Below are 55,398 nucleotides of genomic sequence, written 5' to 3' on the forward strand. Positions count from 1 at the left end.
GAAGTTTAATACAAAATGCGTTCATGGCAGTGGTAAACCGGATGATACCGGTGCGATTTCCCCTGCAATTTATATGTCTAGTACGTTCTCTCATCCAAAGTTGGGTGATACAACAGGTTACCAATATTCACGTGAGTCTAATCCAACACGTGACCGCTTAGAACAATTGATGGCAGGCCTTGAAGAAGGTACAGATGCATTGGCATTTTCCTCCGGTATGGCAGCTGTGGACGCAGTATTCCACCTATTCTCTCCTGGAGATCACATCATCTTAGGTGATGATTTATATGGTGGTTCTATCCGTATGTTCACAAATATTTACGAACAGAACGGCATTGAGTTTACTTATGTAGGCACCTCTGATCTTGATGCGGTGAAAGCAGCTTTTAAACCGAATACAAAGGCTGTATATATTGAAACTCCTACAAATCCTATGATGGAGATAACCGATATTCGTGCACTCTGTGCGTTGGCGCATGCACGTAATGCACTAGTAATCATCGACAATACTTTCCTAAGTCCATATTTCCAAAAGCCATTGACTTTGGGTGCCGATATTGTCGTTCATAGTGGTACCAAATTCATTGGTGGTCATCACGATGTAATTTCTGGCTTTACTATTGTAAAAGATGAAGAAATCGCGGCAAAATTGCGTTTAACATACAAAACAGTTGGTGCATGCCTATCCGCTATGGATAGCTGGCTCGTTATTCGCGGCGTAAAAACATTGGCACTTCGTATGGAGCAACACCAAAAGAATGCGATTGCTCTTGCGGAATGGCTAAAGACACAACCTAAGGTAACAAAAGTATTGTTCCCAGGACTTCCTGAACATCCAGGTTATGAAATCAATAGAGCCCAAACAACAGGCTTTGGCGGCATGTTATCCTTCGAAGTAGATAGTGAAGAAACGGCTAAACAAGTATTAGAAGGTATTGAGCTTATTCAATTCGCTGAAAGTCTTGGTGGTACAGAATCCTTGTTGACGTATCCTGTGACGCAAACACATCCAGATTTAAAACCTGAAGATGCGGAACGCAAAGGTATTACACGTCGTTTGTTGCGTTTATCTGTAGGCATTGAAGATACAGAAGACTTGATTGCGGACTTGGAACAGGCTTTTAACAAATAAAGGAGTTCCTATGGGACAATATAATTTTGATCAAATATTAGATAGAACTCATACAAAATCATTGAAATACGACTTTGCTGTAAAGCGCGGTAAACCTGCGGATGTGTTGCCATTCTGGGTAGCGGATATGGATTTTGAAATTCCCCCTGAGTTAAAACAAATCTTATTGAATCGTGTTAAGCATGGTGTTTTCGGCTATACAGAGTCTGACGATGAATACTTTGAAGTGTTGAAGAATTGGTTTGCTACGCGTTTTAACTGGACGCCAGAACAAAAATGGCTTGTTAAAACGCCTGGTATCGTATTTGCCTTAGCGATGGCGGTTCGTGCTTTTACCGAGGTTGGCGAAGGGGTGCTCATTAATCAACCTGTGTACTACCCCTTTAGTATGGTTATTGACGATAACGATCGTCGTCTTATCAATGTGCCGCTCATCAAAGGCGACGAAAAATACACTATCGACTTTGAAGGCATCGAGCGTGCAATTATTGAGGAGAATGTAACATTATTTCTCTTGTGTAATCCGCACAATCCAGTAGGACGCGTGTGGATTGAGGACGAGTTGAAACGCCTCGGCGACATTTGTATTAAACACAATGTGCTCATCGTGAGCGACGAAATCCATGCTGACTTTGTTTGGGAAGGGCATACGCACAAGGTCTTTGCCGACCTTGGTGAAAGCTATGCAGAACATTGTGTTGTATGTACAGCGCCTAGCAAGACTTTTAACATTGCAGGCTTACAAGTGAGTAATATCTTCATTCCAAATGATTCCTTACGCCGTCGTTTTATAAAAGAAATTGACCGTGCTGGCTATAGCCAGTTAAATACGATGGGAATTGTGGGCTGTGAAGGAGCCTACAAAGTCGGGGCTCCTTGGCTTGATGATTTAAAAGAATATATTCAAGACAATATTCAATTCACCATTGACTATGTAGCAAAATATATGCCAAAGATTCGTGTATATCGTCCTGAAGGGACATATCTTATGTGGCTGGATTGCTCTCAATTGCCGCTGAGCCCTAAAGAGCGAGATGAATGGATCATCAATGATGCCAAGCTATGGCTCGATACAGGTTCTATGTTTGGCGTCGATGGGGAGGATTTTGAACGCATTAATGTAGCTTGTCCTCGTAAAATCTTGGAAGAAGGGCTTGAAGCTTGGCGTCGTGCCTATGAGGCTAAAGACTTTTAATTAGATTAGGTTATCAAATTGTAGAATATGTAGAGGTGACACTATGCCTATTAAAGTAATAAAAAATTTACCGGCCATAACGAAATTAGCTCAAGAGAATATTTTCGTCATGGATACTGAACGGGCGGAGAATCAACAAATCCGACCTTTGCAAATTTTGCTTGTCAATTTGATGCCTACTAAAGAAGTGACGGAAACTCAGATTTTACGTGCTCTTAGTAATAGCCCATTGCAAGTTAATTTGACTCTTTTGCATACCGCATCTCGTAAGGCTAAAAATACAGATGAACAATATTTAGAAACCTTCTACCGCACCTTTGATGAAGTAAAAGACCAGTTCTTTGACGGCATGATTATTACCGGTGCTCCTGTAGAGTTAATGCCTTTTGAAGAGGTAGACTATTGGTCTGAACTCGTAGAAATCATGAACTGGGGCGAAGAGCATGTTTACTCTACGTTTTATATCTGTTGGGGTGCTCAAGCTGGCTTATATCATCACTTTGGCATTAATAAATCCATTATGGATGAGAAATTATTTGGTGTTTACGAACACGATATTTATAATGATCGACCAGTGCTCATGCGTGGATTTGATGAAAAGTTTTGGATGCCACACTCACGGCACACCACAGTTTCGTTGCAACAAATTAAGGAAAATCGTGACTTGGAACTCTTGGCTGGGTCTGAACCAACAGGAGCTGCTATCGTTCGTAGTTTAGACAATAAACATATCTTTGTATTTGGTCATGCCGAATACGATTGGGATACACTTAATCGTGAGTACGTGCGGGATATCAAAAAAGGTATGGATATTGCGGTTCCTGAAAACTACTTTCCGGATAATGATCCGAAACAACGTCCCATCGTGCGCTGGCGCTCTGTAAGTACACTATTATTTACAAACTGGTTAAACTACTATGTATACCAAGAAACGCCATATATCATTGAACAAATACAAAAAATGAAATTTGAACGGGATAAAAATTTAGGCGCTTACATCTAAATTTAGGTACTTATTTCTAATTTATTGTTAGTACTATGTACCCCTAATTACTTCTAACATCTCTCAAGGGAGCTGGTTCTTTGGAAGTAATTAGGGGATTTTATTTCTCATAAAATGATTGTGCTTGCTTTAAAGTCTTTGGTAAAAGTTTTCGTCATCCTTTGTTCACTATAGTTTAAAGTTATGGAGAAGACCATATAAAAAATAGTAGACATATTTTTTAAAACATAGTACTATACTAGGCATAAAGAATGAACTCAATTCATAGTTAATATAAAGGAGTTGTTATAATGAGCAAACAATACAGATTTGAAACATTACAATTACATGCTGGTCATACCGTGGATCCAACAGGTTCTCGTGCAGTACCTATTTACCAAACTACATCTTTCGTATTTAAAGATGCAGAAGAAGCGGCAGGCCGTTTTGCATTGACTAATCCTGGTGGTATTTACTCTCGCCTTGGCAATCCTACTACAGATGTATTGGATGCTCGAGTGGCAGAACTTGAAGGCGGTGCAGCTGGTATCGCAGTAGCATCTGGCTCTGCAGCGATTACATATTCTATCTTGAACGTAGCAAATGCTGGTGATAATATTGTTGCTGCATCCACATTGTACGGTGGTACTTATAACTTGTTCACTGCTACGTTGCCACGTTTGGGTATTCACACTAAATTCGTAAATCCTGACAATTTGGAAGAATTCGAAGCAGCTATTGATGAAAATACTAAAGCCGTTTATATTGAATCCATTGGTAACCCTGGTATTAACCTTATCGACGTACAAGCGGTAGCTGATATTGCACATAAACACAATATCATCTTGATCGTAGATAACACATTTGCATCTCCATACTTATTCCGTCCATTAGAACATGGTGCTGACGTAGTTGTACACTCTGCTACTAAATACCTTGGTGGTCACGGTACAACATTGGCTGGCGTAGTAGTAGAATCTGGTAAATTCGACTATAAAGCTTCTGGTAAATACCCTGGCTTCTCCGAAGGTGACGAACACTACAATGGTTTAGTATTTGGTGATTTGCCAATCCCATTCACTGTAAAAATTCGTGCTCAATTACTTCGCGATACTGGTGCATGCATTACTCCACTTGCAGCATGGCAAATCTTGCAAGGTATTGAAACATTGTCCTTGCGCGTAGAACGTCACGTAGAAAATGCTCGTAAAGTAGTAGATTTCTTGAGCAAACATCCTAAAGTAGCATGGGTAAGCTATCCAGAATTAGAAGACAGCAAATACAAAGCATTAGCTGATAAATACTTCCCTAAAGGTGTTGGTGCAGTATTCACATTCGGTGTAAAAGGTGGTAAAGAAGCCGGTATTAAGCTAGTTGATTCTTTGGAAATCTTCTCCAATCTTGCCAATGTAGCAGATGCTAAATCTCTTGTTATTCATCCTGCATCCACAACACATGCACAACTTAACGAAGAACAACAAAAATCTGCTGGCGTAACACCAGATATGATCCGTGTATCCATCGGCCTTGAAAATATCGATGACATCATCGAAGACTTAGCACAAGCTTTAGATAAAGCTTAATCTTTCGTACCTTCAGTTTGGAAACTATAGATCAAACTTTTAGAACTTACAAATGACATCCTTAAGCTGAATTTTGCTTAAGAAATAGAACACATAACTATCAAACCTATAAAACTTATACAAAAGGCCTCCCAATGGGAGGTCTTTTTGTTAGTATGTGATAGCTTTATAAGATTGAAAAGTTATATAGGGATGAATACAGATTCGATAGAATTGAACTCATCATATTGTCGATGGAGGGATATGTGTAGTTTCATAATGAGGATAGAGGATAGAGGATAGAGGATAGAGGATAAAAATTTATATATAAAAAGACCTTGGATTCAATGATCCAAGGTCTTTAAGGGAGTATAGTGTGTGTAACGTTTGGTCTGTGGTGTGTGCACAGACCGTTTTCCTATTGTGTGAGATAGGATTTAGGGAGTCCGTGGTTAGTGTTACGGGCTCTCTGAGAGTGTGTTAGAGAGTGTATCCAAAGGATACAGTGTGTATAGTATGTGTGTTATATGTGTAGTGTGTCATCTAAGTGGGTTAGGATAGGGTTTCACTTGATGAAATAGAAATCTTAGTATTTTGTGTTTTTAACTTTAGCGCTAATAACTTTGCCAGATGTAGCGTCTACTTTTACTTCAGCATTTTTACCGCCGCCAGTTGTCATATCGAATTCATATACAACTCTGCCGTTTTCACGTTCAACGGTCCAATCCATAGTTTGGAAATCAGAACCAACTTTTTCCATAGCTTTTGTTTCAGCTACTTCAGGAATGATGATGTTTTGAACGTTAATTGTTTTAGAAGCTTTGGAGTAACCTTTTACTTCTTTACCAACGATTTGACCAGATGCTTCGTCTACTTTAATTTCTACTTCACGATTGCCATAATAACCTTCTACTTCATAGTAAGGATTGTGTTTTGCGTCATAGGAAATAGATTTTACAGTAGCGCCAGGGAATTGTTGTTGGAATACTGTAATAGCGCCCATATAATCAACAGAATAGTTAGCTTGTGCGGATGGAACAACGCTACCAACACCATTCCAGTTGCTATGGTTGTTGTAACCATGGTTGCTAGCTGCACCAACTACACCTGCTAATAATACTGTACTAACGCCAAATGCACATAGTACTTTGGATACTTTCTTAACATTTTTCATAAGCAATGCCTCCTGATACCAAATTATAATTTTCGTTTAGTTACGATTTTGTGAAAGTAGATTTTACTCAATCTACTTACGTATAATTTAATCTTGTTATATGAAGGTAAGATGAAATTAAATGATTTTTGTATGAAGATGAGTATATCTTTTAGTTATTATGAACTATTGATAATAACTATTAGCTATAGTCAAAATCAAAAAGTACTAAAAACATAGTATATATAGTATTAGACTATATAGTAAACTAAAAGTCAACATTATAGTTGACAATTAAAAATACAAGTGCTTTAATTTAGATAGTTAGTAGTTTGTTTCCGTGTTATCTTGGACTTTTATTCTCCATTGATAGCACAAATTCCTGCTTAGGTTTGTTATGAATGGAGGTATACCATGAGCTCTACTGTATCAAAACAAACTCGCATTACCACCCGTCAGTTAACGATGACAGCACTCTTTGTGGCGCTAATCGCGGTTGGTGCTTTCATACGAGTCCCATTACCGAATTGTCCGTTTACATTGCAAATCTTATTTACTACATTAGCGGGCATTGTTTTAGGTAGTCGTTTAGGTGCCGCTAGTGTTGGCATTTATATTGTACTAGGCCTTGTTGGGGTTCCTATTTTTACATCTGGTGGTGGTCCTAGTTATATTTTGCAACCTACCTTTGGTTATTTAATTGGCTTTATGGTTGGTGCGTATGCCGTAGGACGCATTGCAGAGACAATGGATACACTATCGTTTAAACGTTTGCTATCCGGATCCATATTAAATCTATTTATTGTATATGGTCTTGGCATGGTGTACCTATACTTTATTATGAATCTGTATTTAGGTAAGCCGATCGGTGTGGAAGCTGTCATTATTACATGCTTCCTAATCCCAGTTGGCCCAGATATTTTCTTGTGTGCTGTAGCAGCATCTCTTGGTAAGAGAATTATTAAAGAATTACAGCACTAATAGGACGTTTTAATAACTATTATAATTATAATAACTAGAATAACTATAATAATTAGAATAACCATAATAAATATAATAACTATATATAAGGCATCAATCTATTGTAGATTCACATAGATATTGAATTATGAAATATAGGTTATTTTATTCAACAGAATCATTCCTATTAAAAACGAGGCGTTAAGCCTCGTTTTTTATGTAATTCTTAAGGGTATACATAGCCTAATATAGGTTCTGCAGATTTGATTTTTGTAATCTCTACATATGGTTGTTTACGACCGTGGAAGTCTCGCGTAGAAACCTTACCTTCAATCGATACCCATTGTTCATTTTGTAAGCTATCACCATCTGTTTTATATGCTGTCATGCCAATAGGGGCAACGTCAGCAATACAACAAGCCATAGCCATACGAGAAATAGTAAATTCGTTAGATTTTAATGTATTATCATCGCGGTTTACATAGCCTGTCATATAAACTGTGTAGTCTTTATATTGATCAACATTAGATCCAACCTTTACAATGGTTTGATAGAAATTATCTGAGTTCAAAACGATTTCTTTTTTGTCCTTGGAAATCCCTGGCTCTTTACTTTCACTGTTAACGGTGACAACCTCTCCAATAGCATCGTTTGTAAAGTCGAAATTGTTAGTATCATCGTTTACGCGAGCGGCACCATGAACGCCTGTTGATGGTACAAGAACGGGAGGAATGATGAGAAACATAATGGGAATAATAATTGGAACGATAGACTTCCAGTTATGCTTGTAGTATTTTGAAGGCGCCCAAATGATCGTCGCTAGACCTCCTAAAATAAGGGCAACGCCACTAATACCTAGTAAAAGTTCATAACGTGGTGCAATATAGTTCAAATAACGACCTGTCACAATGAGGTAAATACAGCAGATACCTAAGGTGAGATACAATAGACCTTTCACGATAGAAAAGCGATCTTTAAGTCCTAATGTCATGAAACCATCTCCTTTTAATTAATTAAGAACTGAGATAATGATTATAAAAGTTTGTAAACTAGCTAAGAAAAAATTTGAATACTAATGCTGCTATGTAGGACATAACGGCAATTGTTATACTTAATCGTACGATAAATGAGGGAGGCATATATTGTTTTAATATATATACATTTTTGATATCTAGCATCGGACCCAAGATGAGGAAGCCCATTACGGAGCTAATAGGAAATAAAGTGCTCAAGGATTTACCGATGATAGCATCTGATGTAGAGCAGACTGAGAAGAAGAATGCTAACATCAGCAAAATTGGAATGGCTGTAAATTCTGGCAAGGTTAATCCTGCATTGAGAAGCCAAGGTTTGCCATACACTTGAACTATAGATAGTACAGTTGCCGCCATGGAGAAATAGAATAAGAGTTGAGAAAACTCTTGTTCCATATGGATTAACAATCTTTTTTTATCAATATATTGAGTTTTAGTTGTTTCTAAAACGATTTCTTCGTAGCTAAGACTCTGTGGTGCTCTTGCTTTGAATATAGATGTGGCTGGAGGCCAGAATCGGAATGATAGGGCTACTAACAAGGCCACAACTAGTCCTAAAACGATACGCCATACGGAGAGCATAGGATTGTCTGGAAATGCATACCAAGTAGAAAGAATGGTGATAGGGTTTATAATCGGACTAGCGAGCATAAATAAAAGGGCTACCGATAAAGGGATACCTCTGTCTATTAGTGCTTTGAATAAGGGGATGATAGCACAGTCACAAATTGGCAAGGCAAAGCCACTGACCATAGCAGCCCCATAACTTTTCCAAGAATGGTCGCCTAACAGTTTTAGTAGCACTCGTTGTGGTACGAAATAGCGAATAATCGTTGAGCCTACCGTGCCTAGCAATAGGAATGGGATGGCTTCGATGATGAGACCCGTGATTATAGCAAAGCATTGGTGGATGGAATAGGGGATGTCATGGCGAAAAGCTGTGACCAACAGTATATAAGTTGTAACACCAATAACTAATAGATTGGGAATGAGTCCCCATGTAGAATTTCGGCACAGCTGCTCCACTTTTTCAGGGGTGGGAGTGGTTACAATTTTAGCCTCTCCGTTGTAGGTGCGCAATAAAGCGTGATGTGTATCGGATTCTGTGATGATACAATCTGCGCTGTATAATTGACTCATTACGTCATTACCTAAGCCAGGGAGTATGGTTGAAACAAATTGATCGGTACAAATATATAACACCTTTTCTATTTGTACCAGGTGGCTTAATATATCGCTATATAGTAAGGCTTCTAGTTGATGAAAGCTTACCATGCCATTCCACTCAATCCATAGCTCTTTTGGCTGTAGTCGTTTTAAATAATCTGCAATTTTACAGGCTATCAACTCGTAAGACTTGATATCGCTAGGAACGATGGCACTGAGTTCATCCGCATTGAGTTGTAAGGGCTCTTTGATAAGAGGCTCACTGCCTTCTTCGGCGCTGATTATTGCGGTACCGCCTAGCTTTTTTCGGTATTGTAATTGTTTGTTTATGAACGTGCTTTTACCGGATCCAATAAATCCTGTAACGATATAAACAGGAATCATGATTGACACACTTCGTTATGTACCAATGGTACATTAAAATCTGTTCCGATAACGACTAAACTATAGTCATTAGTTTCACTAGGTGAAAGCGAACAATAATGTGTGCCGTACTGGAGTTCGTGTGGGCCTTCTGTAGTAGGTACAATCCCTTTGGCACGAAGCACTGTATCAGGCATGCCTTCTAAAATGGTTTTCCACTGTGTGAGACTAAGAGTACGTAAATCCTTAAAGGTATGACTCATAAATAAATGTTCATCGTGCAAACAGTGATTATCATGACAATGATACAGGCGCTTGATATAATCACGTAAACTGATGGTATCCCATGCTTCTTCATGGATTGGTGTATGTGGCGCGAGGTCGCGAATCATACGTTTCGTAATGCTTGTTTGTTGAATATCTTCTGTATGGCTCAAAAAAATCGCATCACTATGAGTGATTTGATCCTTGAAGAAAAGACCAAAATTTTTGATAAACATTGGTGCTTGCATAGCATCGACAGTCGTTATCGATGCGTGAACGTAAGCAGATTTTGCAATGTCCTCGTCGTTACAAGTATGGATGATTTCACTAAGCTTGCTAACACCTGATGGCTCGATGTAGATCATATCGATTTTGTGATTTTGGAGAATATCAAGTAGTGCCTGTTGGAAATTTCCTTGTAAGCTACAGCAAATACAGCCAGATGTTACTTCACGGACTGAGGCCCCTGTTTTTGCAAGATTAGCAGCATCGAGGCTAGTTTCACCAAAATCGTTTTCTATAATAAGAATTTTATCTTTCGATGTATGTTCTTTTAGTATATGTTGTAAGAATGTTGTTTTTCCAGAACCTAGAAATCCGGATATGATAACTATTGGAATCATATATACCTCCTGCATAATGTAAACACAGTATACACCTATAAGATAACACAGAAAATACTCTATGGGGTATATGGAGACTAGTGAATGAGTCAGAGTTTAACAGCCTTTTTTGAAATTTATAGATTATATACTATATATGAGTATACTGGCACATGTAGTTGATATTCATAATTGTTTATAAATAAAACGATGCATTCCATGTTGTTCATATATGAAAGGATACTCCTGTATGAATAAATATTTATTTATATAGTTGAGGAATTTTTATGAAAAAAATCCCTCCTACAAGATAATTCAGTTGGAGAGATGGCTGAATTACTTGTAGGAGGGTTGGAGAGTCACTATTACATGGGTCTCGTAACTTGATGTGTTATTTGCTTATAGTATAGCAAATTATACATCAAAAATATAGTAATTATTTATTTTATTGTAATTTTGCTAATAATGCTTTGAGGTACACATATACATTTTCAACAGAAGGTAAATGAACGCGTTCTGATGGTGTATGAGGACTTACGATAGTAGGCCCAAAGCTAATCATCTGTGTATTTGGCAATACGCCTTTTAATAAACCACATTCGAGGCCTGCGTGAATGGCATTTACATTAGCTGGTGTATCGAACATTTCGTTATGCAGCGAAATCGCTTGTTCTTCCAATTTTGAGCCTTTGTCGTATTCCCATGCTGGATATCCACCTGTACGCTCTGCAGCTACGCCGAGTGCTTTTGCAAGAAGCATCATTTTTTTCGTTAAGAATTCAAGACTATTGCTATTGGAACTACGAATAGAAATGAGTATTTCAATGGTATGTTGATTTTCACGTACGATAGCAATATTATTAGATGTTTCTACAAGGTTTGGAATAGACTTACTTACAGAATGAACCCCATCTTGTGCAAGATAGATATATGTAATAAGTGCTTCTGTTGTGTCTTCTGCATATACTATTTCAGGAGTAGGAACATCTTCAACTACAAATGTAAGGCCTGGATCCTGTACACTATATTCGTGTTGATATTGTTTTTCTTGGTATGCGAGCAATGTTTTAATGGCTGCCACATCTTCAGAGCGTACGGATAGTACAGCTACTGCTTTAGACGGGATTGCATTATGTTTTACGCCACCTTCAAAAGACGCTAAGCTAATAGGATATTGTTGTTGAATATCATAGAGTACACGGGTTAGCACTTGGTTTGCATTGGCTCGTTGCTCGTTGATTTCGATGCCGGAGTGTCCCCCTTTGAGGCCGGTTACTGTAATGGATAAGCCCGCATCATAGCCTGGTTGATTGTTATCGCGTAACAATGGAATTTTTACATGTACGTGGCAACCGCCAGCACAACTAACGGTGAAGTCATGTTCTACCTCTGTATCCAGGTTGAGTAAGTAGTCACCAGTTACTTGACCTTCTTTAATGGCAAAGGCACCATCCATACCAGTTTCTTCGTTGGTAGTGAATAATAATTGCATAGGTCCATGTTGTTGGCTTTCATCTTCAAGGAGAGCAAGCATCATAGCAGCACCCATGCCATTATCGGCACCTAATGTTGTATGGTCTGCGTGCATCCATTCGCCTTCGATGATATTGGCGATTGGATCTTTAGAGAAGTCGTGGTTAGAGTCATGGTCTTTAACACAAACCATATCAATATGGCCTTGTAAAATGATGGATGGACGGTTTTCATAACCTGGAGATGCAGCTTTTTTGATAACTACATTAAAGATTTCATCTTGATGAACTTCAAGCCCTAAATGTTTGGCAAAGTTCACGATGTAATCGCTGATGCCTTTTTCATTGCCGGACTCACGAGGGATTCGGCTCATTTCTTTAAAAATTTCTAATACGCGTTTTGCTTGAACGATTGTTTCCATAATGGTACCTTTCATTCTCATGTAAAATAGAGATGTATGTATTATTGAAAGCTTTTAAAACAATATAAAATAAAATATTGTAGCGTAATGGTCGCTTGTTTTACAGTCTAGACTAGGTCCTTTCATACATACGAACTATATAAATTATTATTGTATATATACAGTTATATCACAATAAAGATTATTAGGATAGCTTATGCTAGGTGCTAGCTATATAGGAATAATATTGTATAATGAGGGTATACGAATAACGAATAACAATTAACTAAATTTCTATAGATCTTAGAAGGTTGGTGAACTAATGCAACATGAAAGCCGCAATATTAGCATGCTTATGGATTTTTATGAGATGACTATGGCACATGGCTACTTTACAAAATTAAAAAATGTGGATCGCGTCGCATTTGATGTTTTCTTTAGACGTAATCCAGACAAGGGCGGTTTTGCTATTTTTGGTGGTCTCGAACAAATCGTTGAGTACATTTTAAATTTACACTTTGATGAAAGTGATATCTCTTATTTACGGAGTCAGGGTATTTTTAGTGAAGAATTTTTAGAATATCTAGAAGATTTCTCTTTCACCGGTGATGTATATGCCTTCCCAGAAGGTTCTATCATCTATCCTAATGAACCTGTAATTACAATTGTGGCGCCTCTTATAGATGCACAAATCATAGAAACTGCAGTACTTACTATGATGAACCATCAATCTCTTATCGCTACAAAAGCTAATCGCATTGTTCGCGCTACGGATGGGCGTATTGTGGCTGACTTTGGTGCTCGTCGTGCACATAATGTAGACGCTGCTGTATATGGTGCAAGAGCTGCTTATATTGGTGGTGTTCAGTCCACTGCAACTGTTTTAGCAGGGCAACAATTTGGTATTCCTGTCAGCGGGACCATGGCACATAGTTGGGTCATGTACTATGGCTCTGAATACGATGCTTTCAAAGCCTATGCCGAAGTGTATCCAGATAATCCAGTATTCCTCGTTGATACCTATGATGTGTTAAATTCTGGCGTACCCAATGCTATTAAGGTAGCAAAGGATGTATTGGAGCCAATGGGGAAACGCTTAAAAGGAATTCGCCTAGATTCTGGTGACCTTGCGTATTTGGCTAAAAAAGCGCGACGCATGCTAGATGATGCAGGCTTAGAAGATTGTAAAATCATGGCATCTAATAGTCTAGATGAGTATACAATCACATCTTTGCTAATACAAGGTGGGCCTATTGATATTTTTGGTGTAGGGGAACGCCTCATTACCTCTAAGAGTGACCCCGTATTTGGTGCGGTATATAAGATTGCTAGCATCGAGAAAGATGGTATGTGGGAACCGCGTATCAAGATTTCTGAAAGTGTTGAAAAAATTACTAATCCAGGTTTAAAAAAGGTATATCGTGTTTATAATGATAAAGGTCGTGCGATTGCAGATCTATTAACATTGTTGCGAGAGGTACCCGATACAGAGGAACCATATCGTTATATCGATCCTGAGCAACCTTGGCGTGAATTATATTTTGAAAACTGTACCTTTAAAGAAATGAAACAACTCGTTATCAAGGATGGTAAACCTGTTGTAAATCTGCCAACCTTAGAGGAAATTCGAGAATATGTACAGAAACAATTATCTAATGAAATTTGGCCCGAAGAACAACGCTTTGAAAATCCACATCGTCACTATCTTGATATGAGTCCTAGCTACTATCAATTGAAGATGGATTTATTGAACCGTATTTATCGGAAAAAATAGGAGGGGCTATGTTAGAAAATCCACAATCTACAAAGAATGCCCTCATTCAATGGATTAGAGATTATTTTAGTCAAAACGGTCCTAACTGTAGTGCTGTAGTCGGTATTTCAGGTGGTAAGGACTCTACTATTGTGGCAGCTCTTTGCAAAGAAGCTCTTGGTGCAAATCGCGTAGTTGGTGTTCTTATGCCAAATGGAGTGCAATCCGATATTGATGATGCTCAGGCAGTGGTGAATCATTTAGGAATTCCTCACATGACAGTTAACATTGGTGCTGCCTATGAGGCGCTAACTCATGCTATCGTTCAAGCTAAGGGATATGATGTTGTAACGGGGAGAACTGATTTAGCCAAGGATGCAATTATCAATACACCGCCTCGCCTTCGAATGACAACGCTCTATGCAGTAGGGCAAAATTTGCCAAATGGTGCTCGTGTAGCCAATACTTGTAATGGTTCTGAAGACTACGTAGGATATTCTACAAAATACGGAGATAGTGCAGGTGATTTTAGCCCTCTCGCTCAACTCGTAGTAGAAGAAGTTCGTCAAATAGGAAAACTTCTTGATATTCCATTGTACCTAGTTGATAAGGTGCCAAGTGATGGTCTTAGTGGTCAGTCAGATGAGGATAAATTGGGATTTACCTATGCTATACTGGATCGTTATATCAGAACTGGTGAAATTGAAGATCAGCTAACGAAAGAGCGAATAGATCATCTGAATCGAATTAATAAACATAAATTGGAGTTGATGCCATCATTTGACCCAAAGCTTTAATTGATAAGGCAGAAATCTCGATTTATAGAGATGAATCCATGAATCTATAGGGGCGAAGCCATAAAATAAGATAAAATAATTTTTTAGAATATAATAAGGCTGGCAATTATTGACCAGCCTTATTGAATCGTACTTAGTTTAAATTTAATAACAATAATTATTTTATAGTTTTATAGTGGAGGTAATATGGAGACAAAAATCGCTTTGATTGGTACTGGAGGAACTATTGCAGGAAAAGGTGCTTCAAATACGGATTTAACGGGCTATACGGCAGGGGTATTAGGCCTTGACGAAATCTTAGCCTCTGTACCTGGCACAAAACCGTATGGTCCTTATACTTATACTCAGTTTAGTAATATTGAAAGCTCCGATATTACCTTAAATCACTGGTTAGAACTTTCTAAGTTGGTGCAAAAATTGGTTAACCGAGATGATATCGGTGGTGTTGTCATTACTCATGGCACAGATAGCATGGAGGAGACAGCATATTTTCTGAATCTGACGGTTCATACAGACAAGCCAATTGTTATTACTGGATCTATGAGACCTGCAGGTGCTATTAGTGCAGATGGGCCAATTAATTTATTGCAAGCAATCCAAGTAGCGAGAACGCCATCGTCTGTAGGTAAAGGTGTGGTAGTCGTATTAAATGGCTACATTGATGGGGCAAGGGATGTATCTAAATGCAATACTACTAATGTAGCGACCTTTGATAGTCCATTAGTGGGACATCTTGGTATTGTACAAGATGGTATTGCCCACTATTATAAAACATCTACTCGACGCCATACTCAAGACTCCGTATTTGATGTAAGTAAATTATCTGAGTTGCCTCGTGTAGTTATAATGACTTGCTATGGTGGTATGGATGATATGGTGCCTATGAGTGTAGTTGCTACAAATCCTGACGGTTTGATCTTAACAGGGCTTGGTCATGGTACAATCCCACAAAATGTACGTCAAATCACACAGAATACAAAATTTCCAACGGTACGTGCTTCTCGTACTGGTAGTGGCATGGTATCTGCAGTGCCACAAGATGCACTGGCAAACTATCTCGTATGTGATACTTTAAGTCCACAAAAAGCTCGTATTCTATTGATGCTAGGGCTTACAAAAACTAAAAATCTTAAAAAGTTACAACAATTTTTCCATGAATATTAAAGGCACATAATATTAAAGGAAGATAATGATTTTTTGAATCTAAAAAATAATTTAATAAAAGATGAGAAAATATCTCAAAAATTAATTTGATATTCATTTTCAAGAATTATACTGTATGTAACAGTTTTATATGCAATAAACCGCACATTCCGATCGCCTAGGATGTGCGGTTTTTCATTTGTATTATATTTTTCATATATGAGTGGGGTATTGAATGATAATTTTTGGGGTATCATTCTAGATATTTTTGTATATTATAAAATAGGATTATTCTGCGCCGATAGCATTTTCTAGTGCTCTTTGTACGCCTACATAGACAGCCTTGGCTAAGGTGTCTCCAAATAGTGAGAAGGATCCAGCATCGGTTAAGATATCTCCATTTGTATCGATAGTGAGAATGATACCATCTGTAGAGGTACCTGTGGCAGATGTTTTGCGTTCTTTCGTAATTGCGTCAGGAATGTCTTCATTAATAAACGGATGGAGTCGTACGTTTTCAACATTCCAATCTTGTAGGGCTGCGGTTTTTGCCTCGGTAATAGTCATAATAGCTTTTACCATAGCGCTATCTGTTAAAGCTTTATTTGTAAATACGAGGATATTGATTGTGCCTGGCACTATGAAGTCTCCATCACGCTCTTCGTAACAATAGCCTGTACCTGCGCGATGTGCCGTTTTTTCATAGCCTGCAGTCACGATAGTTTCCACAATAGTATCATGTTCTTCAACTTTGGCATAGGCGTGTAGATGCATTGTGGCAGACGTGAGAAGTGCTGTACTAAAATGAACAGGAGTATCAATATGTTCAAATTCTTGAGCCAAATAATCGGCTACAGAGCCACCGGGTAAATCTTTTTCTGTTTCGATTTGATATGTTAGCTGTTGGTTGCGTACCGCTAGCGTATGGTGATAGCCACCATTTAATTGTCCGCTCGAAAGAGAATAGTGGATATCGTCAAAGTGTACCGTAACGGAGTGTAACTCTCTAGTTACATAGCCTCCAGTAGCGAGCTCTTGGGGTGCTTCGTATAGATTTTTGAACATGTAAGTCTCCCTAGTTTTATGATTGTTATATATGGAATATAACGATATAATATCTTTATTATCGTATTGCAAATGCATATGTAAAATTATAGCATATATATTTACCGTTATTATATTGCTATTATGTTGTGATAGATATTTGTTATTGTATCGATTTATATTATGGATGGTTACTATGGCTAATTTCTTAAGTGCTGTTTCTGAATTTCTTTTTAAAGACGCTAATATATTAATTCAAATAAGGGACTGGTTTTTTGCACAAGCTGGAAATATCTTATTAGCATTAATTTTATTTTGGATTGGGCGATATGCTATTAAATGGGTAAAAGCATTTGCGGTCCGCATTATGACAAAAGCTTCCTATGACTCAGCAGCAATGAGCTTTATCACTCAAATTATTAATTATGCCTTGCTAGTAGGGTTAGTATTGATTTGCTTAAACCAAATCGGTATTCCTACAACATCCTTTATAGCTGCTTTTGGTGCGTTTGGTTTAGGTATTGGTCTCGCCTTACAGAATAACCTTTCTAACTTAGCATCTGGTTTATTAATTCTTATCTTCAAACCTTTTAGAGCGGGTCACGTTATTCAGGTAGGTGATGTAGTTGGCAGTGTTAAATCAATTCAATTTATGTATACAGTTATTACTACAAAAGATCAAAAGAATGTATACATACCTAATTCTCTTCTTACATCACAAGCTGTAACTAACATTGTTTATACTACAGAACGGGTTATCCCATTTACGTTTGACATTGGTTATAATAATGATCATCATGAGGCAATAAAAATCTTAAAAAATATTTTTGCAGCAGATAAACGTGTCCTTAATCCGAAGAATATGGAAATAGGTATCTCTGAATTTGGAGATAATTCTGTACGAATCGCCGCTTATGCTCGTGTTAAGTCGAATGATTTTCTCGATGTTCAATATAGCATTATGTCTGATGTAAAAGATGCATTCGACAAATATGGCATCGATATTCCATATCCTCAACGTGTAGTATATATTCAAAATGTAGATACATCGACAGGTGAAATTAAAGGGACAAAGAAGAAAGCAACTGCTACAAATGTAGCACTAGATGATAGTCTTGAAAGTTAAGATACTGGAAGGTAGAACGAGAGTGATGACACTTTTAACGACGAATATTCATATGTTTTATAAGAAATTGGTATTGGCCATAACTTTTATAGGAATCATATTTATAGGTGCTAGTGTTGCTCAAGCTGCATACATTGCACCTCCTTCTACTGTTGGTGAGGCCGTAGTCCTAATTGATGCAGATACAAAACAAATTTTATTTGCAAAGAACCCAGATAAGTGGATGCATCCAGCTAGTACTACAAAAATGGTCACCTTGTTAACTGCCTTAGAATTAAAGGGCACACAGCTTGATGAATTAGCTACTATAAGTAGCTATGCAACGAGCATGGAAGAATCAAACCTTGGGGTTCGCGTAGGCGATCAGATTACATTGGAAGGTGTTCTTGAAGGTATGATGGTTGCTAGTGGCAATGATGCGGCCGTTGTAGTAGCCGAAAATGTAAGTGGTTCTGTAGATAAATTCGCTAAGGATATGACTCGCATTGCTGCAAAAGCGGGTGCAAAGAATAGTGTGTTCTTGAACCCTCATGGATTAACACAAAAGGGTCACCATTCTACGGCTCGTGATTTAGCGATGATTGCAGCGTACGGCATGAAATACCAAATGTTCCGTGACAAGGTTGCTAATGATTATTACAAGGTGCCGTATCAAAACCGTGCACCAGAAACAATTCGTACTACAAACCATTTTATTCGCAATAAATATCCAGGTGCAAATGGCTTGAAAACAGGTTTTACAAATGCAGCAGGAGAATGTTTGATTGCGTCTGCCACACGGAAGGGCCATACTATGATTGTAGTTATGCTTAATGATGATAATCGTTGGGAAGAAGCTGTACAATTCCTTGATTATGGATTTAAACTCCGTGGGGTAATTTAAGGACCTATTGTGTAATGGGGGACATATGAGTTCATTTTTTGCATTTTTAAAACGCATGCGCTTTATCAATCGATGGAGCCTCATGCGAAATACGGAAATAGAAAATATTCAAGAACATAGCCTTGAAGTGGCTATGGTAGCGCACAACTTAGGGGCCATAAAAAATGAATACTTCGGTGGGAATGTAGATATCAATAAGGTAGCTGTCATAGCTATGTATCATGAGGTGAGCGAAATCTTTACAGGAGATATGCCGACACCAATCAAGTATTTTGATCCAAAGTTGCGGGAACTGTATGGTGAGGTTGAAACTTTGGCGCAAGAAAAAATGCTATCAACCTTGCCAGACCGGTTACAATCTGTTTATAAGCCTATACTTGTTGATGCAGAGGCTAGTCCAGAATGGCCTCTCGTTAAGGCTGCCGATACAATTTCAGCCTATATGAAATGCGTCAAAGAGCTCAAGGCAGGGAATGATGAGTTTAAAGAGGCACATGACTCTATCTTAGCTAAGTTGAAAAATCTAAATATGCCTGAGGTAGATATGTTTCTTGAAATATATCTACCTGCTCTTGGTAAAAGCTTGGATGAGTTGAACTATTACGAAATTAAATAACTACTAAAAGAGACGACTTCTTGAACTGTACCCCAAAAATTGGACACAATTTTGAAGGTATAGTTCATTTGGGCCGTCTTTTTTTGATTTTAAAGATTTGTAGATTATGTTGCTAATGCTTTATCAAATTTTGTTAGTTTGTTTAATAATAATTATTATTATAAGCGTATTTGTTAATTATTATGCCTTATTGAATATTATAGTTTGCTTTTTCTATCTATAATCTCTTGATTTCTCATTAGTATTTTTTTACCTCGCCACGAGAAGGCTCGATGACCGTATTTTGCTTTGAATTCTTTGTTCGTTAGTGTTTCTAGTTCGTCTATATTAATATACGGTTCTATCTGTTGGAATTCTGGGATGGGCGTAGTTGGAATATCTTTGTTGTGAGGACACACCTCTTGGCACACATCACAACCAAATACGAGTGGTGTTTTAGCGAGAATCTGCTCCTCTTCATCGGTGAGTTCTCCTTTTTTCTGAGTTAAGTAGCTTTTACAAGTCGCGAATTTAAATTCGTCATGGCCCAAACATTGGCCTAAGCATGCTGTAATACAACGATTACATCCTATACAGGACTGCTCAAGAGGGGCATTTGGTTTGAGTTCTAGTGTTGTTAAAATCGTACCAATAACGACATAAGAACCCCATTTAGGGCTGATAAAACAGTTGTTCTTTCCGTAAAAGCCGAGACCTGCTAAGTAGGCCATGTACCGATCTGCTAAAGGCGAGGTGTCACAATGAATGGAGAACTGAGCCGAGTCATCAATTATTTGTAATCTTTCAATAAGACGTTCTAAATATTCATTAATGACCAGGTGATAATCTGTTGACCATGTATAGCGCGATAGATTGGCATGGCCTTTGTGTTGTACATGGTACGGGAATAGACAAACGATGGCACTTTTGGGCATAAACTGAGTCGTTCCTAGTAGTCTTGCCTCCACATCTTCCGTAGTAAAGGGGCATGGATTGCTTTCAAATAAAATAGTTTTGGCCTGTTCAGGTAGTGGCCATGAGGCAATTCCAAATTCATAAATATGTAATTCTTTGCAAATTTCCTGTAAATTTATATCTTTCATCGTAGATTTAGTGGTAAATAATTGGTAAAATAAAAGTATAAGAAATGCACGAGATTTTATAGTTTTTTGTTAAGTTTGTAGTTTGGTGAGAACTGTATTTTTATAGTTAGCACCGTAATTCTGTTAGTATTAGTATACCATTGAGAGGACAGATTATGTTAGCATTTATGAAAGTATTACAACCGAAGACGGTGGAAGAGGCTTATGAATTAGCCACAAAGAACAAAACTGCTCCTATGCTAGCAGGCGGCTGTTGGCTGCGTCTAGGACGACGTACTTGGCCATCAGTGATTGATATGGCGAGTCTTGATTTGCGTTATGTTCGTGAAGAAGATAAGGAGTTTGTAATTGGCGCTATGGCGACACAAGGAGATGTGGAACGCTTTGAGCCTTTACAACAATTCTGCGGCGGTGCCGTAGTTAAAGGCGTTAAGGAGATTCTTGGCGTTCAATTTAGAAATACTGCTACCATGGGCGGTTCTGTAGCAAGTAAGTTTGGCTTCTCTGATATCATCCCTGCGCTATTGGCAGTGCATGCAGACATCGTTACCTTCAAAGGCGGTCGTATGTCCATGCAAGATTATATGGCATATAGAGAACGTGATATTCTCATGGAGATTCGCATCCCTAAGGTAGATGTACCTGTAGCTGTTGAAGCCCTTCGCATTTCTCGTGGTGATTTCCCGTTATTGACAGGTGCTCTTCGCCATGATGAAAAAGGGGTTGAATTGTATATCGGTACAAGACCTGGTGTACCTCAATTAGCTGTTAAAGCAAGTGCCTTGCTTTTAGAAAAAGGATTATCTGCCGCAAAAGAGGCAGGTCAATTGGCATCTGAAGAACTGGTGTATCAATCTAACTCTCATGCGTCCAAAGAATATCGCATGGAAATGGTAAAAGCAATGGTTCAACGCTTAGCTAAGGAGGTGGCACAATAATGGAACTCGTACTTAATATTAATAACAAAAATGTAACTGTTAATGTGCCAACTGATGAGATGTTGCTAGATACATTGCGTAATCTTGGCTATTACAGTGTCCGCTGTGGCTGTGACACTACAAACTGTGGCCTTTGCACTGTATGGGTGGATGACGAAATTATTTTGTCCTGTGCATACCCTACATTTCGTGCGCCAGGCCATAAAATTACTACATTAGAAGGCTTACAAGAGGAAGCTGAATTATTAGCGGCTTGTATCGCAAGTGAAGGCGCAGATCAGTGTGGTTTTTGTACAACTGGCATGATGATGAGTGCTATTAATTTGAAACGCAAAAATCCAAAGGCTAGCGATGATGAGATTCGCGAATACCTCATAGGTAACTTGTGTCGCTGTACTGGTTATGAATCACAACTTCGAGGAGTTCGTAAATTCTTAGAAGGAGGCCTATAATGATGAATAAGCATATTGGAAAATCCTATGACAAAGTTGACTCCAAAGGTATTTTGTCTGGTAAACCGTCTTATACTGGCGATTTTGTTCCCAAAGATGCGCTCGTTATTAAGGCTCTTCGTAGCCCTCATGCTCAGGCGCGCATCAAATCTATTGATACATCTAAAGCTAAATTGATTCCTGGCGTAGAAGCTATTTTTACTTATGAAGATGTGCCTAATACGCGATTCACATTAGCAGGCCAAACATATCCAGAGCCATCCGCTTATGATGCGCTCATTTTGGACCCTGTAGTTCGCTATGTTGGAGACGAAGTAGCTCTTATCGTAGCAAAAGATGAAGCTACAGCGCTTAAAGCAATGCCGCTTATCAAAGTTGAATACGAAGTACAGAAACCTGTACTTGATATGCACACTGCTATCGATCATGAAACTATAGTACATCCTGAAGATGATATTCATAACAATATCCCTGTAGGTCAAGATTACAAACGTAATATTTGCGTATCCTATCACAAACGGGTAGGAGATGTGGAAGCAGAACTTGCTAAATGTGATTACGTGGCAGAAGGTACATATTTTGACCAGGCCACACGCCAAACAGCGATGGAACCATTCCAAAGCTTTGGATATATAGATGCGCTAGGTCGTGTAGTTATCGTATCCTCTACGCAAATCGTATTCCATGTACGTCGTCACATCGCTCGTGCACTCGGTATTCCGGCTACAAAAGTCCGTGTTATTAAGCCTCGTATCGGCGGGGGTTTCGGCTCTAAACAAACGGCTTGTACAGAAATTATGACAGCCTTTGTAGCGTGGACATTGAAAAAAACTTGTTATCTCTTATACGATCGTACAGAAGCACAAACTTGCTCCACTACACGTCATGCTCGTGAATGGAAAATCCGCGTAGGTGCTACAAAAGATGGCATTATTAAAGTTATTGATATGGACTCCATCACAGCCGCTGGTGCACATGCAACTCATTGCTTCACTACTACAACGGCTGGTGAACATAAATCTGTACCGTTGTACAACAAAGCGACTGCTGTTCATTATGGTACAGAGGGTGTGTATACTAACCAAACTCCTGGTGGTGCTTTCCGTGGGTATGGTGCAACAGAAGCATTGTGGCCATTAGAATGTGCAGTAAACCAGTTAGCTGATAAGATGGGGATTGATCCAGCTGAATTACGTCAGAAGAACTTAATAGCGGAAGGTGAACAAAGCTTAGTATATGCTCCAGATGAATATCTTGATTCTGGTCTTTTCCAAGATACTGTAAATCGCGTAAAAGAAATGGCTCGTTGGGATGAACGCCCTCATTCTTGGGACATTGATGAGCGTTATCGCGGTGGACTGGGCATGGCGTTAGCATTACAAGGCTCTGGTGTCGCGAATATCGATGTGGCGTCTGTTGAAATTCGCCTTGGTGACGATGGTAATTATACATTGTATACTGGGTCTTCTGATATGGGCATGGGGTCTAATACCGTATTGACTCAAATGGCCTGTGAAGTAATCGGCTGTCCTATGGAATATATGACTGTTATTGAATCAGATACAGATATCGTACCATTCGATCCAGGGTCCTACGCATCTAGTACAACCTATGTAACAGGTACTGCTGCTAAGATGGCAGCAGAAGAATTGCGCACTAAGATTATTGCTAAATTTGCTCAATTCTTTGAAACCGACGTTGAAAACGTTGACTTTGACGGCGTTGTAGCTACTACAAAAGATGGTGCTAAAACAATGGATATCTATCAATTGGCACCCAAATTATTAGTTGGTGCTAATGCAGAGCAATTGTCTGGTTTCGCTACATGGGGTAGTCATACATCACCACCTCCATTTATGGCATCTATTGCTGAGGTGAAGGTAGATAAACAAACAGGTAAGGTTATTCCTCTTCATTTCTATTCTTGTGTTGATTGCGGTACTGTTATCAACCCTAAATTGGCTCGCGTTCAAGTTGAGGGTGGTGTGGTACAAGCTATCGGCATGGCTTTATATGAAGATGTACGCTATTCCAACAATGGTCGTTTGGAAACAAACAATCTTATGACTTATAAAATCCCAACCCGTCAGGATATTGGTGAATTACATACAGACTTTGTAGAATCTTACGAGCCTACAGGTGGTTTTGGAGCAAAATCTATTGGTGAGGTTGTCATCAATACGGGGTGCCCTGCTATCCAACATGCCATTAAAAATGCAGTTGGTGCGGATATTCGTACATTACCTATGACACCTGAGAAGGTATTTATGGCTATGGACGAGAAATATAAAGTATAGAGATTTCTAGTTCCTTTTACTTTCTAAGGAGGCCTGGTTCTATGACATCACAAACATCCTATTGGAATCGATTGATTCAGCCGGGAATCGTTGCCCTTGTTGGGGCAGGCGGTAAAACGACTGTGCTTTCAAAACTAGTAGAATATGGACGGCTGAAAGGTCAGCCCATCGTAGTTACGACTACGACTCGACTTTATGAATCTCAGGTGGCTCATTATGAACCGATTTATACTCGTAATATTAATGAAGCTGATGAGTATTGTACTGACCGACTTTTACGTGGCTATTGTGGTGCGTGGTTCGCTGGAATTACAGGAACAAAAGTAGACTCCTTAGATTGTGATCTTATCGATGGTTTATCCAAGTTACATCCCAATTGGCAAATTGTTGTAGAAGCAGATGGGGCGAAGGAAAAATGGCTCAAGGCACCTAAGACGACCGAACCTGTCATTCCATCTCTTACAAAAACTACGATTGGACTCGTGAATCTACAAATGCTAGGGGCCCCATTAGATGATGAGCACGTACATAATATCGAGCTGGTTCAAGATATTGTAAAACGCGATATGGGGGCTATTGTAACTCCTCGTATGTTGGCTGATCTTGTTTTGCATAGGCAAGGTTTATTCCAATACAGTAAAGGTAAGAAAATATTATTCTGTACTGGTTATGAAACAGTGCAACATCGCATTATCGATGATTTTGTTGATCATATTGTTGATAGTGATATTACGGCTATCATTTTGGCTGATGGATATAAAGCAAGTTGTGAAATCCGTCGCATTATTCAATGTCGGTAGGTACTCATGACTATTATGAAAGCAAATTGTAACACCGCTTTTAGTCCCATGAGAGACCCCATAGACCGTCATCCTTTGCATATTGGCATTGTCCTCCTTGTGGGAGGACAATCCAAGCGTATGGGATGTAATAAGCAACTCTTGCCCTGGCGTGGTAAGACTGTTCTAGATGCGGTCTGTGGGGCTCTTCAAGGTGGATGGGGTGGACAGGTGGTTTCTACTGTATCGTGTAAGCTACCTTTTGTGGCGGTTACTGGTGATGATCATGAGAAATTAGAACCAATTGTCACAAACTATGGTTTTGAAGCCATTCGAAATGACCATCCTGAACTAGGGCAAGGCGTATCCATAGCGATGGGAGTACGTCATTTGATGAATACGTCATCCATACCGCTAGACGGTATTCTCTGTTCAGTAGGAGATCAACCACTTTTGACGAGTGCTGTTGTACACGAGGTCATTCGTGCGTTTAATGAAAACTTTCATCCGGAAACTATCGTCGTTCCACATTATGGGGCAAATTATCACTCGGGAAATCCCGTTCTCTTTGGTTCTCATTGGTTTGATTTTTTACAACAGATTCAAGGGGATCAAGGCGGTAAGACCATTATTCGTGGTGAGGGTCAAGCCCATGTCGTGAAATTATGGATTAGTGATGATGTTGGCGACGATATTGACACACCCGATGATTTTGAGCGTTTGAAACATCGTGAAAGTGAGGCATTATGAAACCATTGGTACTTATGCGTGGAGGTGGAGACATCGCTTCCGGTGCTGTATATAGATTGAGACGGGCGGGCTATCCCGTTGTAATTAGTGAAATAGCGATTCCTACCATGATTCGCCGCGAAGTATGTTACGGTAATGCGGTTCATCGTGGAGAAATGATTTTGGAACGTTTTGTTGCTCGTCATGTGTCTATTGGTGAAGTGAAGGATACATTGGCACAGAAAATCATTCCCGTTGTCACTAGCTCATATGAGGAATTATTGGACACTTTAAAACCAGAGATTGTAGTCGATGCTATTTTGAGTAAAAAGAATCTTGGAACAAAACGAGATGATGCAGAGCTCGTTATAGGTGTTGGCCCTGGATTTACTGCTGGAGAAGATGTAGATGTGGTCATTGAAACGATGCGTGGCCATTCATTAGGTCGCTGTATCTATGATGGGCCGGCTCAACCTAATACAGGTATCCCTGGAAATGTAGGTGGCTACACTCATGAGCGCGTTATCCATTCTCCAAAGGCTGGACTATTTACAGCAAAACGGCATATTGGGGATTCTGTACAAGCCAATGAGGTGATTGGTTATGTTGATGAAGAACCAGTCCGAGCTAAAATTACAGGCATTCTACGAGGAATTTTAAAAAGTGGGCTCATCGTATCAGATCATTTTAAGTTGGCTGATGTGGATGCTCGTTGTGAAGAGTCTCATTGCTATAGTATTTCAGATAAATCCCTTGCTGTCGGTGGAGGTGTATTAGAGGCTGTTACCGCTTGGGATTATGAAAGGAATCTAGATGGAAACAATTTATGATGTGATGAAAGATCGTCTACAGGTTACTGAAACTACTGTGATGGTTACTGTTCTATCCGGTCCTCGTCAAGGGGATAAGACTATTTATGCTGAAGATGGAAGGGTTCTATACGGAACTCCTATTGAAGGATTTACTGTAGATAAAGCAAAACTAAATTCTCTCTGTATGGTAGGCGAAATGGAGTGTTTCGTACAACCTGTAGAAAATGATCCGTCAGTTCTCGTATTAGGTGCAGGTCATGTTAGCCGAGCTATTACAGATTTGCTGTTGTTTATTGGCTGTCGCGTTACAGTCGTAGATGACCGTCCAGAATATGTAGTGCCTGAATTCTTTGATGAACGTGTTACACGTAAGTGCTTACCTTTAGAAAACTTCAAGAACGATTTACCTCTTGATGAATATACTGGTTTTATCATTGTGACACGTGCTCATGAGTACGATAATATATGCTTAGAACAATTACGAGGGTACTTGCCTACCTATATGGGCGTTATGGGCAGCCAAAAACGCATCCATCATGCTTTTGAAGTGTTGCGTGAGCAAGGATGGACTCAAGATGAGTTAGATATGGTATATGCGCCTATTGGTCTAGATTTAGGAGCTCAAACGCCTGAGGAAATTGCATTATCTATCGTTAGTGAATATTTGGCAGTGGTGCGTGGTAAAAAAGGCGGCTCATTGCGGAAAGGTAGAGTGATCCATGAATCGTGAGTTTATTGAATACCTTAGTGAACGTAAAAACGAAACCTTAGCAGTAGCCACTATTTTATATACCTGTGGATCCACACCTCGTAAAGCTGGTACATCTATGGTTGTATTTCCTGATGGATCTATTTTTGGTACTATCGGCGGTGGCCGTGCGGAAAATGAAATCCGCCTAAGTGCGGTGGACTCTTTGAATAAAAAAGAAGCTCACCGTCGTATCGATGTTCATCTCGATGATGACGTAGCTGTTAAAGAAGGCATGGTTTGTGGGGGCCAAATGGATGTTTGGATTGAAACACAAAACATCTAATAAAAATCTCATTCAGCGTTTGTTTATAAATTTACAGTACTCTCAAAATGAGTTAAAATATAAGGTACAGTCAAAGAATTGATTGTACCTTATTATTTTGTATAAGGAGCTATTTTTATGCATATTGACGCACTTATACATACCTTTAGGCTTCTTGATATCGTTGATATCATAATCGTTGCTATTGGTATTTACTATTTATATAAATTGCTTAAAGATACACGGGCCGTTTCTCTTTTAAAAGGTCTCGTTATGTTGGCAATTTTAAATTTATTGAGTCATCTGTTAAATCTATACGTTATCAACTGGATTTTGCAACAAAGTATGACCGTTCTTCTCTTTGCGTTACCCGTTGTATTCCAACCAGAATTGCGTCGTGCTCTAGAACAATTGGGGCGTGGACGAATCTTCAGCAAGGCACAAAATGTAAACGAAGAAGAAATGGATATGGCCATTAATGAAGTGATGGCTGCGGCTCGCGTTATGTCTCGCGAACATACGGGGGCACTTATCGTTTTTGAACGTGAAGTAGGTCTCAATGACTTTGTAGATACTGGTATTCTTATCGATGCTGTATTGAGCCGCGAGTTGATTAAAAATATCTTTGTTCCTAGTACACCGCTTCATGATGGGGCCTTGATTATTCGTGATGGGCGAATTCGTGCAGCGGGCTGTTTGTTACCGTTGACTGAGGACCGCACATTGAGTACTGAACTAGGTACACGTCACCGTGCAGCTATTGGCTTGTCTGAGCAAACTGACGCTGTCGTAGTCGTTGTTAGTGAGGAAACAGGGACCATTTCTTATACATATGGCGGTCATATTTATCGCCATTTACCAGAGGATCAAATTAAAGAGGCATTGCGTACCTTTATGGAACGCCCTCGTCAAACCATTACTAGTATGTGGAAATGGAGGGCAAATAAATGATGATTCATTTGAAACGCAATTGGCCTGCTAAATTATTATCCTTGTTAGCAGCTATCGTCATGTGGTTCTTTATTATGCGCGATCAGAACCCTGTGATGGAAGTAACCTACATAATACCTGTACAGGTTCAAAATCTCAATTCTGGCTATATCATAGAAGATGCACCAGATGTGGTCCGTGTTGTTCTGGCTGGCCCACGTGATACCATTATGTCTATGAAATCAGATAATTTACGAGCTTATATTGATGCATCCGGTGTAAAACCAGGTCAAAATAATGTAACTATTAATTTTACTCCTCCGGCAGGAATGAATCTTGTGGAGGTTAAACCAGATACCATCACCATCAATGTTGATGAATATGCAGAGAAAACGATTCCTGTTGAAATAGTTCCAATCGGTAAGTTCTCTGATGATATTGCTTTGAAATCGGTAACGATTGTGCCGAAAGAGGTAACTGTTTCTGGTCGTAAGCAACAAGTTAATGCAGTGAGCAAGGTTGTCATGAAAGTCAATGTGGCTGGTCAAACGAAGAACTTTAGCGCTGTTAGTACCTTAGAAGCTTGGGATACGGCAGGTAATGTACTAGATGTACATATTAATCCAAACCAAGGTCAAGCACAATATGAACTTAACTTATTACGTAAAGAAAAGGCGGTTCCTATTACTGTTCCGACTGTTGGTACAGTAGCAGAGGGTTATGAAGTTAAATCTACGTCTGCTACACCAACGCAACTAACGGTTACTGGTCGTGAAGAAATGATTGATTCCGTTACAGAAATACAAACAGAACCTATTGATGTGTCGGGTGCTACTGAAACTGTACAGGGTAACTATAATTTAGTATTACCGAATGGTGTTAATAGCAATACCACAACGGTACGGGTGAAAGTAGAAATACAAAAGAAAGTACTTAATGGATGATAAGTTTTTTATGAGGCTTTGAAATCTTGCGATGAAGACCCTAATAGAGTGAATATTTCTCTATTAGGGCCTTTTTATGATTTATATATTAGCTTTTATAGTAGTGTTGTATAATAAAGATGTATAACTATTTTCTTACAGATCAAGTGGTAAAGAATTTTGGTCAAAGATTAAAGAAGTAGGCTCGCCTAAAAGGGAGGCTTTAATAGGAAAGATATGATTAGAATAATAAATCTCCGCGTAGCTGTTACGGTTAAGTCGGATATCAAAAGTATTGTAGAAAAGAAATATCCCCCGTTACGTGGCGCTATCGAAACGATTCATGTTGTTCGACGTGCCGTAGATGCTCGTAAGAAGCCAAACATTGTTTTTGTATATACTCTATTCATTGAGGTTCATAATGAAGCTCAAGTCATGAAAAAGCTTGGTAAAGAAAAGGATGTATCTGTATTTGCTGCAGAAGATCCAGAACCTATTGTTTTTGGGTCCGTACCATTAGCTCATCGTCCTGTTGTTATGGGCTTTGGCCCTGCGGGGATGCTTGCAGCCTTTTACCTAGCTCGTGAAGGCTATCGCCCAATCGTGCTTGAACGCGGTCAAGATGTAGATACACGTAGTCATGATGTAGAAACATTTTGGAAAAAGGGCATATTTAAACCTGAATCCAACGTACAATTTGGGGAAGGTGGCGCAGGAACTTTTTCCGATGGTAAGTTGACAACTCGCATTACCCATCCGCGTTTACATGAGATATCTAAATACTTTGTTGAGTTTGGTGCGCCTGAAGAAATATTATATAAACATAAACCTCACGTAGGTACAGATAAATTGCGTACTATGGTAAAAGCCATGCGTGAGCGCATCATCGAATGGGGTGGTGAAGTCCGTTTTGGTTCTAAGGTAACGGATTTGTTTATTGAAAATGACCGTATCGTAGGCGTTGAAGTTAATGGTAGTGAGCGTATTGATACGACTGTTGTTTTGTCTGGTGTAGGACATAGTGCGCGTGACACATACGAGATGCTTCATAAACGCAATGTGGAAATGACGGCAAAACCCTTTGCTATCGGTGTTCGTATTGAACATGATCAAGCTGTAATCGATGAGTCCCAATATGGCGTGGAACCATCTAGCTTGGGCCTCGGTGCAGCAGAATACTCCCTCGTGTACCATGATAAAGAAACAGGCCGTACTGCGTATAGCTTCTGTATGTGCCCAGGAGGTCAAGTAGTAGCATCTGCCTCTGAAGAAGGTGGCGTTGTCGTAAATGGCATGAGCTTATACGCTCGGAACAGCGGTGTTGCTAATAGTGCTATCGTGGTTAACGTAGGTCCAGATGACTTTGGTACTCATCCATTAGATGGCGTTGCATTCCAACGAGAATGGGAACAAAAGGCCTATGAGTTGGGCGGATCTAATTTCCATGCACCTGCACAAACAGTAGGGCAGTTTTTAGGGCTTTCACAAGCACCTAGTGTACAAAATAGTATATATAGCTACGAGCCAGGTGTCGTGAATTGCGATTTACATGATTGCTTGCCACCGTTCGTCACATCCGTATTAGAGCGGGCCTTGCCATACTGGGGTCGTCGTATCCGTGGATTCGATAATCCTGCGGTGTGTATGACAGGCGTTGAAACGCGCACCTCTGCACCGCTTCGTATGGGACGCAATGAAGAACGCATTTCTCCTACTGTAGGAGGTTTCTATCCTATGGGTGAAGGGGCTGGCTATGCAGGGGGAATTATGAGTGCTGCCCTTGATGGCGCGGAAACAGCCATTTTATGTATGGCAAAATACGCTAAACCTAATTAGTGGGGAATTATACTGATGAATTGAATTACAGTATAGATTCATACTATTTATGTAATATAGATGTGACTTTATAGTAGGTATGCTTTCTATATTGTGATATAATACACAACAGTAATTATTGAAATGATACACACGGTAGATATATAGACTTGTGAAACTTTCACAAATCCTTAGAGGAGGATAATTATGGCTCGTTTATTTGGTACAGATGGTGTACGTGGTGTTGTTAATGAGTTTTTAACGCCAGAATTAGCCTATCATTTAGGTCGTGCGGCAGGAACGCATTTTGGTAAGGAAAAGGAACATCCTACGTTCTTGATTGGTCGCGATACGCGAATTTCTGGTTCTATGCTTGAAAGTGCATTAGCAGCGGGCATTTGTTCTGTTGGCGGTAATGTAGTGATTGCAGGCGTTATCCCAACTCCAGCAGTAGCGTACCTTGTACGTCAACAAGGGTTTGATGCGGGTGCTGTTATTTCTGCATCTCACAATCCATATCCAGATAATGGCATTAAATTCTTTGATAGCAATGGCTATAAATTACCTGATGAAGTGGAAGATGAATTGGAAAAATATGTTCGTCAAAGTGCAGATAATGAATTAGCACGTCCTACAGGGGATGGTATAGGTAAAATTGAGTTTAATAGTAACTTGGCTCATTTATATGCTCACTTTGTACGTCACACAATTGATACGTCCCTTGAAGGGTTGACTATCGTTTATGATGGTGCCAATGGTGCCGCGTCTAGTGTAGGTCCAGAAATTTTGTCTGGACTAGGGGCTAAAGTCATCAATATTAATGTGAATCCAGATGGCTTGAACATCAATCATCACTGTGGTTCTACGCATATCGAAGGATTGCAAGTAGCTGTGCAACAATATAATGCAGACCTTGGTATTGCTAATGATGGCGATGCTGACCGCTGTTTATTGGTTGATGAAAAAGGTCAAGTTCTCGATGGCGATCAAATTATGTTGTTATGCGCTCTTAAGTTGAAAGAAGAAGGCAAACTTAAAGGTGATACCATAGTTGGTACCGTTATGAGTAATATCGGATTCCATAAAGCAGCAGAAGAACTTGGTATGAAAACGGTTTCCACTGCTGTTGGTGATCGGTATGTATTGGAATACATGCGTGAACATAATCTTTCCATTGGTGGTGAACAATCTGGTCACGTAATCTTCTTAGATCACAACACCACTGGTGACGGTATGTTAACAGCTGTTCAAGTGGCGGCTCTTATGAAGGAGAAAAAGAAACCTCTTTCTGAGTTGGCGGGCATTATGACAAAATACCCACAAGTTCTTGTAAATGTTCGGATCGCTACAAAAACTGGCTGGGAAGACAATGACCTTATCAAAGCTGCTATCGTAACAGCTGAAGGAGAGCTCGGTGACGAAGGTCGCGTACTTGTACGTGCCTCTGGTACAGAACCACTCATTCGCGTTATGGCAGAAGGTCCAGACCAAGAAACATTACAATCATTATGTGAAGAAATCGCTGATATTATCGGTAGAGAACAAGGGTTAGCTGAATAACTCTTGATGAGTAGTTTGATACCATTCCGTTTGGTTCCATTCTACAACTTTTATATTAAAAGTATACCCTCCTATATATGTCCCTTTGCTCCGTCCTACGTAAAGTCGCTGCAGGAGCATATATAGGAGGTTTAGAGATAAGTGATATTTAAAATTGAATAATCATAATGAATAATCTTTTTATTTTGGTTTATTCTAAGTTTAGAGGGTGAAATTATGAAAACAATAGGTTTAATTGGAGGAATGAGCTGGGAAAGTACGATTACGTATTACCAAGTCTTGAATGAAACTATTAAGCAAGTTTTGGGCGGCTTACATTCAGCAAAATGTATTTTATATAGTGTCGATTTTGAAGAGATAGAAAAGTGTCAAGCAAATGGAGATTGGGATAGAAGCGCTGAAATTTTATCCGATGCTGCTCAATCTTTAGAAAAGGCTGGTGCTGATTATATTGTTATATGCACGAATACAATGCATAAAGTAGCGGATGAAATAAAAAGACATATTTACATACCTCTTCTTCATATTGCGGAAATGACTGCAGTAGAGTTGGAAAAATCAGGTATTACAAAGGTAGGTCTACTCGGTACCAAGTACACGATGCAACAAGATTTTTATAAATGTATCTTGGAAAATCGGGGGATTCATGTTGTTATACCTAACGAAGATCAAGTCGAACTTGTGAATGATATTATATATAATGAATTGTGTTTAGGTGTTATTTCTAATGAATCTAAACAACAATACTTAGATATTATTGGTGATTTGGTAAAATCTGGTGTACAAGGTGTTATCTTAGGCTGTACTGAAATTGGGCTACTTATTAAACAAGATGATACGGATATACCTTTATTTGATACTACATTGATACATGCAAAAAATGCGGCGTTGATTTCTATTGGTAGAGCATAATATAATTAGCTTTTATTTTTGTTTAAATAACATAACCCTCTATTAGATATTTTTATTCATTTTTAGAATATCTAATAGAGGGTTGTTTTTATGCAATTAGAACTAGCTAGAGACTAAAGGAAATCTTTTAACATGGTTTGAATTTATATGAGAGGAGTTACTATAGGCACGTATATAGGAAGTAATTTGTGTTATTATAGCCATATAGTCTGAAATATATTCGATAGAAAAGGTGTAATATGAAGCTTGCTATAAAAGAGTATTGGGAAAATCTTAAAGTAGAATATGAAGCTACATATAATGCGTCTATATTTAGTGATTATGATGTGCTAAAGCAATACGCAGAGCGTTTTAGAACGTATTTAATTACTTTGATGTGTGAGTATTCTAATGATGTGGATGTGGCCTGTACTTTAGCAACTGTTGAACAGGTGTTGAGGGATGAGAAAAATTCAATAGAACTATTGGAAGGGTTCCTTGAAGCTTATACTAATGAACTTAGTGATACTGATAAAGCGAGAATTTACACTAATTTGGCTTTTTATTATAACGATGAGGGAAATATAAAAGAATATGACTATCTATCTGCAGCTGTAAAGCTAAATTCTCCATATATAGAGACTTACAGAGGGTTGGCTTTATATCATTTTTCAGCTTATAGAGAGAAAGGTTCTGTAGAGGAGTTGAAGAAAAGTTTACGTGCTTTTGAAAGGGGAATAATAGTATCGAACGATTATGACATGAACTTTGGCTATGCAGTGTGTTTGTTTGAGCTTAAGGAATATGAGAAAGCAAGGGCCATTTTTGAAGAGTTATTAAAAGGCTATCCTAATAGGATGAAGTTACTAGTTTGTATTGCTTATTGTGATGTGCATTTAGGTAATAAAAAGCAAGCCCTCGATCGTTTGAAGCAAATTAAGCTTGGAGGCGATGTAGCATATCATTTAAGTAATGATGAAGTTTTTGAGTTTGATATCATTGACGCCTATTATATATTAGATGAGTATGGCCTATTCTTAGATGAATGTGAAAAGGCTAAAGAGCACTGTGATTTAAGTGATGGCCCTTATTACTTTGGTCTTTGGATTATGAAGCAACATGATATGTTCCATCGTGAAGTGGAGAAGCAACGAACAGAAATATTGGCATGCATTGAAAATGCAAAAATGGACGAAGACTTTGATAGCGAAGAAGAAAAGCAGGACTATATCAAAAGCTGGGAAGATGATTTAGAGAATCTAAATTTGTTGGAACATAAAATTAAAGATGAAAACTACAAGCCTATGGTTGAATTAAAACTATGGCCAATATATGGGTGCTATTTAATAGACTGTTTAACTCATAATTTTTAATCTGCTTATTGGTAGATTTATATAAAGATGATTTATATATTTAAACTGATATACAAGTAAGTTTAACAAATTAAAAGCACTACTTTAAATTGGAATAATTCAGAGTAGTGCTTTTGATATTATTTATCAGCCACAACAAGTTTATATCCATTCAATTGAATGTTACTGCCGGTTGTGTCTTCGTTGCTCAAGGATTTTACATAGCTGTCGCCTGTGAGTATCCAATTGGAGTCTTTGCTGAGTTTCACAGTTACTTCTTTAGCCGTGTTGTCTGTGTTTATAGCACCTACAAGGCTAGATCCATTTGTCATGTCTAGAGCGATGGTACTGATTGAATCAGCCATAATATTACCACTTAGTTCTTGGTTAGATGTGCGGAGTGTAAGATGACCGCCGTTCTCACCAGTTTTTCCCCAACGGGAGTCGGCAGCTGCTTTCACTAAGGTAGAAGTGTTCGGCATAGAGATGGCATTGTTAGAAAGGTCTACTTCAGCAGTAGTGTTGTTTACATAGAGGAACGCACCTGTAGCGTGAGTTGTAAGTGTATTATTCTCTGCTTTCAGGCGAGCAATACCGTTTTCAGCATCACCAGAGAAGCTTTGATATAGCATGAAACCATTATCTTTGTAGCCTGTTACATTGGAGTTCGTAAGGGTAATAGAATTTTTACCTTCTACGACGCCAATTTCACTGTTATTCGCTATGCCGTTGACATTGTTCACTATAATATTACCCGTGGAGTAGATAACAGGACTGCCTTCGCCAGATGTCGTAAGTTTGGCTGCTTCTGTGGTGATAGTGCCTTCTCCGCTATCTGTAGCAAGTGTAGCAGAGTGAGCCCCTTCAGTGGTGATAGTTAGGTTTTTGCCATTTACCGTACCTTTGTAAGTAGCATCTAAACCACGAGAGGAATCGCTTTTGGTGTGAATATTAGTATTTTCTACGTTGATAATAGAGCCTTCACCAGTGGCAAAGACTGCGTTAGAGCCTTTAGAGTTAGATGTAATATTACTGCCTTTAATATTGATTTGGCTCCCCTCGATACCGAGGACTACTGCATTTTGACCACGGAAATTGCTGTTGTCATCGCTTGTAGTGTCGCCTGTTTTATCGAAAACGCTATTTTCAATATCAATTACCGCTTTATTTTTACCGATGAAAGCATTCTGATCGGCCGTTGTGTTTGTCATCGATTCGTGAGCAATGGATTTGTTTTCTGTAACGATAGTTGTGCCTTTAAAAGTACTAGGATCTACTTCAACTTGTGGTGCCATTCCATTAGGGGCTCCATTCTGCATAGCCGTTGGAGGCATACCGTTAGGAGTACCAGAAGGAGGATTTCCATTTGGAGGCATTTGGTTAGACGTGCCTGTAGGGGAGTGACCGGCAGGTGGTTTGCCGTGAGGTGCACCGGTTGGAGGTGTGCTTCCTTGTGCAGATGGTACTGTTTTAGTTTGTTCTGTTGTGGTTACAACTGCTACGTTGGTATTAGTTTGAGTCTCTGCAGCTAATGTTGGGATAACTGCTAATGTCGATAAAGCGGCACCAAGGACTGCAGGTAACACCCAACGACGTAATTTTCTATATGATAAGCTATTCTTTTTAGTTTTATGTTGTTTCTTTATAGTTGTTTTATTCATGATTAATATCTCCCAAATTATATACATACATTTTGAAAATACAACAAAATCTAATTGTGTAAAATTTAGAATGATAGAAGTATAATTTCTTACAATGAAAAGGATGTGAAGCATAGAAACAATCTTTTCTATTCTTTTTGGATTATCTGTGGTGGTTTACTTTTTATCGATTTTTTTAGTATAATATACCTCAGTACATATTTTATTTTGTACTGATTCTGCCGTATATCATAGAAAGGAATTCCAAATTCGTAAAGGCGAATAGCGCAAGTACCCGCGAAGGCAGTCGTTAGGGTAGACGAGGTGAAGAGTGATCGAGTCATCAGCGGATGCTCTTCCGGCATATTCATGTCGTAACAGGTATTAAAAAGCCCATCGGTAACGATGGGGACAAAGTATATCTGAATGAATTGTATTGAATTAATAATTAATACATTAAATAGAATATTAATCTAGAACATTAATTAGTTAGCCTTAGTTTTTGCTGGGGCTAGAAATACCCCCAGTTATAGGAGGATATACTCATGTGCGGTATCGTAGGATACATTGGCTTTAATCAAGCATCTGATTTCTTGTTGGACGGTATGGCAAAGTTAGAATACCGTGGTTATGACTCTGCAGGTATTGCTGTCATCGGTCCTGAAAATGTAATTAAAATTCAAAAAAAGGTAGGCCGTCTCTCCAATTTAGAGACTATCGTGAAAGCGGATCCTAATGAAGGAACTGTAGGTATCGGACATACTCGTTGGGCTACACATGGTCGTCCATCCGATATGAATGCGCATCCTCATGCATCTGAAGATGGTAAATTTGCCGTTGTACATAACGGTATTATTGAAAACTATATGCCTTTAAAAGAGGAACTCATCGCAAAAGGATATCATTTCAAATCTGAAACGGATACAGAGGTGGTTGCACATTTATTGGAGGACATGTACGATGGTGATTTTGTCGGTACTGTTCGTCGTATGCTGAATCGTGTAGACGGTGCGTATGCTCTCGAAATCATCTGTGCCGATGAACCGGATAAAATCATTTGTACAAAGAAAGAAAACCCTTTGGTTATCGGCCTCGGCAAAGGGGAAAACTTTGTAGCATCCGATATTCCAGCTATCATTAACTACACACGCGATACATACATCTTGAGCGATGGTGAATTAGCTATCGTAACTCGCGATAATGTATCCGTATTTGACCGTGAAGGCAAACCTGTTGATAAAGAGGTATTCCATGTAAATTGGAACGCTGAAGCAGCAGAAAAAGGCGGTTATGAGCATTTTATGTTGAAAGAAATTCATGACCAACCTAAGGCTGTACGCGATACATTTGGTACACATATTTCTGAAGACGGTAAGACAGCTATCTTTAATGAGTTGAATTGGACTGCTGAAGATGTGGCAGCTTTCAATAAAATTCTCATCGTTGCATGTGGTACTGCATACCATGCAGGGCTTGTAACAAAACAATATATTGAAAACTTGGCGCGTATTCCAGTTGATGTAGAAATTGCATCTGAATACCGTTACAGCAACCCGTTGACTGATGATAAAACATTATGCATCGTTATCAGTCAGTCTGGTGAAACATCCGATACATTGGCGGCTTTGAAAGAAGCTAAACGCCTTGGTGCCAAATCATTGGCCATTACCAATGTTGTTGGTTCCAGTATTTCTCGTGAAGCGGATAACAAAGTTTACACATGGGCTGGCCCTGAAATTTCTGTAGCGTCCACAAAAGCGTATACTACTCAATTAGTAGCGGGATTGTTGTTCGCCGTATACCTAGGTCAATTAAATGGTAAATTAAATCCAGCCTTAGCTGAAGAAATTCTTAGCGGCGTTAAAAACTTACCATCCTTGATTCATGAAATCTTTGAAGTAGACGAAGATATGAAAGCCTTTGCTAAACATTATGGCTTCAAATCTGATGCATTCTTCTTGGGCCGTGCTATCGACTATGCAGTAGCGATGGAAGGTGCTTTGAAGTTGAAAGAAATTTCTTACATCCACGCTGAAGCATATGCTGGTGGCGAATTGAAACATGGTACATTGGCTCTTATCGAAGAGGGCGTACCTGTTATTGCATTGGCTACACAAGAGGATGTTTACGATAAGATGATCAGCAACATCCGAGAGGTAAAAGCTCGTGAAGCTATTGTAATCGGTATTGGCATGAAAGGTGACGAAGAATTATCTAAACACGTAGACCACACAATTTATGTGCCTCGTGCGAATAAATTTATCGCTCCAATCTTAGCGGTTGTACCATTGCAACTATTGGCGTATTATGCAGCAATTACACGCGGTGCAGATGTAGATAAGCCACGTAATTTGGCTAAATCTGTAACCGTAGAATAATATATAACCAACAGTGCTTTGGCACTGTTGGTTTATTTCAATATAGGGAGACTATTATGGCAGTTATATTTTCCGGCATCCAACCAAGTGGGGAGTTAACACTTGGTAACTATTTGGGGGCTTTACGTAATTTCTTAGACTATCAAGATACTGATGAATGTTACTATTGTATCGTTAACCAACATGCGATTACGGTACCGCAAGATCCAAAAGAATTATTTCAAAACACTCGTAATTTGGCTGCATTGTACCTTGCGGTTGGCCTTGACCCTAAAAAGGTAACATTGTTTGTTCAATCCGAAGTACCTGAGCATGTTAAGCTCGGTTGGGTTATGCAATCTATTAGCTATGTTGGCGAATTAGAGCGTATGACTCAGTACAAGGATAAGTCTCAAAAGCAAGGGGATTCTATTCCAACTGCATTGCTTACGTATCCACCGTTGATGGCGGCAGATATTTTGCTATATGGTACGAATTATGTTCCTGTAGGGGAAGACCAAAAGCAACATCTCGAGTTGACTCGTAATTTAGCAGAGCGTTTTAACCGTAGATTCGGTGAAACTTTTGTAGTACCTGATATCAAGGTCGGAGAAGGTGGCGCTCGCGTTATGAGCTTGCAAGAACCAACTAAGAAAATGAGTAAATCTGATGATAACCAAAATGCTACAATCCGTCTTTTGGATGCACCAGATTTAATCGTGAAAAAGTTGAAACGAGCTCAAACTGATTCTGATAATGCGGTTCGCTATGATAAAGAAAATAAACCTGGCATCTCTAACTTGATGGGGATTTACCGTGCTATTACAAAAGACAGCTACGAATCTATCGAAGAAATGTATGCTGGTAAGGGTTACGGTGTATTTAAATCCGATATTGCCGATCTATTAGTAGCAACCCTTGAGCCAATTCAACAACGTTACAATGAATTGATTACAAGTCCTGAGTTGGATGTAATTCTCGATGAAGGGGCTGCTAAGGCTCATGCTAAAGCGAGTCAAATGTATCGTAAAGTAGAGCAAGCTATGGGCTTGTGCCGTAAATAAAATCATATAGTAGACTTTCAATTTGTGAGGTAAACCATGACGAAACAAGAGGCGATGGAACGCTTTTTATCAGGTGCCGTACAACAGAGCTTAGAAATACATCGTGGTATACAATGGACCGGTCGCATCATCGGTCTAGTTGCGTGTGCGTTGATTGTAAAATATATGCCCTCAGACTGGGCGGAACGTGTATGGTATTATCTGTTGTTGCTCGTGATATTATGGACCCTTCATAGATTAGGTGAAAGTCAAGCTTTTATCTGTGAAAAGGGCCTCGTGTTAAAACGTAGGCCTTTTTCTGTGAAAGAATACTTTCACAGTTTATTCTATGGGGATGAATATTTCGTCTTTGTTGATTATGAGCATATTATTGGATTCACTGAGGAATGGCGTGAGTTGCAAGCAATGAATGGTCATGGTGGGATCTATGTGATACCACTTGATCTGCATCAGGTGGCGTATAAGGATAAAATGGCGATGATTGAGGCTATCCATAAACATACGCAGTCATAAAGTGTAAGTACGAAGCGTCATATAATATAGGCATACAGAAATATAAATATAGGACTACAGAAACATAAAGCAAATGAATCTAGAATCATAAACTATATATGTGGAGAGTCTGTAAAATAAAAAATGCAAAATTCATCGAATTAACTATTTACAACTTTAACAAACTAAAGTATAATACAATCATTAAGTACGGAATCTAAATCTGTATTGAACATATTATTAAGTAGTAAATGGGCGATAATCGCCGTGGAGGATAGTTATGAATTGGAAAAAGATGATGGCCGTTGGCCTTGCAGCCGTGTCTATGATGGCATTTGTAACAGGTTGTGGTGGTGACGCTAAAAAAGCTAATACAGAATTGCCTAAGAAAGTTGTTATCGGTTTAGATGATAGTTTCCCTCCAATGGGCTTTAAAGATGAAAAAGGTGAAATCGTTGGCTTTGATATCGACATGGCTAAAGAAGCAGCTAAACGTGCTGGCATGGATGTAGAGTTCAAAGCTATCGACTGGTCTAGTAAAGAAGCGGAACTAAAATCAAAAAAAATTGATGCGTTGTGGAATGGCTTAACAGTTTCTCCTGAGCGGGAGAAAAATATTTTGTTCTCCAATACATATATGAAGGATAAACAATATGTCATTGTTCGTAATGACGATGATTCCATTAAAGGTAAAGCCGATTTAGCTGGTAAGGTAGTAGGCGTGCAACAAGCTAGTACTGGTGAAGCAGCATTGCAAAACGACCCAAGCGGTAAGACGGTTAAAGAAACAAAATCCTATGCGGATTTTGTAAGTGCATTTATGGATCTTGGTATTGGTCGTGTTGATGCGGTTATTGCTGACGGTGTAATCGCTCGTTATCTTATGACAAAAGAACCTGGTAAATACAAAATCGTAGAAGGTACTGACTACGGCGTTGATAATTTCGCTGTTGGTTTCCGCAAAGATGATACTGCTTTGCGTGACAAAATTAATGGTATCTTAGCTGAAATGAAAAAAGACGGTACTGCTGATAAAATTGCTGAAAAATGGTTAGGCTCAGGCGCAGACTTAGATAAGAGCGATGCTAAATAGTACAATTCGTGATATACTAATAGTACTATGGTCAGTAGGTACAACTGATAATTAAAGAACGAAATGTACACTAGAGAAGCGGCCAGATGGCCCTTCTCTAGTCGTGTTTTGAAGGAGTCTTTCATGTTAGATTATTTATTGCAGATTATCCCAACCATCGCTGATGGTTTAAAGGTAACCGTATCGCTATTCTGTATTGTATGGATTTTATCTATTCCTGGCGGCATTTTAATGGCTATGTTACGCCTATCTAAATTGCCTTTAGTAGATAAGCTTGTCGATGCTTTCGTATATTTAATGCGGGGCACACCGTTGATGCTACAAATTTTATTCGTCTATTATGCATTACCAATCATCACAGACGGTGCCATTCAAATGGATGATGCGACGGCAGCAGTTCTTACCTTCGTATTAAACTACGCAGCTTATTTATGTGAGATTTTCCGTGGGGGTATTCAATCTATCTCTCGAGGTCAGTACGAAGGGGCGAAGGTGCTTGGTTTTACCTATGCACAAACTATGCGTAAGATCATCTTGCCACAAATGTTTAAACGTGTATTGCCTCCTCTTGCGAATGAGACGATTAACTTATTGAAAGATACATCTCTCGTGTATGTATTGGCGATGAATGATATCTTGCGTATTACAAAATCTATCGTACAACGTGACTTTGATATTTCTGCATTCCTCGTGGCAGCATTATTCTACTTGATCTTTACCTTTATTTTAACGAATATCTTCAACTACTTAGAACGAAGATTTGCTGTATACGAAGATTAATCTAATTCTATGATAGTTTGTCGTATATAATGATATAGCTAGTTTTATAGGTGAGATACTTTTATTTGATGCTATAGATGCGATTTTGTAGATGAGATATCTTTACTTGAGGTGCTGGTTATATACTTAATATGACGACGTAAGAGGTACTTATGACATTTGTAAATATGGAGCGTATTGAAAAACGCTTTAATAATCAATCAGTATTGCGCGATGTGTCGCTTAAAATGAATAGAGGAGAAATCGTTTCTATTATTGGACCTTCTGGTTCAGGTAAATCCACATTTTTACGCTGCTTGGGCCAGTTAGAAACAATTGATGGAGGCTCTATTACCGTTGATGGTACGGTTCTTGCTAGTACTGAAAATGGGGTTGTAAAATATGCTTCTCCTCAAACTCAGCATGAATTATTGCTTCGTATGGGGATGGTATTCCAATCTTTTAACTTGTTCCCACATATGACGGTATTAGATAATATTATGATTGCTCCACGTATGGTAAAAGGTATGAAAGATGATGAAATCTCACCGATTGCAGAGCAACTACTCAATAAAGTAGGGTTATGGGAAAAACGTAATATGTATCCATCTCGCTTGTCTGGTGGTCAGCAACAGCGTGTAGCTATTGCTCGTGCGTTAGCGATGAATCCTGAAATCATGCTATTTGATGAACCTACATCTGCTCTCGATCCAGAGCTTACTGGTGAGGTCCTTAAGACGATTAAACAATTGGCGGACGATCACATGACGATGATTATCGTAACCCATGAAATGAACTTTGCTCGTGAAGTATCGGATCGTGTTATCTTTATGGCTGATGGTGTTATTCAAGAAGAAGGAACACCAGAACAAATTTTTAGTCATCCGCAGAACGAAAGAACGAAAGCGTTCTTGGATAATATGTTATAGGAGGTTCTATGAAGTTACGTTTATTTGCGGCAACCTTAGCTGTCATGGCTTTGGGAACGACTTCTATTATGGCGGAAGGTTTACAGAAGACGCCTGATATACCTTTATCTATTGTGGAATCTCAGAAGGATTCCGCATCTATTTTGCCAGAACAATACAAATCCTATGCTACTAAGATGAACACGGTGGTGAAGGATTACAAAAATGGTTATATGTTCTCGATTCCTTGGCGTGTAGCTGATGGCGTTATGTTAGATATGGACGTGCGTAGTGAAAGCGAACATATTCAAGGGTATTCCTTCAATTTAGCGGGCCCTACGCAAGAGGATTCCTATACAGTATCTTTTACTAAGCGCAATAATACACCACAAGAAGGAATATCTCAAAAAGAATGGAATACAACTTGGTATGGTGTACCTATTAAGGGCATGTCTAATGAGGAGTATTTAAATATCTGGCGCCAACATAGCAATAACTTTGAGCATAATGATATTGTTGGTGGGTTCTTTGCTAAGAAAGGTGCAGTTTCCGCACGCTGGGATAAGAGTACACCAAAATCTTATGCAGATATGACATCTACAGAGCCGGTTCAGTCTGTATTTGAAGCAGAATTTATCATGGAGAAAGATCCAACTCATCGGTACAATTTGTCTAGTACGTATGCACCTGTTCGTGCAGAGTTTATGGAGCTAGGTTTGATGGAGCATACAATCCCATCCTTTGAATTGATCAATAAGCGCGGTTCTAATGCTATTAAAGGGGTAAAAAAAATATTAACCGGCACAAGCGATATCAGTGTAGCTGAGGGCATCAAGTTTGCTTATCCAAAAGGCTTCACCCGTCTTAATGAAAAGGGCAAGATTGCTTTTACCAAACATAATATACGCCTTGATATTGAGTCTTTTACAATCCCTGTACAAGCTGTCAGCTCCGGTATGCCAACTATGATGGCTAAGCAGATGCTTGGTGATTATTATCTTAAACAATTGGTTGATGTGAACAAGGCCACGATTACTCGTTATGAAACGCATATCATTGACGGTAATGTGATGTTCTATTTGGCGGGCCATATGAAAAATCCAAATACATCTGATACATCTGTAGCGGAACCAGTATCCTTTGGTGCAACAATTATTCTTGGCAATGAAGGTAATGTAGCAGTAGCTCGAATGATTGGTCCATCCACTAGCAATCTTGCTACTCAGGAACTTATAGATATATTAGATGGTTTTAAATTGACTACTACACTTAATACAAATCAATCGTCTCAGGTTCTTTAATATACGCATAATATTCTTTTATTTGTATAATTCTGTACGATTTGTGCTATAATGTAATAAATCCTCAGAAAAAAGAGGAGTTTTCCTTGATGGTCTAGAATATATTAGTATAGGCTAAACGATATTTGATCATATCCCCTTTGAGGGATTAGGAATAGGAGGGGTTATTATGGTTACCTACAAAACTATTGTCGTACCTACTGATGGTTCTGAAAATGCTAAACGTGCGTTGGAACATGCTCTCGCTGTAGCGGATCGCAACCAAGCTGAATTGATTGTTGTTCACGTTGCAAATATTGTGTCTGCTATTTCCAATTTTGATCAAACACCAATTTCTGGTGGATATGTATCTGAGCAAATTGCTGAGGATATGGAAGAAACTGGTAAGGAAATTCTTAATGATGTAGTGAAAGAAATTCCTGCAGGCGTAAAAGTTAAAAGCGTATTTGAAGTTGGCTCCCCTGGACCTGCACTACTTGCAGTGGCAAAAAAATATAATGCTGATCTCATCGTAATGGGTAGCCGTGGTCTTGGCCCTTTGAAAGGCTTATTCATGGGTAGCGTAAGTAGCTATGTAACTAGCCACTCCACTTGCCCTGTATTGATCATTAAATAATTTATATCTTATATCTTATATAGATATGATAAAAAAAGAGACTTTGGTTTCTCAAAGTCTCTTTTTTATGTTAAAAATGATATAATGTCTATATGTATGCCATACATATTGGTGTTATACGTTAAGACGTATCGATTAGTGACATAGAAGAGCTACAAAAAAGAATGGATAGGATTAAAAAAGGGGGATTATATGACCGACAAACAAGAATCATTGCTGAAGCTAGCAGAACTGTTTAAAATCTTGGGTGATCCTACACGCCTTAAAATAGTAGAGCTATTACTAGAAAATGAAATGTGTGTTAATCACATTGCAGAAACCATGGAGATGGGACAATCTGCTATTTCTCATCAATTGCGTGTATTGCGCCAAGCGCGCCTTGTTACATATCGTAAAGATGGGAAAACAGCATATTATTCTCTAAACGATGATCATGTTGAATGTTTAGTTCGCATGGGGATGGAACACGTAGCTCATCAATAATTTAAATTTTTTATAATGAACACATTTCGTCCTACTTAGGATGAAATGTGTTTTTATATTTTATATATTTTATTTGAGTTGTATTTGATTATGGAGAAGTATATAAAGTGAATCTGTTAATGAAAAATATAGGAATATTAGTGGTATTTTTAGCTACTGTATTCCTATCAACAAAATCTATATGGGCAAAACTAATTTATTTAGATTCACTGAGCCCCTTGAATGTTCTTGTGTGTAGGGCTGTTTTATCATTACCTTTTTTTCTTATACCAATGATTCGTTTTGATTGGAATAGCGTGAATAAAAGTAAGGTTTTTAAATACTCATTTTTTGGAGCTATTCTTTATTTATCTTCATCTATAGCTGACTTTATAGGATTATTATATATATCTGCCTCATTAGAACGTGCCGTTCTATTTACATTTCCAATTTACGTTTTTCTGTTATCTTCAGATTTATCACGCATTACATTTTCAAAAGTAGTTCTAATTGTATCTACTGTGCTAGGCTTAGCAATTATGTTTAATCCTACCGTTGATAACCACCTTACAGATACTTTAATAGGTATTTCACTAGTTTTACTTTCTGCCATTTTTTGGGCGTTGTTTATTATTTATAGTAAGAGGGCTGTTTCGAATATTAGTTCTACTATTTTTACCAGTACTTATATGTGTATAACTACAGTACTTTTACTTCTCGGCTTTATAATTGATAGCAAAAATTTTACTACATTTTCAACACTCCAAACACATACTATGATTTATTTAGTATTTTTGGCCATTTTTTGTTCTATCATTCCTTCATACTTGATGTCTTTTGGTCTTAAAAGAATTAATGCATCTCTTGCAGCCGTTATTAGTGCAATGGGACCAATAGTTACTTTAGCTTTAGATGTAGTTATTCTTAATCATAATTTAGCCTTGAATGAAATTATTGGTGCTATAATTGTTACAGCTTGTGTAACTTGTTTAACAAGGCTAAATGCTAAGGCATAAAAAATCACTCATAGTCATATGGCTATGAGTGATTTTTTATAACTATGATTTTTTATTTTAATATAATGGGAATAGATAATAGGCTATAGTAATAAACAGTGGCATAGTTATAGCGGATAAAATAGTTGTGCCCATTACGATTTGTGTAGCATATTCTGGATTATTCTTCATTTCAATAGCAATAAGAGACATATTGATAGCCGTAGGTACGCTGTAGGTTATGATGATGGTTTGTGCCGCTATTGGATGCATAGGACCGTAGAACATAATGAATAGTATGGTAATACCAGCGGCTATGAGTGGACTTACAATGAGCCGTAATGTAGTAGCAAGCATGACATCCATCTTAAAGAAGTTTAGCGGTGTTCTATTAATTTGAACACCCAAGGCAATCATAGCGACGCCAACGAAAGCATTGGCAAATATATTGAGCGGTGCAAAGAAGAAGAGACCGTGTAAATCGAAAGGGAGTAGGTGGCAAAGTAGCGCCAGTGGGATAGCATATACCATGGGCATGTGGAATACGACTTTTAGTGCATCCCGAGGGGTTAATCGTCCTGCTCCCGCTTGGTAGAAACCGTAGGTATTACTGCTAATAGTTTGTATGATCATGATAGATACAACACTCACTAAACCTAGATTAGCATAGGGGGTAGCACCATCGATGACGTATGGAATGTTAGTAAATACAAAGATAGCAAGGGCGACACCCATATTCCCAACGTTATTAAACATAACGCAGTTTTTTAAGGTTGCAATCTTAGCCACATCATATCCTTGCATCTTACCTACCACATCTGAAAGGATGGAGTTTAATATGAGTACACAGAGCGCGCAGAATACAATCTCCAAAGTACCTGAGTTAAGTTTAGCTTCATACATCGCTCGAAATATAAAGGTAGGTAACAATATATAAAAGTTTAGTTTACTCAGCGTATATAGATCGAGTTTAAATCTTCTATCTAATATAAATCCCACGCCTATAAGTACTAAGATAGGGACCATAGAATTCATAAAAATATGGCCTACTAATTCGAATAGATTCATCATCTCACCTAGAGTTTTTCTTTAATATATTAGTTAATATATAAGGCATAGTTTTAATTAATCGTATAACTATATGTAGTAAATATACAGTTGTTTTATATAAGCTGTAAGTGAATAAGTTTTTTAAAATATTTTTATCCTTTGTAGTATTATCATACCATAGTATCTATTGTTTGGGGCTTAGAAATTTATCGATTATAATTACTTATCATAATCATCAGAAATATCTATGCAATATGTGATTTTGGATATACGACTTTAACCATCGATTTATAGTATAATATGAATATATTGTATATTTTAGTTTGTTAGTACACGAGGTGTCTCTAGGTGTTACCATAGCTTTTACAGTGTGGCGTTTTAAGGGATGCACAGGAGGAATTATGAAACGAATTTTATTAGTGTTAATGAGCGTTTTCATGCTTGCCTTTTTAGTCGGTTGTGGCAATGATGCAAGTAAACCAGCTGAGTCAGCTAAACCAAGCACATCTGAAAAGATTACTGTACAAGCTGCAGCAAGCCTCAAAGGTGCTCTTACAGAATTGGCTGATGCTTACAAAAAAAGCCATAACTTAGCGGATGATCAAATCGCTATTAACTTCGCTGGTTCTGGTACATTACGTCAACAAATCGAACAAGGTGCACCAGCTAGTTTATTTATTTCTGCTGACGAGAAAAATATGAAAATGTTACAAGAAAAAGATTTGGTAACTGATGTAAAACCATTCGTAACTAATGAACTCGTTCTCGTAGTTCCAAAAGGTCAACCTAAGGTTGAGCTAAATCAAATCGCTACAGTAAAGCGTATCGTATTGGGCAATCCTGAAACAGTACCAGCTGGTAACTATGGTAAACAAGTATTAACAAAACTAGGCGTTTGGGAACAGGTAGAACCTAATGTAGTATACGCTAAAGATGTAAAAGCTGTAACAGCTTCCATTAGCCAAGGTGCTGGAGATGCTGGTTTCATCTATAAAACTGATGCTATCGCAGCTGGTGATGCAGTTGAAATCTCTGCTGTAACACCTGCTGACTCTCATGATCCAGTTATCTATCCAATCGGTATTATCAAAAAATATGACAACGCGTTGGCAAAAGACTTCTACCAATACGTAATGAGCCCAGAAGGCCAAAAAGTGTTAGAAAAATACGGTTTCTCTACTTCTAAATAAGAGTAAAACGCTAGCTTTCAGGGCTAGCGTTTTCTTATGATACAATAGAGACATTATTGGTATTACTAATAACATTATTTCTAAGGGTATGCTATTTTTAACTGTATGTAATTTCTAGCTCATTTGTAGTGATGACTGTTAAATAATCTAGCATATGATATGATTTTAGGCATATAATTTGCTTAAAAATATTTTGGGACTAATGGATATAGCACATATTGTAGAGTTATTCTGTATAGAAAGGGGGCGTGACATGAGTCCATTATGGCTATCACTATGGGTAGCAAGTATAGCTCTTATTATAGTTATTTTAAGTGGTTTAGCCGCATGTTATTGGATGAATCGCTGTAAATGGAGTGGCATGGCTATTATTGATGCACTTATTACCTTGCCGCTTGTATTGCCACCAGTTGTTGTTGGCTTTGCTCTTCTCATGGTGTTTACGCCAGGCTATGCCTTTGGTGCATGGCTTGAAGCTCATGATATGAGTGTTGTTTTTGCTGCATCCGGTGCCGTGATAGCCTCCTCTGTAATTGCATTTCCGCTGTTTTATCAAACGGTGCGTTCAGCATTGCAATCCGTCGATCATAATATGGAGGACGTAGCGCGTACATTAGGTGCTTCAGAGTTACGTATCTTTTTTACTATCTCCGTACCACTCGCTTGGAAAGGCATTTTGACGGGCAGTATCTTAGCCTTCTGTCGTGCTATGGGCGAGTTCGGTGCTACCATTTTGATTGCAGGCAATATTCCAAAGGTAACGCGCACCATGCCACTTGCTATCTACTCTTACGTAGAGGCAGGACAGTACATGGATGCTTTTGAATTAGTTATCTATATTTGTGTGCTCACATTGGCATTGTTGAGTGGGATTCACCTCATCACAAAGGGGTCCTTGTTCCGTCACATTGATAATAATTAGGAGGTCCGATGATTACATTTTCCTTTACCGTAGCTAGACCTTCTGTGACTGTGAAAGCCGATGGGGTACTTCCTTCTGGTATTACCGTTTTGACAGGTCAATCTGGCAGTGGTAAAAGTACTTTCATTAAATGCATTGCAGGACTGGTAAAACCCACTACAGGTAGTATTCACTGTAATGAAACAACGTGGGTGGATCGAGATAATAAGATTTGGGTTCCCGCTCAAAAACGTCAGGTAGGCTATATGCCACAAGGCAACATCGTATTCCCTCATTTGTCTGTGGAACATAATATTACCTATAGCAAACGAGGCACACCTGACATGTGCAATAGTCTATTGCAGCGTTTAAGCCTTGAGAAATATCGCAAAACGAAGGCTGGCAGTCTGTCTGGTGGCGAACAGCAACGAGTTGCTTTGGGACGTGCGCTCTACTCTAAACCGACTATCTTGCTTCTTGATGAGCCTTTATCTGCTTTAGATTGGAACTTGCGAAAGCATGTGCGCGAAGATTTGGTGTCCATTATTCGCGAGTGGGATGTACCTTGTGTATGGGTTACCCATGATGAAAGCGAAGCCGAAATGGTTGGAGATCGGCACTGGACCTGTGAAGAAGGCCAAATTCAAATATCTAAATAACAATAATGTAAATAAAAGAATCTAAATAACAAAACCCCTTCATACGAGTTATTGCTCCTAAAGGGGTTTTATTGTTTATATAGCAGTTCCTATTTAGTTAGTCTCCTATCTTGGATGCTTGTTGTATATATCCTATTATGGTTGTTTAACTTCTGTAGAGACCTTTACTGCTTTACTTACGAAACCAATGATAGTAGTTATGATAAAGGCCATTGTAAAGGCTGGTAATGTAGCACCTACGGTGCTTTCACTGTGTAACATATAGTGATATAAACCGACCGATACAGCCCAAATTGTGCCGCGTACTAAAAAAGCCGATAGAGTTTGCACTTGTTGACGATTCATAAAGTAGTCCGCTAGCAAGATGGCAATCATTGGGGTAAAGACAGATCCGATGAGGTATAAGAAGTCTGTAATATCGTCCATCGGATACAAGATAGCTGCAATAGTGCCAACGATGGTAACAATAACTGCAATGCCCTTACTAGATGCACTATTATAGATAGTCGTACTAGAAACACCTGCAGAGTAAGCGTCCATAAAGGTTGTAGTAACGGTAGAGAAGATAATAACGATGAGTCCAGCAAGACCAAGTCCTGCATTCATCATGATAGTAATGATGGAGTCGCCACCGCCAAAAATAGCGGCACTAAGACCTAAGGTATACATGACGATACTCGTTACCGTGTAGACCGTAGCACTTGTGAGTGATGCGGTGAAAGGATGTTTACTTTCACGGGTATAATCACTGATGAGAGGTAGCCAAGATAGTGGCATGGCAATAGATAACTCAAGAGCAGCGATGAAACTCATGTTTCCGCTAGTTAGAAGGCCACCTTCACTAGGCCACTGCGATATCATGTGCGTGCCCATGTAGAGGGTGAGGCCTAGCAATAGAATAGATACGATGGCTTGAATATAGCCCGTATTGTGGAGGCCGATGAAGAGCCACAAAATGACGAGGGCCCCGATGGCAATGGTCCAAATCATAGGTGATAGAGGTGCCAGTGCTTGTAAGGCTAACATGGCATCGTAAATCATGATGCTGGTCCAACCGATGAGCTGGAGCATATTTAAAAAGGCAAAGCCCTTTGCCCCTAGTGGGCCAAAGCTAAAGGCTGTCGTGTTCATACTGCCTTGCCGCAAGCGGCCACCGATGAGTCCCGCACCAAATAGCAGGATGCCGCCGATAATATGACCTAAGATGATGGCATAGAGACCTTGTGTAAGTCCTAAGGGGGCCAGATAGGTACCGGTCATAATTTCCGCAATCGATAAAGCGGCACCGAACCATATCATGGCAAATTGTGGTTGCGTGATGTGTGTATTTTTCATACGTCCTCCTTGCCAGGAAGTCATAGAAAAAGCCGAGCTCACAGGAACTCGACCATTAATCCTCTATGTTCCCTACGTTGGCATTATCCAAATCAGGTTATGGGTTAAAGCTTTAGCTTACTCTCAGCCCACTCGTGTGAGCACCCCATTATGGCTTCATTATACGAGGTGCTACGGGAACCGTCAATTATTTTGTTGCATAGATTGTATAATAATGTTATAACTAGATTATAAAAATATATTGCCACTAGGGGTGCTTTTGCTGAGATTGACCATTCAAAACCCTAGACCTGATCCAGATAATACTGGCGTAGGGAAGTGGAATGAAACATGATACCAAACTATTACGAGACCATTCCATTTGAGGTGGTCTCATTTTTATTTACTTGGAGGTATTATGAAAAAAATGATTATTGCTAGCATATGTGTGGCCTTAGGTGTCGTCTTATCGACTACGTCGATTCCTATTGGCCCTGCTCGTATTTTTCCATTTCAACATATGATAAATGTAATCTTAGCCGTTATAGTTGGGGCGAGATTCTCTGTAGGCGCAGCCTTTAGTACTTCTTGCTTACGTAATGTACTAGCACTAGGCTCTCCATTAGCCTTTCCAGGTAGTATGATTGGCGCTTGGTTATCTGCGTATTTATATAAAAAATACAACGCCATCTGGGCAGCGGCTTTAGGCGAAATCATTGGCACTGGACTTATTGGTGCTCTTGTAAGTTATCCAATTGCTCATTTCCTACTAGGCAAACCATTGGCATTGTTGACCTTGATTACATCCTTTTCCATGAGCTCTATCGGAGGTGCTTGCATTGGCTTTGTAGTATTACAAATCTTATCTCGACGTAATCTGTTACACAAGGAGGCATAATGAAACTACATACTGCATTAACAATTGCCGGTACTGACCCTAGTGGTGGCGCTGGCATTATGGCTGATTTAAAATCCTTCCAAAGTCGAAATGTATACGGCATGGCCGTTGTTACTTCTGTGGTGGCTCAAAATACAACGGGTGTACATCACGTAGAACACCTATCGCTAGAAAGCATAGAAAAACAGTTACACGATGTATATTCAGATATTACACCACAAGCCGTTAAGACGGGCATGATTGCTTTACCAGAGATGATGGATCTCATTTATCCTTATGTAAGTAAGAACATCCCTTATGTGATGGATCCAGTTATGATTGCCACCAGCGGTGATCGACTTGTATCGGATGAGGCTGTCGATTTCTTAAAATCTAAACTCATTCCGGTCGCCACAGTCATTACACCTAATCGTAGCGAGGCAGAGGTGTTAGCGGACATGTCTATCTCTTGTAAAAGTGACATCACAACAGCTGCTAACCGTATTTTACGTGAATTAGGACCTCAAGTGGTCATCATTAAAGGTGGGCATATTGGAGATGATGCAACGGATTATGCTTTCACCAAAGATGGAGATATGCATACGTGGACAAGCCCTAAATATGATACTGTTCATACTCACGGTACGGGTTGTACCTTCTCGGCGGTTATTACGGCAGAGCTAGCGAAAGGGCGTGATGTAATGGATGCCATTGGTATTGCAAAGAACTATATTGCATTGGCTATTAAGCATAATCCAGCACTTGGAAATGGCTGTGGACCTGTTAATCATATGGCTTATGGGTTATTGGTAAATGGCCCTCAAACGATGGATGAACTTTTGAAAAATGACTAGAGGAGATAGTTATATGACCTACAACAATCCAAATATAAATGGTTCAAATTGGTCCGAACTGAATATATTAGAGTCTCTACGCAAAAAAAATCCTCTTGTTATTTGTATTACCAATGATGTGGTGCGGACCTTTACAGCTAACGGTTTGCTAGCCATCGGTGCATCACCCGTGATGAGTGAGTGTAGCGAAGACTTAAAAGACCTTATCGTTCATGCTTCTGCACTGCTCATCAATATTGGGACCGTTACACCAGATAAGGTTACTTATTACAAAGAGGCTGTTAAATTAGCGAAGGCTCATGAGGTACCCATTATACTAGACCCTGTGGGTTGTCACGCCGGGGCTTATCGATTATCTGTTGTTTTAGACTTGATTAAAACTGGTGCTATTTCGTTGCTACGAGGGAACCAAAGTGAAATTAAAGCCATCTATGATGCTCTTAATACAAATCATAAGATTGATAGTTCTCTTTCGGGTAAGGGTGTAGATGGAGAACAAGTTGAGGATAGCGCAATTATAACGTATCGTCTTGCACGCCAAATTAACTGTCCTGTCGTCGCAACGGGGGAAGAGGACTACGTTTCTGATGGAACTCGCGTATTTGCAGTTCCTCATGGTCACTCAATCATGACAGCGGTAACAGGGACCGGCTGTCTATTAGGAGCTGTCTTAGCTGCATTCTTTAGTTCCTATTATCCATTTATGGATAACCTGTCTATCGGTGAGTTTCTTGCGTATGCACTGGCTTACTATGGACTTGCTGGTGAAAGTGCGGTTAAGGTGAGCGGTGTAAAACCTGGCATCTTTAGTGTGGCATTTATGGATGCCTTATATGAATTCGATGATGCGATGCTTTTATCTAAAAATCGAATACGCCCCGTAGTTGTACCTGATCAATTAAAGGTATATTTTATTAGTGGTACACAGGATGTAGGATTTAATGAAAGACATTTATTGGACACTGTTGAAGCTGCTTGTCGGGGTGGCGTTACATGCTTTCAGTTTAGAGAGAAGGGCATAGGAACATTAGAAGGACAACAGAAACTAGAATTAGCTCAGCAGTTAAAAGAAATTTGTGCTATGTATAATGTGCTTTATATTATTAATGACGATGTAGACTTAGCAGTGGCTGTTAATGCTGATGGTGTTCACGTAGGACAAGAGGATATGCGTTTAGAAGACGTTCGTAATCTTGTAGGAAATAAGGTTGTTGGTATATCCATTCATTCTGTGGAGGAACTTCATAAGACTGATGTAGTGTATGCAGATTGTGTCGGTGTAGGTCCTATGTATGCTACAAGTAGCAAACCTGATGCACAAGAGCCATGCGGACCAGATTGTATTACTGAGTTACGAGCAGAAGGCTTAACATTACCTTGTGTTGGTATAGGTGGGATTACGTTAGCTAACGCAACGCCTGTTTTGCAAGCTGGTGCCAGTGGAGTAGCCGTAATATCTGCTATTGCTCATGCAGATAATCCATATGAAGCAGCAGAAGAATTTAAAAATTTAGTAGATAAAATAAAAATCTAGCAAAAGAATGCAAAAAGGGGCTGTAACAGAATACGGTTTTACCGCATTCTAGTTGCAGTCCCTTTAAAATATAAGAAACACCAAGAAAATTAGATTTGTAAAATCGTATG

General features: G+C 39.0%; 51 protein-coding genes and 2 riboswitches (1 of these 53 cut by a window edge). Of the genes, 41 read left to right on the forward strand and 10 right to left on the reverse strand.

Features of this window, described 5'->3' with window-relative positions:
* The 4 genes from E7B10_RS06665 to E7B10_RS06680 form a co-directional block, all read left to right on the forward strand.
* Nucleotides 1–1,132: the 3' portion of a PLP-dependent aspartate aminotransferase family protein gene (locus E7B10_RS06665; RefSeq protein WP_021147701.1), read on the forward strand. It extends 2 nt beyond the left edge of the window; 1,132 of the gene's 1,134 nt are visible here — the last part of the coding sequence; only part of the start codon is in view: it crosses the left edge, with 1 base visible at nucleotide 1; the stop codon is at nucleotides 1,130–1,132.
* A 10-nt stretch (nucleotides 1,133–1,142) separates the two neighbouring features.
* A complete protein-coding gene (locus E7B10_RS06670; RefSeq protein WP_278473113.1) occupies nucleotides 1,143–2,327 on the forward strand; it encodes a MalY/PatB family protein in 1,185 nt (394 codons plus the stop codon).
* Between the two features lie 43 nt (nucleotides 2,328–2,370).
* Nucleotides 2,371–3,330, forward strand: a complete 960-nt coding sequence (gene metA, locus E7B10_RS06675) for a homoserine O-succinyltransferase (RefSeq protein WP_004697897.1) — start codon at nucleotides 2,371–2,373, stop codon at nucleotides 3,328–3,330.
* A 290-nt stretch (nucleotides 3,331–3,620) separates the two neighbouring features.
* Nucleotides 3,621–4,892, forward strand: a complete 1,272-nt coding sequence (locus E7B10_RS06680) for an O-acetylhomoserine aminocarboxypropyltransferase/cysteine synthase family protein (protein WP_287510479.1) — start codon at nucleotides 3,621–3,623, stop codon at nucleotides 4,890–4,892.
* 565 nt (nucleotides 4,893–5,457) lie between these two features.
* Here the strand turns inward: E7B10_RS06680 and E7B10_RS06685 are convergent.
* The gene (locus E7B10_RS06685; RefSeq protein WP_004693923.1) at nucleotides 5,458–6,045 is read right to left on the reverse strand and encodes a PepSY domain-containing protein; all 588 of its coding nucleotides are present in this window, start codon (nucleotides 6,043–6,045) and stop codon (nucleotides 5,458–5,460) included.
* A 393-nt stretch (nucleotides 6,046–6,438) separates the two neighbouring features.
* Between E7B10_RS06685 and E7B10_RS06690 the strand changes: the two genes are divergently transcribed.
* The gene (locus E7B10_RS06690) at nucleotides 6,439–7,005 is read left to right on the forward strand and encodes a biotin transporter BioY (RefSeq protein ID WP_287510478.1); all 567 of its coding nucleotides are present in this window, start codon (nucleotides 6,439–6,441) and stop codon (nucleotides 7,003–7,005) included.
* A 205-nt stretch (nucleotides 7,006–7,210) separates the two neighbouring features.
* Here the strand turns inward: E7B10_RS06690 and E7B10_RS06695 are convergent, their stop codons facing one another.
* From E7B10_RS06695 to E7B10_RS06710, 4 genes are all read right to left on the reverse strand, one after another.
* A complete protein-coding gene (locus E7B10_RS06695) occupies nucleotides 7,211–7,975 on the reverse strand; it encodes a TIGR03943 family putative permease subunit (RefSeq protein WP_287510477.1) in 765 nt (254 codons plus the stop codon).
* A 58-nt stretch (nucleotides 7,976–8,033) separates the two neighbouring features.
* Nucleotides 8,034–9,569, reverse strand: a complete 1,536-nt coding sequence (locus E7B10_RS06700; protein ID WP_287510476.1) for a permease — start codon at nucleotides 9,567–9,569, stop codon at nucleotides 8,034–8,036.
* Nucleotides 9,566–10,435 (reverse strand): GTP-binding protein, encoded by an 870-nt coding sequence (locus tag E7B10_RS06705; protein ID WP_287510474.1) that lies wholly within the window; start codon nucleotides 10,433–10,435, stop codon nucleotides 9,566–9,568. The genes E7B10_RS06700 and E7B10_RS06705 overlap by 4 nt, the downstream gene beginning before the upstream one ends.
* 424 nt (nucleotides 10,436–10,859) lie before the next feature.
* Complete coding sequence (locus tag E7B10_RS06710; protein ID WP_287510473.1) at nucleotides 10,860–12,308, reverse strand: aminoacyl-histidine dipeptidase; 1,449 nt, start codon at nucleotides 12,306–12,308, stop codon at nucleotides 10,860–10,862.
* A gap of 301 nt (nucleotides 12,309–12,609) precedes the next feature.
* Here E7B10_RS06710 and E7B10_RS06715 point away from each other — a divergent pair, with 301 nt between their 5' ends.
* The 3 genes from E7B10_RS06715 (at nucleotide 12,610) to E7B10_RS06725 (ending at nucleotide 16,001) form a co-directional block, all read left to right on the forward strand.
* Nucleotides 12,610–14,061 carry a nicotinate phosphoribosyltransferase gene (locus tag E7B10_RS06715; protein ID WP_287510472.1) on the forward strand — a complete coding sequence of 484 codons (1,452 nt, stop codon included), beginning with the start codon at nucleotides 12,610–12,612 and terminating at the stop codon, nucleotides 14,059–14,061.
* 8 nt (nucleotides 14,062–14,069) lie between these two features.
* Nucleotides 14,070–14,837, forward strand: a complete 768-nt coding sequence (gene nadE / locus E7B10_RS06720; RefSeq protein ID WP_024062685.1) for an NAD(+) synthase — start codon at nucleotides 14,070–14,072, stop codon at nucleotides 14,835–14,837.
* Nucleotides 14,838–15,023: 186 nt separating this feature from the next.
* Complete coding sequence (locus tag E7B10_RS06725; protein WP_287510471.1) at nucleotides 15,024–16,001, forward strand: asparaginase; 978 nt, start codon at nucleotides 15,024–15,026, stop codon at nucleotides 15,999–16,001.
* Nucleotides 16,002–16,268: 267 nt separating this feature from the next.
* On the opposite strand, the gene E7B10_RS06730 is transcribed toward E7B10_RS06725, so the two are convergent.
* The gene (locus E7B10_RS06730) at nucleotides 16,269–17,045 is read right to left on the reverse strand and encodes an adenosylcobinamide amidohydrolase (RefSeq protein WP_287510470.1); all 777 of its coding nucleotides are present in this window, start codon (nucleotides 17,043–17,045) and stop codon (nucleotides 16,269–16,271) included.
* A gap of 175 nt (nucleotides 17,046–17,220) precedes the next feature.
* Between E7B10_RS06730 and E7B10_RS06735 the strand changes: the two genes are divergently transcribed.
* The 3 genes from E7B10_RS06735 to yfbR are packed head-to-tail and all read left to right on the forward strand — an operon-like array spanning nucleotide 17,221 to nucleotide 19,649.
* Nucleotides 17,221–18,150, forward strand: a complete 930-nt coding sequence (locus E7B10_RS06735; RefSeq protein WP_004697944.1) for a mechanosensitive ion channel family protein — start codon at nucleotides 17,221–17,223, stop codon at nucleotides 18,148–18,150.
* A 25-nt stretch (nucleotides 18,151–18,175) separates the two neighbouring features.
* Nucleotides 18,176–19,033, forward strand: coding sequence for a D-alanyl-D-alanine carboxypeptidase family protein (locus E7B10_RS06740; RefSeq protein WP_187002515.1), 858 nt, complete (start codon nucleotides 18,176–18,178; stop codon nucleotides 19,031–19,033).
* A gap of 25 nt (nucleotides 19,034–19,058) precedes the next feature.
* Nucleotides 19,059–19,649 carry a 5'-deoxynucleotidase gene (gene yfbR, locus E7B10_RS06745; protein WP_287510469.1) on the forward strand — a complete coding sequence of 197 codons (591 nt, stop codon included), beginning with the start codon at nucleotides 19,059–19,061 and terminating at the stop codon, nucleotides 19,647–19,649.
* 197 nt (nucleotides 19,650–19,846) lie between these two features.
* Here the strand turns inward: yfbR and E7B10_RS06750 are convergent, their stop codons facing one another.
* Complete coding sequence (locus tag E7B10_RS06750; protein ID WP_004693896.1) at nucleotides 19,847–20,731, reverse strand: epoxyqueuosine reductase; 885 nt, start codon at nucleotides 20,729–20,731, stop codon at nucleotides 19,847–19,849.
* A 155-nt stretch (nucleotides 20,732–20,886) separates the two neighbouring features.
* On the opposite strand from E7B10_RS06750, the gene E7B10_RS06755 reads away from it, so the two are divergent.
* The 14 genes from E7B10_RS06755 (at nucleotide 20,887) to E7B10_RS06820 (ending at nucleotide 35,243) form a co-directional block, all read left to right on the forward strand.
* Nucleotides 20,887–21,669 (forward strand): xanthine dehydrogenase family protein subunit M, encoded by a 783-nt coding sequence (locus E7B10_RS06755; RefSeq protein WP_287510468.1) that lies wholly within the window; start codon nucleotides 20,887–20,889, stop codon nucleotides 21,667–21,669.
* On the forward strand, nucleotides 21,669–22,121 hold the full coding sequence (locus E7B10_RS06760) for a (2Fe-2S)-binding protein (RefSeq protein ID WP_004693892.1): 453 nt from the start codon (nucleotides 21,669–21,671) through the stop codon (nucleotides 22,119–22,121). The genes E7B10_RS06755 and E7B10_RS06760 overlap by 1 nt, the downstream gene beginning before the upstream one ends.
* Nucleotides 22,121–24,418 (forward strand): xanthine dehydrogenase family protein molybdopterin-binding subunit, encoded by a 2,298-nt coding sequence (locus tag E7B10_RS06765; RefSeq protein WP_287510466.1) that lies wholly within the window; start codon nucleotides 22,121–22,123, stop codon nucleotides 24,416–24,418. Before E7B10_RS06760 ends, E7B10_RS06765 begins: the two co-directional genes overlap by 1 nt.
* Nucleotides 24,419–24,459: 41 nt before the next feature.
* Nucleotides 24,460–25,218 (forward strand): selenium cofactor biosynthesis protein YqeC, encoded by a 759-nt coding sequence (gene yqeC, locus E7B10_RS06770; RefSeq protein ID WP_004693888.1) that lies wholly within the window; start codon nucleotides 24,460–24,462, stop codon nucleotides 25,216–25,218.
* Between the two features lie 6 nt (nucleotides 25,219–25,224).
* The gene (locus E7B10_RS06775; RefSeq protein ID WP_287510465.1) at nucleotides 25,225–25,947 is read left to right on the forward strand and encodes a nucleotidyltransferase family protein; all 723 of its coding nucleotides are present in this window, start codon (nucleotides 25,225–25,227) and stop codon (nucleotides 25,945–25,947) included.
* Nucleotides 25,944–26,756, forward strand: coding sequence for a selenium-dependent molybdenum cofactor biosynthesis protein YqeB (yqeB, locus tag E7B10_RS06780; RefSeq protein ID WP_101928742.1), 813 nt, complete (start codon nucleotides 25,944–25,946; stop codon nucleotides 26,754–26,756). The genes E7B10_RS06775 and yqeB overlap by 4 nt, the downstream gene beginning before the upstream one ends.
* The gene (locus E7B10_RS06785; RefSeq protein ID WP_004697774.1) at nucleotides 26,740–27,468 is read left to right on the forward strand and encodes an XdhC family protein; all 729 of its coding nucleotides are present in this window, start codon (nucleotides 26,740–26,742) and stop codon (nucleotides 27,466–27,468) included. Before yqeB ends, E7B10_RS06785 begins: the two co-directional genes overlap by 17 nt.
* Entirely contained in the window at nucleotides 27,458–27,772 is a 315-nt protein-coding gene (locus E7B10_RS06790) for an XdhC family protein (protein ID WP_004693881.1), read from the forward strand. The genes E7B10_RS06785 and E7B10_RS06790 overlap by 11 nt, the downstream gene beginning before the upstream one ends.
* A 117-nt stretch (nucleotides 27,773–27,889) precedes the next feature.
* Nucleotides 27,890–28,702: a diadenylate cyclase CdaA gene (gene cdaA / locus E7B10_RS06795; protein WP_004697909.1), complete on the forward strand. Its 813-nt coding sequence runs from the start codon at nucleotides 27,890–27,892 to the stop codon at nucleotides 28,700–28,702.
* Nucleotides 28,699–29,625 carry a YbbR-like domain-containing protein gene (locus E7B10_RS06800; RefSeq protein ID WP_077708063.1) on the forward strand — a complete coding sequence of 309 codons (927 nt, stop codon included), beginning with the start codon at nucleotides 28,699–28,701 and terminating at the stop codon, nucleotides 29,623–29,625. The genes cdaA and E7B10_RS06800 overlap by 4 nt, the downstream gene beginning before the upstream one ends.
* Nucleotides 29,626–29,841: 216 nt before the next feature.
* The gene (locus E7B10_RS06805; protein WP_221741365.1) at nucleotides 29,842–31,440 is read left to right on the forward strand and encodes an NAD(P)/FAD-dependent oxidoreductase; all 1,599 of its coding nucleotides are present in this window, start codon (nucleotides 29,842–29,844) and stop codon (nucleotides 31,438–31,440) included.
* 186 nt (nucleotides 31,441–31,626) lie between these two features.
* The gene (glmM, locus tag E7B10_RS06810) at nucleotides 31,627–32,979 is read left to right on the forward strand and encodes a phosphoglucosamine mutase (protein ID WP_101928744.1); all 1,353 of its coding nucleotides are present in this window, start codon (nucleotides 31,627–31,629) and stop codon (nucleotides 32,977–32,979) included.
* A 216-nt stretch (nucleotides 32,980–33,195) separates the two neighbouring features.
* A complete protein-coding gene (locus E7B10_RS06815; RefSeq protein ID WP_287510464.1) occupies nucleotides 33,196–33,891 on the forward strand; it encodes an aspartate/glutamate racemase family protein in 696 nt (231 codons plus the stop codon).
* Nucleotides 33,892–34,130: 239 nt separating this feature from the next.
* The gene (locus tag E7B10_RS06820; RefSeq protein WP_101928746.1) at nucleotides 34,131–35,243 is read left to right on the forward strand and encodes a tetratricopeptide repeat protein; all 1,113 of its coding nucleotides are present in this window, start codon (nucleotides 34,131–34,133) and stop codon (nucleotides 35,241–35,243) included.
* A 119-nt stretch (nucleotides 35,244–35,362) separates the two neighbouring features.
* Here E7B10_RS06820 and E7B10_RS06825 read toward each other — a convergent pair whose 3' ends face one another.
* Nucleotides 35,363–36,883: a hypothetical protein gene (locus tag E7B10_RS06825; protein ID WP_287510463.1), complete on the reverse strand. Its 1,521-nt coding sequence runs from the start codon at nucleotides 36,881–36,883 to the stop codon at nucleotides 35,363–35,365.
* 524 nt (nucleotides 36,884–37,407) lie between these two features.
* On the opposite strand from E7B10_RS06825, the gene glmS reads away from it, so the two are divergent.
* From glmS to E7B10_RS06875, 10 genes are all read left to right on the forward strand, one after another.
* Nucleotides 37,408–39,240: a glutamine--fructose-6-phosphate transaminase (isomerizing) gene (glmS, locus tag E7B10_RS06830; protein ID WP_287510462.1), complete on the forward strand. Its 1,833-nt coding sequence runs from the start codon at nucleotides 37,408–37,410 to the stop codon at nucleotides 39,238–39,240.
* A 56-nt stretch (nucleotides 39,241–39,296) separates the two neighbouring features.
* Nucleotides 39,297–40,283 carry a tryptophan--tRNA ligase gene (gene trpS, locus E7B10_RS06835; RefSeq protein WP_287510461.1) on the forward strand — a complete coding sequence of 329 codons (987 nt, stop codon included), beginning with the start codon at nucleotides 39,297–39,299 and terminating at the stop codon, nucleotides 40,281–40,283.
* 36 nt (nucleotides 40,284–40,319) lie between these two features.
* On the forward strand, nucleotides 40,320–40,796 hold the full coding sequence (locus tag E7B10_RS06840; protein ID WP_021147724.1) for a hypothetical protein: 477 nt from the start codon (nucleotides 40,320–40,322) through the stop codon (nucleotides 40,794–40,796).
* Nucleotides 40,797–41,055: 259 nt separating this feature from the next.
* The gene (locus E7B10_RS06845; protein WP_004693860.1) at nucleotides 41,056–41,868 is read left to right on the forward strand and encodes an amino acid ABC transporter substrate-binding protein; all 813 of its coding nucleotides are present in this window, start codon (nucleotides 41,056–41,058) and stop codon (nucleotides 41,866–41,868) included.
* 123 nt (nucleotides 41,869–41,991) lie between these two features.
* Nucleotides 41,992–42,648: an amino acid ABC transporter permease gene (locus E7B10_RS06850; RefSeq protein ID WP_004693858.1), complete on the forward strand. Its 657-nt coding sequence runs from the start codon at nucleotides 41,992–41,994 to the stop codon at nucleotides 42,646–42,648.
* 152 nt (nucleotides 42,649–42,800) lie between these two features.
* Nucleotides 42,801–43,556, forward strand: coding sequence for an amino acid ABC transporter ATP-binding protein (locus E7B10_RS06855; protein ID WP_004697945.1), 756 nt, complete (start codon nucleotides 42,801–42,803; stop codon nucleotides 43,554–43,556).
* A gap of 8 nt (nucleotides 43,557–43,564) precedes the next feature.
* Nucleotides 43,565–44,836 carry a hypothetical protein gene (locus E7B10_RS06860; RefSeq protein WP_004697729.1) on the forward strand — a complete coding sequence of 424 codons (1,272 nt, stop codon included), beginning with the start codon at nucleotides 43,565–43,567 and terminating at the stop codon, nucleotides 44,834–44,836.
* 169 nt (nucleotides 44,837–45,005) lie between these two features.
* Nucleotides 45,006–45,452 (forward strand): universal stress protein, encoded by a 447-nt coding sequence (locus E7B10_RS06865; protein WP_004693853.1) that lies wholly within the window; start codon nucleotides 45,006–45,008, stop codon nucleotides 45,450–45,452.
* Nucleotides 45,453–45,644: 192 nt separating this feature from the next.
* A complete protein-coding gene (locus E7B10_RS06870; protein ID WP_004693850.1) occupies nucleotides 45,645–45,935 on the forward strand; it encodes a metalloregulator ArsR/SmtB family transcription factor in 291 nt (96 codons plus the stop codon).
* A gap of 119 nt (nucleotides 45,936–46,054) precedes the next feature.
* Nucleotides 46,055–46,930, forward strand: coding sequence for a DMT family transporter (locus tag E7B10_RS06875; protein WP_287510459.1), 876 nt, complete (start codon nucleotides 46,055–46,057; stop codon nucleotides 46,928–46,930).
* Nucleotides 46,931–46,987: 57 nt separating this feature from the next.
* On the opposite strand, the gene E7B10_RS06880 is transcribed toward E7B10_RS06875, so the two are convergent.
* Nucleotides 46,988–47,977 (reverse strand): AEC family transporter, encoded by a 990-nt coding sequence (locus E7B10_RS06880; protein WP_008715395.1) that lies wholly within the window; start codon nucleotides 47,975–47,977, stop codon nucleotides 46,988–46,990.
* A gap of 383 nt (nucleotides 47,978–48,360) precedes the next feature.
* Between E7B10_RS06880 and modA the strand changes: the two genes are divergently transcribed.
* The 3 genes from modA to E7B10_RS06895 all read left to right on the forward strand — a co-directional run bounded on the left by modA (nucleotide 48,361) and on the right by E7B10_RS06895 (nucleotide 50,709).
* On the forward strand, nucleotides 48,361–49,149 hold the full coding sequence (modA, locus tag E7B10_RS06885) for a molybdate ABC transporter substrate-binding protein (RefSeq protein WP_008715397.1): 789 nt from the start codon (nucleotides 48,361–48,363) through the stop codon (nucleotides 49,147–49,149).
* Nucleotides 49,150–49,402: 253 nt separating this feature from the next.
* Nucleotides 49,403–50,071 (forward strand): molybdate ABC transporter permease subunit, encoded by a 669-nt coding sequence (modB, locus tag E7B10_RS06890; protein WP_287510458.1) that lies wholly within the window; start codon nucleotides 49,403–49,405, stop codon nucleotides 50,069–50,071.
* Nucleotides 50,072–50,079: 8 nt separating this feature from the next.
* Nucleotides 50,080–50,709, forward strand: a complete 630-nt coding sequence (locus E7B10_RS06895) for an ATP-binding cassette domain-containing protein (RefSeq protein WP_038125778.1) — start codon at nucleotides 50,080–50,082, stop codon at nucleotides 50,707–50,709.
* Nucleotides 50,710–50,844: 135 nt separating this feature from the next.
* On the opposite strand, the gene cytX is transcribed toward E7B10_RS06895, so the two are convergent.
* On the reverse strand, nucleotides 50,845–52,044 hold the full coding sequence (gene cytX, locus E7B10_RS06900; RefSeq protein WP_060919418.1) for a putative hydroxymethylpyrimidine transporter CytX: 1,200 nt from the start codon (nucleotides 52,042–52,044) through the stop codon (nucleotides 50,845–50,847).
* A 52-nt stretch (nucleotides 52,045–52,096) separates the two neighbouring features.
* Nucleotides 52,097–52,202: riboswitch (TPP riboswitch) on the reverse strand.
* A gap of 81 nt (nucleotides 52,203–52,283) precedes the next feature.
* Nucleotides 52,284–52,378: riboswitch (TPP riboswitch) on the forward strand.
* A 63-nt stretch (nucleotides 52,379–52,441) separates the two neighbouring features.
* On the opposite strand from cytX, the gene thiW reads away from it, so the two are divergent.
* From thiW to thiM, 3 genes are read left to right on the forward strand one after another with little or no spacing between them, the layout of a single operon-like run.
* On the forward strand, nucleotides 52,442–52,921 hold the full coding sequence (thiW, locus tag E7B10_RS06905; RefSeq protein ID WP_101928937.1) for an energy coupling factor transporter S component ThiW: 480 nt from the start codon (nucleotides 52,442–52,444) through the stop codon (nucleotides 52,919–52,921).
* Entirely contained in the window at nucleotides 52,921–53,754 is an 834-nt protein-coding gene (gene thiD / locus E7B10_RS06910; protein ID WP_287510456.1) for a bifunctional hydroxymethylpyrimidine kinase/phosphomethylpyrimidine kinase, read from the forward strand. Before thiW ends, thiD begins: the two co-directional genes overlap by 1 nt.
* Before the next feature lie 13 nt (nucleotides 53,755–53,767).
* Nucleotides 53,768–55,288: a hydroxyethylthiazole kinase gene (thiM, locus tag E7B10_RS06915; protein WP_077708082.1), complete on the forward strand. Its 1,521-nt coding sequence runs from the start codon at nucleotides 53,768–53,770 to the stop codon at nucleotides 55,286–55,288.
* The last annotated feature ends 110 nt before the right edge of the window (nucleotides 55,289–55,398 follow it).

It is taken from the genome of Veillonella sp., assembly GCF_032470285.1.
In the GTDB taxonomy this organism is placed as follows: domain Bacteria; phylum Bacillota; class Negativicutes; order Veillonellales; family Veillonellaceae; genus Veillonella.

What these genes read in the sequence shown, in the direction of transcription:
- E7B10_RS06815 (WP_287510464.1), top strand. Translation starts at nt 33,196, where the DNA reads ATGAAAACAATAGGTTTAATTGGAGGAATGAGCTGGGAAAGTACGATT.
- cdaA (WP_004697909.1), top strand. Translation starts at nt 27,890, where the DNA reads ATGCATATTGACGCACTTATACATACCTTTAGGCTTCTTGATATCGTT.
- E7B10_RS06820 (WP_101928746.1), top strand. Translation starts at nt 34,131, where the DNA reads ATGAAGCTTGCTATAAAAGAGTATTGGGAAAATCTTAAAGTAGAATAT.
- E7B10_RS06680 (WP_287510479.1), top strand. Translation starts at nt 3,621, where the DNA reads ATGAGCAAACAATACAGATTTGAAACATTACAATTACATGCTGGTCAT.
- E7B10_RS06690 (WP_287510478.1), top strand. Translation starts at nt 6,439, where the DNA reads ATGAGCTCTACTGTATCAAAACAAACTCGCATTACCACCCGTCAGTTA.
- E7B10_RS06840 (WP_021147724.1), top strand. Translation starts at nt 40,320, where the DNA reads ATGACGAAACAAGAGGCGATGGAACGCTTTTTATCAGGTGCCGTACAA.
- modA (WP_008715397.1), top strand. Translation starts at nt 48,361, where the DNA reads ATGAAACGAATTTTATTAGTGTTAATGAGCGTTTTCATGCTTGCCTTT.
- E7B10_RS06700 (WP_287510476.1), bottom strand. Translation starts at nt 9,569, where the DNA reads ATGATTCCTGTTTATATCGTTACAGGATTTATTGGATCCGGTAAAAGC.
- yfbR (WP_287510469.1), top strand. Translation starts at nt 19,059, where the DNA reads ATGAGTTCATTTTTTGCATTTTTAAAACGCATGCGCTTTATCAATCGA.
- cytX (WP_060919418.1), bottom strand. Translation starts at nt 52,044, where the DNA reads ATGAAAAATACACACATCACGCAACCACAATTTGCCATGATATGGTTC.
- E7B10_RS06800 (WP_077708063.1), top strand. Translation starts at nt 28,699, where the DNA reads ATGATGATTCATTTGAAACGCAATTGGCCTGCTAAATTATTATCCTTG.
- E7B10_RS06775 (WP_287510465.1), top strand. Translation starts at nt 25,225, where the DNA reads ATGACTATTATGAAAGCAAATTGTAACACCGCTTTTAGTCCCATGAGA.
- E7B10_RS06705 (WP_287510474.1), bottom strand. Translation starts at nt 10,435, where the DNA reads ATGATTCCAATAGTTATCATATCCGGATTTCTAGGTTCTGGAAAAACA.
- E7B10_RS06725 (WP_287510471.1), top strand. Translation starts at nt 15,024, where the DNA reads ATGGAGACAAAAATCGCTTTGATTGGTACTGGAGGAACTATTGCAGGA.
- E7B10_RS06875 (WP_287510459.1), top strand. Translation starts at nt 46,055, where the DNA reads ATGAAAAATATAGGAATATTAGTGGTATTTTTAGCTACTGTATTCCTA.
- modB (WP_287510458.1), top strand. Translation starts at nt 49,403, where the DNA reads ATGAGTCCATTATGGCTATCACTATGGGTAGCAAGTATAGCTCTTATT.
- E7B10_RS06895 (WP_038125778.1), top strand. Translation starts at nt 50,080, where the DNA reads ATGATTACATTTTCCTTTACCGTAGCTAGACCTTCTGTGACTGTGAAA.
- E7B10_RS06805 (WP_221741365.1), top strand. Translation starts at nt 29,842, where the DNA reads ATGATTAGAATAATAAATCTCCGCGTAGCTGTTACGGTTAAGTCGGAT.
- E7B10_RS06870 (WP_004693850.1), top strand. Translation starts at nt 45,645, where the DNA reads ATGACCGACAAACAAGAATCATTGCTGAAGCTAGCAGAACTGTTTAAA.
- E7B10_RS06760 (WP_004693892.1), top strand. Translation starts at nt 21,669, where the DNA reads ATGGAACTCGTACTTAATATTAATAACAAAAATGTAACTGTTAATGTG.
- E7B10_RS06685 (WP_004693923.1), bottom strand. Translation starts at nt 6,045, where the DNA reads ATGAAAAATGTTAAGAAAGTATCCAAAGTACTATGTGCATTTGGCGTT.
- E7B10_RS06765 (WP_287510466.1), top strand. Translation starts at nt 22,121, where the DNA reads ATGATGAATAAGCATATTGGAAAATCCTATGACAAAGTTGACTCCAAA.
- E7B10_RS06790 (WP_004693881.1), top strand. Translation starts at nt 27,458, where the DNA reads ATGAATCGTGAGTTTATTGAATACCTTAGTGAACGTAAAAACGAAACC.
- E7B10_RS06850 (WP_004693858.1), top strand. Translation starts at nt 41,992, where the DNA reads ATGTTAGATTATTTATTGCAGATTATCCCAACCATCGCTGATGGTTTA.
- E7B10_RS06695 (WP_287510477.1), bottom strand. Translation starts at nt 7,975, where the DNA reads ATGACATTAGGACTTAAAGATCGCTTTTCTATCGTGAAAGGTCTATTG.
- E7B10_RS06855 (WP_004697945.1), top strand. Translation starts at nt 42,801, where the DNA reads ATGACATTTGTAAATATGGAGCGTATTGAAAAACGCTTTAATAATCAA.
- metA (WP_004697897.1), top strand. Translation starts at nt 2,371, where the DNA reads ATGCCTATTAAAGTAATAAAAAATTTACCGGCCATAACGAAATTAGCT.
- E7B10_RS06880 (WP_008715395.1), bottom strand. Translation starts at nt 47,977, where the DNA reads ATGAATCTATTCGAATTAGTAGGCCATATTTTTATGAATTCTATGGTC.
- yqeC (WP_004693888.1), top strand. Translation starts at nt 24,460, where the DNA reads ATGACATCACAAACATCCTATTGGAATCGATTGATTCAGCCGGGAATC.
- E7B10_RS06750 (WP_004693896.1), bottom strand. Translation starts at nt 20,731, where the DNA reads ATGAAAGATATAAATTTACAGGAAATTTGCAAAGAATTACATATTTAT.
- E7B10_RS06740 (WP_187002515.1), top strand. Translation starts at nt 18,176, where the DNA reads ATGACACTTTTAACGACGAATATTCATATGTTTTATAAGAAATTGGTA.
- E7B10_RS06735 (WP_004697944.1), top strand. Translation starts at nt 17,221, where the DNA reads ATGGCTAATTTCTTAAGTGCTGTTTCTGAATTTCTTTTTAAAGACGCT.
- glmS (WP_287510462.1), top strand. Translation starts at nt 37,408, where the DNA reads ATGTGCGGTATCGTAGGATACATTGGCTTTAATCAAGCATCTGATTTC.
- E7B10_RS06710 (WP_287510473.1), bottom strand. Translation starts at nt 12,308, where the DNA reads ATGGAAACAATCGTTCAAGCAAAACGCGTATTAGAAATTTTTAAAGAA.
- E7B10_RS06865 (WP_004693853.1), top strand. Translation starts at nt 45,006, where the DNA reads ATGGTTACCTACAAAACTATTGTCGTACCTACTGATGGTTCTGAAAAT.
- E7B10_RS06825 (WP_287510463.1), bottom strand. Translation starts at nt 36,883, where the DNA reads ATGAATAAAACAACTATAAAGAAACAACATAAAACTAAAAAGAATAGC.
- E7B10_RS06785 (WP_004697774.1), top strand. Translation starts at nt 26,740, where the DNA reads ATGGAAACAATTTATGATGTGATGAAAGATCGTCTACAGGTTACTGAA.
- thiM (WP_077708082.1), top strand. Translation starts at nt 53,768, where the DNA reads ATGACCTACAACAATCCAAATATAAATGGTTCAAATTGGTCCGAACTG.
- glmM (WP_101928744.1), top strand. Translation starts at nt 31,627, where the DNA reads ATGGCTCGTTTATTTGGTACAGATGGTGTACGTGGTGTTGTTAATGAG.
- E7B10_RS06755 (WP_287510468.1), top strand. Translation starts at nt 20,887, where the DNA reads ATGTTAGCATTTATGAAAGTATTACAACCGAAGACGGTGGAAGAGGCT.
- E7B10_RS06730 (WP_287510470.1), bottom strand. Translation starts at nt 17,045, where the DNA reads ATGTTCAAAAATCTATACGAAGCACCCCAAGAGCTCGCTACTGGAGGC.
- thiD (WP_287510456.1), top strand. Translation starts at nt 52,921, where the DNA reads ATGAAACTACATACTGCATTAACAATTGCCGGTACTGACCCTAGTGGT.
- E7B10_RS06670 (WP_278473113.1), top strand. Translation starts at nt 1,143, where the DNA reads ATGGGACAATATAATTTTGATCAAATATTAGATAGAACTCATACAAAA.
- E7B10_RS06715 (WP_287510472.1), top strand. Translation starts at nt 12,610, where the DNA reads ATGCAACATGAAAGCCGCAATATTAGCATGCTTATGGATTTTTATGAG.
- E7B10_RS06845 (WP_004693860.1), top strand. Translation starts at nt 41,056, where the DNA reads ATGAATTGGAAAAAGATGATGGCCGTTGGCCTTGCAGCCGTGTCTATG.
- E7B10_RS06860 (WP_004697729.1), top strand. Translation starts at nt 43,565, where the DNA reads ATGAAGTTACGTTTATTTGCGGCAACCTTAGCTGTCATGGCTTTGGGA.
- thiW (WP_101928937.1), top strand. Translation starts at nt 52,442, where the DNA reads ATGAAAAAAATGATTATTGCTAGCATATGTGTGGCCTTAGGTGTCGTC.
- yqeB (WP_101928742.1), top strand. Translation starts at nt 25,944, where the DNA reads ATGAAACCATTGGTACTTATGCGTGGAGGTGGAGACATCGCTTCCGGT.
- nadE (WP_024062685.1), top strand. Translation starts at nt 14,070, where the DNA reads ATGTTAGAAAATCCACAATCTACAAAGAATGCCCTCATTCAATGGATT.
- trpS (WP_287510461.1), top strand. Translation starts at nt 39,297, where the DNA reads ATGGCAGTTATATTTTCCGGCATCCAACCAAGTGGGGAGTTAACACTT.